General features: G+C 43.4%; 59 protein-coding genes, 1 tRNA gene and 1 pseudogene (2 of these 61 cut by a window edge). 13 read left to right on the top strand and 48 right to left on the bottom strand.

The window, feature by feature from the left end; translation table 11 throughout:
• The 5 genes from LRM47_RS01880 to LRM47_RS01900 form a co-directional block, all read right to left on the bottom strand.
• On the bottom strand, positions 1–146 hold the beginning of the coding sequence (locus tag LRM47_RS01880; protein ID WP_243822603.1) for a hypothetical protein. It extends 271 nt beyond the left edge of the window; 146 of the gene's 417 nt are visible here — the first part of the coding sequence; the start codon lies at positions 144–146; its stop codon lies beyond the left edge, outside the window.
• 25 nt (positions 147–171) lie between these two features.
• On the bottom strand, positions 172–1,137 hold the full coding sequence (locus LRM47_RS01885; protein ID WP_243822604.1) for an ADP-ribosylglycohydrolase family protein: 966 nt from the start codon (positions 1,135–1,137) through the stop codon (positions 172–174).
• 325 nt (positions 1,138–1,462) lie between these two features.
• Complete coding sequence (locus LRM47_RS01890; protein WP_243822605.1) at positions 1,463–1,954, bottom strand: hypothetical protein; 492 nt, start codon at positions 1,952–1,954, stop codon at positions 1,463–1,465.
• A 136-nt stretch (positions 1,955–2,090) separates the two neighbouring features.
• Complete coding sequence (locus LRM47_RS01895; protein WP_082001355.1) at positions 2,091–2,297, bottom strand: hypothetical protein; 207 nt, start codon at positions 2,295–2,297, stop codon at positions 2,091–2,093.
• Between the two features lie 67 nt (positions 2,298–2,364).
• Entirely contained in the window at positions 2,365–3,030 is a 666-nt protein-coding gene (locus tag LRM47_RS01900; protein ID WP_243822606.1) for a hypothetical protein, read from the bottom strand.
• Positions 3,031–3,114: 84 nt separating this feature from the next.
• On the opposite strand from LRM47_RS01900, the gene LRM47_RS01905 reads away from it, so the two are divergent.
• Positions 3,115–4,365, top strand: a complete 1,251-nt coding sequence (locus LRM47_RS01905; RefSeq protein WP_243822607.1) for a UDP-N-acetylmuramate--L-alanine ligase — start codon at positions 3,115–3,117, stop codon at positions 4,363–4,365.
• On the opposite strand, the gene LRM47_RS01910 is transcribed toward LRM47_RS01905, so the two are convergent.
• Positions 4,362–4,709 (bottom strand): nucleoside triphosphate pyrophosphohydrolase family protein, encoded by a 348-nt coding sequence (locus LRM47_RS01910; RefSeq protein ID WP_243822608.1) that lies wholly within the window; start codon positions 4,707–4,709, stop codon positions 4,362–4,364. The genes LRM47_RS01905 and LRM47_RS01910 overlap by 4 nt on opposite strands.
• Positions 4,710–4,726: 17 nt before the next feature.
• Positions 4,727–5,368 (bottom strand): tRNA (guanosine(46)-N7)-methyltransferase TrmB, encoded by a 642-nt coding sequence (gene trmB / locus LRM47_RS01915; protein ID WP_243822609.1) that lies wholly within the window; start codon positions 5,366–5,368, stop codon positions 4,727–4,729.
• 24 nt (positions 5,369–5,392) lie between these two features.
• On the opposite strand from trmB, the gene LRM47_RS01920 reads away from it, so the two are divergent.
• On the top strand, positions 5,393–6,295 hold the full coding sequence (locus tag LRM47_RS01920; RefSeq protein ID WP_243822610.1) for a mechanosensitive ion channel family protein: 903 nt from the start codon (positions 5,393–5,395) through the stop codon (positions 6,293–6,295).
• Positions 6,296–6,298: 3 nt separating this feature from the next.
• Here the strand turns inward: LRM47_RS01920 and LRM47_RS01925 are convergent, their stop codons facing one another.
• Genes LRM47_RS01925 through LRM47_RS01940 form a run of 4 tightly spaced genes read right to left on the bottom strand, consistent with a single transcriptional unit; the run spans position 6,299 to position 7,728 of the window.
• Positions 6,299–6,643: a hypothetical protein gene (locus LRM47_RS01925; protein ID WP_243822611.1), complete on the bottom strand. Its 345-nt coding sequence runs from the start codon at positions 6,641–6,643 to the stop codon at positions 6,299–6,301.
• Complete coding sequence (locus LRM47_RS01930) at positions 6,636–7,178, bottom strand: hypothetical protein (protein WP_243822612.1); 543 nt, start codon at positions 7,176–7,178, stop codon at positions 6,636–6,638. Before LRM47_RS01930 ends, LRM47_RS01925 begins: the two co-directional genes overlap by 8 nt.
• A gap of 40 nt (positions 7,179–7,218) precedes the next feature.
• The gene (locus tag LRM47_RS01935; RefSeq protein ID WP_243822613.1) at positions 7,219–7,488 is read right to left on the bottom strand and encodes a YtxH domain-containing protein; all 270 of its coding nucleotides are present in this window, start codon (positions 7,486–7,488) and stop codon (positions 7,219–7,221) included.
• An 18-nt stretch (positions 7,489–7,506) separates the two neighbouring features.
• Positions 7,507–7,728 (bottom strand): hypothetical protein, encoded by a 222-nt coding sequence (locus LRM47_RS01940; RefSeq protein ID WP_243822614.1) that lies wholly within the window; start codon positions 7,726–7,728, stop codon positions 7,507–7,509.
• A gap of 162 nt (positions 7,729–7,890) precedes the next feature.
• On the opposite strand from LRM47_RS01940, the gene LRM47_RS01945 reads away from it, so the two are divergent.
• Entirely contained in the window at positions 7,891–8,424 is a 534-nt protein-coding gene (locus LRM47_RS01945) for a VIT1/CCC1 transporter family protein (RefSeq protein WP_243822615.1), read from the top strand.
• Positions 8,425–8,562: 138 nt separating this feature from the next.
• Here LRM47_RS01945 and LRM47_RS01950 read toward each other — a convergent pair whose 3' ends face one another.
• Genes LRM47_RS01950 through LRM47_RS01960 form a run of 3 tightly spaced genes read right to left on the bottom strand, consistent with a single transcriptional unit; the run spans position 8,563 to position 12,005 of the window.
• On the bottom strand, positions 8,563–9,117 hold the full coding sequence (locus LRM47_RS01950; RefSeq protein WP_243822616.1) for a CAP domain-containing protein: 555 nt from the start codon (positions 9,115–9,117) through the stop codon (positions 8,563–8,565).
• 48 nt (positions 9,118–9,165) lie between these two features.
• The gene (gene aspS / locus LRM47_RS01955) at positions 9,166–10,944 is read right to left on the bottom strand and encodes an aspartate--tRNA ligase (protein WP_243822617.1); all 1,779 of its coding nucleotides are present in this window, start codon (positions 10,942–10,944) and stop codon (positions 9,166–9,168) included.
• 38 nt (positions 10,945–10,982) lie between these two features.
• A complete protein-coding gene (locus LRM47_RS01960) occupies positions 10,983–12,005 on the bottom strand; it encodes a CBS domain-containing protein (protein ID WP_165000046.1) in 1,023 nt (340 codons plus the stop codon).
• Between the two features lie 53 nt (positions 12,006–12,058).
• On the opposite strand from LRM47_RS01960, the gene LRM47_RS01965 reads away from it, so the two are divergent.
• Positions 12,059–12,751: a DsbA family protein gene (locus LRM47_RS01965; RefSeq protein WP_243822618.1), complete on the top strand. Its 693-nt coding sequence runs from the start codon at positions 12,059–12,061 to the stop codon at positions 12,749–12,751.
• Positions 12,752–13,101: 350 nt separating this feature from the next.
• Here the strand turns inward: LRM47_RS01965 and LRM47_RS01970 are convergent, their stop codons facing one another.
• The 7 genes from LRM47_RS01970 to LRM47_RS02000 all read right to left on the bottom strand — a co-directional run bounded on the left by LRM47_RS01970 (position 13,102) and on the right by LRM47_RS02000 (position 20,517).
• Positions 13,102–14,022, bottom strand: a complete 921-nt coding sequence (locus LRM47_RS01970) for a CorA family divalent cation transporter (protein ID WP_129743571.1) — start codon at positions 14,020–14,022, stop codon at positions 13,102–13,104.
• 57 nt (positions 14,023–14,079) lie between these two features.
• Positions 14,080–14,994 carry a magnesium transporter CorA family protein gene (locus LRM47_RS01975; protein ID WP_243822619.1) on the bottom strand — a complete coding sequence of 305 codons (915 nt, stop codon included), beginning with the start codon at positions 14,992–14,994 and terminating at the stop codon, positions 14,080–14,082.
• Between the two features lie 77 nt (positions 14,995–15,071).
• The gene (gene arcC, locus LRM47_RS01980) at positions 15,072–16,022 is read right to left on the bottom strand and encodes a carbamate kinase (protein WP_243822620.1); all 951 of its coding nucleotides are present in this window, start codon (positions 16,020–16,022) and stop codon (positions 15,072–15,074) included.
• A gap of 3 nt (positions 16,023–16,025) precedes the next feature.
• Positions 16,026–17,570 carry a YfcC family protein gene (locus LRM47_RS01985; RefSeq protein WP_243822621.1) on the bottom strand — a complete coding sequence of 515 codons (1,545 nt, stop codon included), beginning with the start codon at positions 17,568–17,570 and terminating at the stop codon, positions 16,026–16,028.
• 39 nt (positions 17,571–17,609) lie between these two features.
• Positions 17,610–18,599: an ornithine carbamoyltransferase gene (gene argF / locus LRM47_RS01990; protein ID WP_243822622.1), complete on the bottom strand. Its 990-nt coding sequence runs from the start codon at positions 18,597–18,599 to the stop codon at positions 17,610–17,612.
• Positions 18,599–19,837 carry an arginine deiminase gene (gene arcA / locus LRM47_RS01995; RefSeq protein ID WP_243822623.1) on the bottom strand — a complete coding sequence of 413 codons (1,239 nt, stop codon included), beginning with the start codon at positions 19,835–19,837 and terminating at the stop codon, positions 18,599–18,601. Before arcA ends, argF begins: the two co-directional genes overlap by 1 nt.
• 47 nt (positions 19,838–19,884) lie before the next feature.
• On the bottom strand, positions 19,885–20,517 hold the full coding sequence (locus LRM47_RS02000; protein ID WP_243822624.1) for a TylF/MycF/NovP-related O-methyltransferase: 633 nt from the start codon (positions 20,515–20,517) through the stop codon (positions 19,885–19,887).
• Between the two features lie 97 nt (positions 20,518–20,614).
• Between LRM47_RS02000 and LRM47_RS02005 the strand changes: the two genes are divergently transcribed.
• The gene (locus LRM47_RS02005; RefSeq protein ID WP_243822625.1) at positions 20,615–21,355 is read left to right on the top strand and encodes a hypothetical protein; all 741 of its coding nucleotides are present in this window, start codon (positions 20,615–20,617) and stop codon (positions 21,353–21,355) included.
• A 7-nt stretch (positions 21,356–21,362) separates the two neighbouring features.
• On the opposite strand, the gene LRM47_RS02010 is transcribed toward LRM47_RS02005, so the two are convergent.
• Positions 21,363–23,357 (bottom strand): ABC transporter ATP-binding protein, encoded by a 1,995-nt coding sequence (locus LRM47_RS02010; protein WP_243822626.1) that lies wholly within the window; start codon positions 23,355–23,357, stop codon positions 21,363–21,365.
• Positions 23,357–25,117, bottom strand: coding sequence for an ABC transporter ATP-binding protein (locus LRM47_RS02015; protein WP_243822627.1), 1,761 nt, complete (start codon positions 25,115–25,117; stop codon positions 23,357–23,359). The genes LRM47_RS02010 and LRM47_RS02015 overlap by 1 nt, the downstream gene beginning before the upstream one ends.
• Positions 25,118–25,235: 118 nt before the next feature.
• Between LRM47_RS02015 and LRM47_RS02020 the strand changes: the two genes are divergently transcribed.
• Together LRM47_RS02020 and LRM47_RS02025 are read left to right on the top strand one after the other, a co-directional pair.
• A tRNA-Pro gene (locus tag LRM47_RS02020) sits at positions 25,236–25,312 on the top strand.
• 65 nt (positions 25,313–25,377) lie between these two features.
• Positions 25,378–25,845 carry an NUDIX domain-containing protein gene (locus tag LRM47_RS02025; protein WP_243822628.1) on the top strand — a complete coding sequence of 156 codons (468 nt, stop codon included), beginning with the start codon at positions 25,378–25,380 and terminating at the stop codon, positions 25,843–25,845.
• A 14-nt stretch (positions 25,846–25,859) separates the two neighbouring features.
• Here LRM47_RS02025 and LRM47_RS02030 read toward each other — a convergent pair whose 3' ends face one another.
• From LRM47_RS02030 to LRM47_RS02040, 3 genes are read right to left on the bottom strand one after another with little or no spacing between them, the layout of a single operon-like run.
• The gene (locus LRM47_RS02030; RefSeq protein ID WP_275973397.1) at positions 25,860–26,582 is read right to left on the bottom strand and encodes an amino acid ABC transporter ATP-binding protein; all 723 of its coding nucleotides are present in this window, start codon (positions 26,580–26,582) and stop codon (positions 25,860–25,862) included.
• Positions 26,563–27,273, bottom strand: coding sequence for an amino acid ABC transporter permease (locus LRM47_RS02035; RefSeq protein ID WP_232272879.1), 711 nt, complete (start codon positions 27,271–27,273; stop codon positions 26,563–26,565). Before LRM47_RS02035 ends, LRM47_RS02030 begins: the two co-directional genes overlap by 20 nt.
• Positions 27,270–28,061: a basic amino acid ABC transporter substrate-binding protein gene (locus tag LRM47_RS02040; protein WP_243822629.1), complete on the bottom strand. Its 792-nt coding sequence runs from the start codon at positions 28,059–28,061 to the stop codon at positions 27,270–27,272. Before LRM47_RS02040 ends, LRM47_RS02035 begins: the two co-directional genes overlap by 4 nt.
• Before the next feature lie 52 nt (positions 28,062–28,113).
• Between LRM47_RS02040 and LRM47_RS02045 the strand changes: the two genes are divergently transcribed.
• Positions 28,114–29,679 carry an LTA synthase family protein gene (locus tag LRM47_RS02045; protein ID WP_243822630.1) on the top strand — a complete coding sequence of 522 codons (1,566 nt, stop codon included), beginning with the start codon at positions 28,114–28,116 and terminating at the stop codon, positions 29,677–29,679.
• On the opposite strand, the gene galE is transcribed toward LRM47_RS02045, so the two are convergent.
• Complete coding sequence (gene galE / locus LRM47_RS02050; RefSeq protein WP_243822631.1) at positions 29,676–30,689, bottom strand: UDP-glucose 4-epimerase GalE; 1,014 nt, start codon at positions 30,687–30,689, stop codon at positions 29,676–29,678. The two genes, LRM47_RS02045 and galE, sit on opposite strands and share 4 nt — an antisense overlap.
• Positions 30,690–30,901: 212 nt before the next feature.
• Between galE and LRM47_RS02055 the strand changes: the two are divergent.
• From LRM47_RS02055 to LRM47_RS02070, 4 genes and pseudogenes are all read left to right on the top strand, one after another.
• A pseudogene (locus tag LRM47_RS02055) lies at positions 30,902–32,986 on the top strand (ATP-dependent Clp protease ATP-binding subunit); the annotation flags it as partial.
• Positions 32,987–32,993: 7 nt separating this feature from the next.
• Positions 32,994–33,878, top strand: coding sequence for a class I SAM-dependent methyltransferase (locus tag LRM47_RS02060; RefSeq protein ID WP_243822632.1), 885 nt, complete (start codon positions 32,994–32,996; stop codon positions 33,876–33,878).
• Positions 33,875–34,477 carry a hypothetical protein gene (locus LRM47_RS02065; protein WP_243822633.1) on the top strand — a complete coding sequence of 201 codons (603 nt, stop codon included), beginning with the start codon at positions 33,875–33,877 and terminating at the stop codon, positions 34,475–34,477. The genes LRM47_RS02060 and LRM47_RS02065 overlap by 4 nt, the downstream gene beginning before the upstream one ends.
• On the top strand, positions 34,474–35,190 hold the full coding sequence (locus LRM47_RS02070) for a DsbA family protein (protein WP_146423454.1): 717 nt from the start codon (positions 34,474–34,476) through the stop codon (positions 35,188–35,190). The genes LRM47_RS02065 and LRM47_RS02070 overlap by 4 nt, the downstream gene beginning before the upstream one ends.
• 108 nt (positions 35,191–35,298) lie before the next feature.
• Here LRM47_RS02070 and LRM47_RS02075 read toward each other — a convergent pair whose 3' ends face one another.
• Entirely contained in the window at positions 35,299–36,417 is a 1,119-nt protein-coding gene (locus LRM47_RS02075) for an ABC transporter permease (RefSeq protein ID WP_243822634.1), read from the bottom strand.
• Between the two features lies 1 nt (position 36,418).
• On the bottom strand, positions 36,419–37,180 hold the full coding sequence (locus tag LRM47_RS02080; RefSeq protein ID WP_353524830.1) for an ABC transporter ATP-binding protein: 762 nt from the start codon (positions 37,178–37,180) through the stop codon (positions 36,419–36,421).
• 65 nt (positions 37,181–37,245) lie between these two features.
• On the opposite strand from LRM47_RS02080, the gene LRM47_RS02085 reads away from it, so the two are divergent.
• Complete coding sequence (locus LRM47_RS02085; protein WP_243822636.1) at positions 37,246–38,682, top strand: polysaccharide deacetylase family protein; 1,437 nt, start codon at positions 37,246–37,248, stop codon at positions 38,680–38,682.
• Positions 38,683–38,684: 2 nt separating this feature from the next.
• Here the strand turns inward: LRM47_RS02085 and LRM47_RS02090 are convergent, their stop codons facing one another.
• The 19 genes from LRM47_RS02090 to LRM47_RS02180 all read right to left on the bottom strand — a co-directional run.
• Positions 38,685–38,906, bottom strand: a complete 222-nt coding sequence (locus LRM47_RS02090; RefSeq protein ID WP_129634840.1) for a DUF167 domain-containing protein — start codon at positions 38,904–38,906, stop codon at positions 38,685–38,687.
• Positions 38,907–38,925: 19 nt separating this feature from the next.
• Entirely contained in the window at positions 38,926–39,528 is a 603-nt protein-coding gene (locus LRM47_RS02095) for a hypothetical protein (protein WP_243822637.1), read from the bottom strand.
• Between the two features lie 90 nt (positions 39,529–39,618).
• Positions 39,619–42,375 carry a restriction endonuclease gene (locus LRM47_RS02100; RefSeq protein WP_243822638.1) on the bottom strand — a complete coding sequence of 919 codons (2,757 nt, stop codon included), beginning with the start codon at positions 42,373–42,375 and terminating at the stop codon, positions 39,619–39,621.
• Between the two features lie 8 nt (positions 42,376–42,383).
• Positions 42,384–43,169, bottom strand: a complete 786-nt coding sequence (locus tag LRM47_RS02105; protein ID WP_243822639.1) for a hypothetical protein — start codon at positions 43,167–43,169, stop codon at positions 42,384–42,386.
• Positions 43,166–43,339 carry a hypothetical protein gene (locus LRM47_RS02110; RefSeq protein ID WP_243822640.1) on the bottom strand — a complete coding sequence of 58 codons (174 nt, stop codon included), beginning with the start codon at positions 43,337–43,339 and terminating at the stop codon, positions 43,166–43,168. Before LRM47_RS02110 ends, LRM47_RS02105 begins: the two co-directional genes overlap by 4 nt.
• Positions 43,332–44,648 carry a nucleotidyltransferase gene (locus LRM47_RS02115; protein ID WP_243822641.1) on the bottom strand — a complete coding sequence of 439 codons (1,317 nt, stop codon included), beginning with the start codon at positions 44,646–44,648 and terminating at the stop codon, positions 43,332–43,334. The genes LRM47_RS02110 and LRM47_RS02115 overlap by 8 nt, the downstream gene beginning before the upstream one ends.
• Positions 44,626–45,144 (bottom strand): hypothetical protein, encoded by a 519-nt coding sequence (locus LRM47_RS02120; RefSeq protein ID WP_243822642.1) that lies wholly within the window; start codon positions 45,142–45,144, stop codon positions 44,626–44,628. Before LRM47_RS02120 ends, LRM47_RS02115 begins: the two co-directional genes overlap by 23 nt.
• The gene (locus LRM47_RS02125) at positions 45,141–46,958 is read right to left on the bottom strand and encodes a site-specific DNA-methyltransferase (protein ID WP_243822643.1); all 1,818 of its coding nucleotides are present in this window, start codon (positions 46,956–46,958) and stop codon (positions 45,141–45,143) included. The genes LRM47_RS02120 and LRM47_RS02125 overlap by 4 nt, the downstream gene beginning before the upstream one ends.
• 1 nt (position 46,959) lies before the next feature.
• Positions 46,960–47,265: an STAS-like domain-containing protein gene (locus tag LRM47_RS02130; RefSeq protein WP_243777891.1), complete on the bottom strand. Its 306-nt coding sequence runs from the start codon at positions 47,263–47,265 to the stop codon at positions 46,960–46,962.
• Complete coding sequence (locus tag LRM47_RS02135; protein ID WP_243777890.1) at positions 47,262–48,227, bottom strand: ATP-binding protein; 966 nt, start codon at positions 48,225–48,227, stop codon at positions 47,262–47,264. Before LRM47_RS02135 ends, LRM47_RS02130 begins: the two co-directional genes overlap by 4 nt.
• A gap of 69 nt (positions 48,228–48,296) precedes the next feature.
• Positions 48,297–48,941, bottom strand: coding sequence for a RadC family protein (gene radC / locus LRM47_RS02140; RefSeq protein WP_243822644.1), 645 nt, complete (start codon positions 48,939–48,941; stop codon positions 48,297–48,299).
• 94 nt (positions 48,942–49,035) lie between these two features.
• A complete protein-coding gene (locus LRM47_RS02145) occupies positions 49,036–50,982 on the bottom strand; it encodes a hypothetical protein (protein WP_243822645.1) in 1,947 nt (648 codons plus the stop codon).
• Positions 50,979–51,641, bottom strand: coding sequence for a ferredoxin--NADP reductase (locus LRM47_RS02150; RefSeq protein WP_243816722.1), 663 nt, complete (start codon positions 51,639–51,641; stop codon positions 50,979–50,981). Before LRM47_RS02150 ends, LRM47_RS02145 begins: the two co-directional genes overlap by 4 nt.
• Entirely contained in the window at positions 51,626–52,366 is a 741-nt protein-coding gene (locus LRM47_RS02155; protein ID WP_243822646.1) for an anaerobic ribonucleoside-triphosphate reductase activating protein, read from the bottom strand. Before LRM47_RS02155 ends, LRM47_RS02150 begins: the two co-directional genes overlap by 16 nt.
• Positions 52,317–54,443, bottom strand: coding sequence for a ribonucleoside triphosphate reductase (locus tag LRM47_RS02160; protein WP_243822647.1), 2,127 nt, complete (start codon positions 54,441–54,443; stop codon positions 52,317–52,319). Before LRM47_RS02160 ends, LRM47_RS02155 begins: the two co-directional genes overlap by 50 nt.
• Positions 54,444–54,602: 159 nt before the next feature.
• On the bottom strand, positions 54,603–55,142 hold the full coding sequence (locus LRM47_RS02165; protein ID WP_243822648.1) for a kinase: 540 nt from the start codon (positions 55,140–55,142) through the stop codon (positions 54,603–54,605).
• Positions 55,139–56,149 (bottom strand): hypothetical protein, encoded by a 1,011-nt coding sequence (locus LRM47_RS02170; RefSeq protein ID WP_243822649.1) that lies wholly within the window; start codon positions 56,147–56,149, stop codon positions 55,139–55,141. Before LRM47_RS02170 ends, LRM47_RS02165 begins: the two co-directional genes overlap by 4 nt.
• Positions 56,150–56,173: 24 nt before the next feature.
• Positions 56,174–57,181 (bottom strand): class F sortase, encoded by a 1,008-nt coding sequence (locus LRM47_RS02175; protein WP_243822650.1) that lies wholly within the window; start codon positions 57,179–57,181, stop codon positions 56,174–56,176.
• Positions 57,182–57,268: 87 nt separating this feature from the next.
• Positions 57,269–57,671, bottom strand: partial view of a hypothetical protein gene (locus LRM47_RS02180; RefSeq protein WP_243822651.1) — the 3' portion only. The gene runs 1,181 nt beyond the window's last position; only the last 403 of its 1,584 coding nucleotides appear in the window; the start codon falls outside the window, past its right edge; the stop codon is at positions 57,269–57,271.

A 57,671-nucleotide genomic window follows, 5' to 3' on the forward strand; every position in this document is an offset into this window, starting at 1 on the left:
TGGTGGTTAGTCCCTTCTTTGGCGACTTTACCATTCTCAATAAGCGCCGCTAGGAATATTCCTCTTTCGCTTGGGTTAATATCCTTGTAGCTAAACTCTTTTGTGGCTAGTAGTTGCTGAGCGGTTTCTAATGTTGTTTCGTTCATATAGTCATTCTCCTCATGATTTGTATTAAGTTACGTCTTCCTCAAACCGTGTATACAGGACAGGGCAATCGTCCATTGCGGCTAGTTTATCCGCTAGTTCAATAATATCATTCCCTTGATAAACATCACGCCGCCATTCGTTCGGTATTGCATCAAGTCCATAGTATGCACCAGCTAATTGCCCGTACACCGCCATAGTTGTATCAACGTCACCGCCCAGACACATAACTGCCAATATTCCATCCTCAAATGTGTCATAGTTCATAAAGCCCCATAAAGCTATCTGGAGGGTGTATACGACATAACCTGGCTTATTCTTGAGCTTATCTGTCTCAACTCTCTCTTTTAGCTTGTTCAGCAGCTGGTCGTAGTGTGCGCCGGTACTATACTTACTAACATCTATAATATCTGTTTTGTCTTTTAGATGGATAGCGTTGTGTAGTATGGCAGCAAATACTTCAGCAGCAGCTTCAGCCTCATAGGAGTAATGCGTTTCTCTAGCAGAGACTTGAGCAAGCCGTATTACGTCACGGATATCATCTCGTTTGCCGTAGGCAGCTATCACGACTGGTGCAAGGCGCATTACGACACCGTTGCCAGCACCATCGCTCCGATTCATCGTTTTGTGAACAATAGCGTAACCGCTAGCGTACATATCCAGCATGATAAGCGTCTGCATGCCGATACCCTCGCCATAATCAAAATACGAGCGGTAGCCCTCTGATTGCCATTTGCAATACTTATCCATAACGCTCCACGAATCATAGCCGCCGCATTCCAGCAAGCTATCTGCTAAACATAATGCCATAGAAGTGTCGTCTGTCCAGACGCCACGAGGAAAGTGCGCTTCATCGTGCATATGACGCAATTCTTCTATACGACCAGCAATCTCATCACTTGTGTAACCGTGTTCAATAGGAGCACCGAGAGCGTCGCCTATGGCTAAGCCGAGTAACATACCCTGGAGCTGTGCTTGAGAGTTTTTCTTCATTATTTTGATTATATCGTCAATCTCCTAAATAAGCGACCTCAATTAGCCCTTTGTGACAATCTTAGTCTAACCCAACCGCGACATTTAGTGCTGATTTATGAATTTATCAGGCTGGATAACGTAAAAAGTAGTCAAGAGGATAATTTATTGATATTAACACATTCTGTTACGATATACTTTAATGGTGGTTGGGTATCTTTATTGAAGGGGTGGTCGCCTCTATTAAGCGTCTCCAGCTCAGAATCTCGCTACAGATATGGTTCCAATGTAGATACACTTGGGTCACCAAGAAAAATCCCTCTTCATTCAGAAGGGGGCTTTTTCTTTACGCATTATTATCTATGCAACCCTTATTCCAACCTGAACGTTTCTTGCCTGCTTTAGTCAGAGATGTGGCTGTGCGAACTTTTTTATAATCCAAAACATCACTTAGAACAGCCTCCCCTAATTTACCATACAGTTCACAATCAAGCTTAAGTGGACATGCTTCACAAGCACTTATAGCGAGTCTGCCAACTTCAGAAATATCACTACCCCTGTTTCTTTCTATGCGACGAGCGCGATCATAGTCGCCACGACCTCTATGACGTTCGGCAAAGCCAGCACGACGACGAATCCTGCCGAAAAGATTACACATCTCAACTATAATTCTATTTCTCTTCGTAAAATCTTCATCACTATAACTATTCGCATCAGGAACAAAATCTTCGCCTAAATAATCCAACGGCACAACATTACCGTCCGAATCAACAACATCAATAACGCCCACTCTGTTTGGCTTAGCAAGCTCCAACACTTCAACCGTCTTCGACTTCATATAGTAACTGTTATACCACAATATCCACAAATAATCAACCCCACAAAAAACTCCCCTGCTTTTTACAGAGGAGTTATGGCACCTGTTTGTTTGGTTCTACTATATCACCAAACGCGCTTATGGTGCAAGCAAAGGACTATTTTTTCTTAGAAATTGTCAAAAAGCCGTTGCGTGGGTTTTCTTTCACAATACGATCTTCTGGTAGATCACATGGCGTACCCTTTTCGTTCTTCTCAACCTTAGCGAAGAAGTAAATAGTTTGAGTCTTGCCGCCGCGCAAAGTTACGTCAGTCTTATGCAAGTAATATGTGATGCCCTTTGAGTTGGTATGTTTATAAGCCATTTGGTTATATACCTCCTATTAATGATATTCCTATATAGATTACTATCTCTATATCACCCCTGTCAAGCTAAAAAAGCTTATTTCGTCGCCTAAGCATCAACTTTAACATCCCCAGAACAACCAACCTCATTATGATAATCATGGCAATGAATATCGTCACCAGCAAAGACCACCCCGCGTAATCAGCTGACCATATCGGCGAGACGAAAGTGTGATAATACGGCTCAGTTGAAGGCGCTTCAAACTGCAAGTTAGTGGCTTTCGCGGCAGGATATTTCGCCCACTCCTCATTAATACAATTGATATACCTCGGATCCGCCTGTGTTGTAAATCGGCCGTAACCGCCTTGCTGCGCCCTAGCATCACAGACAGCCCTAACTTTCGACACAGTATCATTGTTAGACTGATTTTTTATCTCCTCCTCGAACTCTTTCAACTTCCGGTCATACATTTGTTTATACGTATGATCCAGCGCAATCTTCCCCGGATCAGCGTTCATATGTGTAGATACATAACGCTGCAAATCGTATAGTCGCTGCTGAAGATTGACTATATCTCCAGCCTTATCCGCGTTCTCTACAGATTCTCGTCGCTCGATCATACCAACATTATTCAGCCTCAAAAAAGTTGCCGAAATAAAACCAGACATAATCAATAAAATAACCAGCTGCCAAGTCTTGATCTGACTGAGTCGCTTAATTCTGAACTTGGTTTTCTTCTTGTCTATAGCCATCCCACCACCTTCTCTATGATTTTAGTATAGCAAATTATCCCAATGACGTGAATATTGTTACCGCTGCGGTGGTATAATATTTGTATGCGAATTTATTTTTCAGGAATTGGCGGCGTTGGTATAGGACCGCTGAGTAGAATTGCCTTAGAAGCCGGATATGACGTTTGCGGCTCCGACAGATCACCAAGTCTAATCACAAACGAATTAGAGTCAGCCGGAATTCATATTTCTTTTGATCAATCTGGCGCGTTTTTGCAATCAGAGCACGATAAATCACCATTTGATTGGTTTATTTACACCGCTGCTTTACCGGAAAATCACCCAGAACTAGTCTTGGCGCGAAAATTAGGCATAAAGACCAGCAAGCGCGACGAATTGCTGGCGCAAATAATCGCCGATAAAAACCTGAAACTTATCGCGGTTGCTGGCACCCACGGAAAAACCACAACAACGAGCATGCTAATCTGGACAATGGAGCAATTGCAAATTCCTGTCAGTTATTCTGTGGGTTCAACTTTAAGCTTTGGACCGAGCGGAACATTTGATAAAAATAGCCAATTTTTCGCATACGAGTGTGATGAATTTGACCGCAACTTTTTGCATTTTTCTCCAGAAATTAGCCTTATCACATCTGTTGATTACGACCATCCAGACACATATCCAACAAAAGAATCCTACTTAGACGCTTTCCGTGAATTCGGTAAAAAATCTAAAAAAGTTATCGCGTGGCAAGAAAATTCCGCCATATTTGATGAGAAAAATCTAACAATCTTGCACAATTCCAATAAAAACATCACTCTGCCCGGCGAGCACAACCGAAAGAACGCTACTTTGGCGATCGAAGCTTTGAGGCATATGGGAGTGGACGCGGAGGAGTTAGAAATATACCAAGCAATAAACTCTTTCCCCGGCTCAGGACGACGTTTTGAAAAGCTCGCCGGAAATCTATACTCTGACTATGGACATCACCCAGTTGAAATTCAAGCGACACTACAGATGGCTAAGGAGTTGTCAAACGATGTAGTTCTGGTTTATCAGCCACACCAAAATGTTCGCCAGCACGAGATAATTGATCAATACACTGATGATATTTTCCGTGATGCCAATGAAATTTACTGGCTGCCAACTTATTTAACTAGGGAAAATCCAGATTTATCAACCTTAACACCGCAACAACTTGCCAAAAATATCGACAAAGAAAAAGTTCATTTCGCTGAATTAGACGACAGTTTATGGCAAGAAATAACCGCGGCAAGGAACTCTGGAAAGCTCGTCCTGTGTATGGGCGCTGGCACAATCGACGGATGGATTCGCGAGCGATTAGCTAAAAACTAGCGATCATCGCCGCTGCCGTGAATCTTCCCCCGACTCTGGCGACTGAGCAGTTTGTCATTATTTCTGCGAGCCACTTCCTCTAAACTACAACCAAGCAAATGCGCTATAGAATTGACATACCATAACACATCACCGAGCTCTTTTATTATTGCGTCGCGGTCATTCTCTGAGATCTCGCCATTTTTATCACGTAGGATTTTCTTAAATTTCTCCATGACTTCACCAGATTCACCACTTAATCCCAATATCTGCGCCATCAATCTCGCGTCAACATCACCATATTTATGAGATTCCTTATCTGTTAAAGTAGAAATTGCTTTTGTTGAATAACCTTTAAATTGCATAATATTCCTTTCATTTATTAGCGCGCAACTCTTACGAAATTAATAGTTTTTCCTTCGCCAATCCACCTTTGTTCGTAAGTCGTCATTATTTTATATTCGTCATTTAGTGCGGATTCATGAAGGTCAAAGCTCAACTCTTTAATTTGCCATTTTTCTGACACTAATTGTTCCAAGCTCCAGCAGAAAAAATTGTGATCGTCGTGTTTAATTAATAAAGATCCGTCCGATTTTAGCAATGAAGAATACTTCTTCAAAAAATTAGGATGAGTCAAGCGGCGCCCAGCGCTATGCTTCCTCGGGAACGGATCAGGAAATGTCACCCAAATTTGCTCCAAAGAATTCTGCTCCACTAGTTGGTCTATTTGGTCAGCCCGCGCTCGAACGAAAAACACATTCTCCAGCCCTTTTTCTTCAGCGATTTTCGCACCCTTCTGTAACCGATCACCTTTCACGTCAATTGCTAAAAACGTCTTTTCAGGATGACGTAGTGCAAGCTCCACGCTGAATAGTCCAGTTCCAGCACCGATTTCCAAACAATCGACTTCCCGTTCTATCCACTCGTCAAATTCAAAACATAGAGGTGAATTGTGGAATAAAGCGAATTTATACTTCTTACGTTTTCTAGTGATAATAAATTGATTCGGATCGACAAAACTCATATTTTCTATTATACTAAATCAATAATGGATAAGCTTATAAAACAGTTTTTAGATTCTTCTACATTGGGTCAATGGCTGCATGGCAACAACCTTGGCTGGTTAATTAGTGAGCGCATTATCGACACGGTCAGCATTATTATCGGCTCTGTTTTTGTTTATTTTCTGGGGAAATATTTATTATCTTGGACTATCCATTATTCTATACGCTCCACCGCCAAACATCGTTCTTGGCACCGTAAAGATATAGAAAAGCGCGAAAAAACTCTCATCCAATTAACTCGCAGTTTCTGGCAAATTATTATAATTTTCTATGTCGCCGCGATTGTCGCCAATAAACTATTTCTATTTGATTTATCGCCGTTATTCGCCAGCGCCGGCATAATCGGTGTGGCGTTAGGATTTGGCGCTCAATCACTCGTTAAGGACTTCTTGTCTGGTATTTTCATCATCGCCGAAAATCAATATCGTGTTGGCGATGTTGTTGACGTAATGGGAGCCGCTGGAACCGTCGAGAGAGTCGGCACTCGCACTACTGTTATACGAGACTCTGAGGGTAATGTTCATTATGTTCCAAATGGCACGATTCAGCACGTTATCAATAAAACTATGGGCTATAGTATGTCGCGATTCAGCATTTATATCGACCCAAGTTCTGACATTTCTGCAGTTACAGACATCATTAACGCTACTGGTCAAGAATTGGCAGAAGAAAAGGCTTGGCAGAAGAAAATTATCGATCCGCCTAAATTCGTTTCCGTTGGTGATATTACTGGACGAGGAACAGAATTGATCATTGCCGGAAAAACTCAGCCATCCGATCAGTGGTCTGTTACCTCTGAAATGCGACATCGATTGCTACAAAACTTTGATCGTGAAGGAGTTCTTCTGGCAACTCTGCCGACCCCAACCTCAATAACCAGAAGATAAAAATTAATTATTAGACAAGCCTAATTCTTTATCGCTTAACACATCATTAGAAAACGCTTTGATCTTATTAACGCTCTCTACTTCTTTATCATAAATTCCCAAAAATTCCTTCAATGTATCCTTACTTACTGTGCCTTGCGCGTCAAATTCGTGACTTTTTTCATTCGCATCCTTGCTAATTTGATTGCGGCGAGAAGCGTATTCTGGGCGACTCAAATCCAATCGATAAGCGTCAGTCTTGTAATACATAAACATCGCGATCGATACTAGTAAAACTGAGGCCGCAATAGTCAGCCCAATAAATGTAGCGAATTTATAACTACGAAATAATTCCTTAGCCCTATTCATTGGAACCTCCAGACAGCGAATTTTTAATAACTTGCACTTCTTCTTTATATCTCACTAATAATTCATCCAATATCTTCACGTCCTCAGAAAGTTTATTACGAGCCTCGCGAGCGACGGTCAATTTTTGATAATAGTCCGCCACATTATTAGAGCAATTTACGCGCTGAAGATCGGTCATCGCGGTATCGTAATCGTTGTAATTGCTATTAAACTTAAGCCTCGTCGACTCGAATTCATTAGTAATATTCACCAACTTTGAGCTGTCCAGCTTATTGATTGCCAATCGACCGTTCAGCCTGGCCATAAGTTTGGTAGAAATAGAATTATATCTTTGTCCAACATTTACCCTAGTTAGAGCATCATTGGTATGGATGTTTTTAATAGCAACTCTTACGGAACTACAATTTCGCTCAAGCGTTTTTATAATCTCAGAATCAGCCGTAGCATCGACAGACTGAGCCTCAACTGCCCGTGGCGTCACTAACAAACTAGAAGCAATCAAAAAAGACGCGAGATAGAAAGTAACTTTTTTCATCACTTATATTATCTCACGTCTTCTTGAATAGAGTCAAATATTACTTGAAACGTTTTTCGACGTTGCCCTTAACATCTTTTGCGGTTTCTACTACAGCGTCTCCAACTTTCTGAGAGCCAGCTTTCAATGAGTCTACACTGTCTTTTGCTGCGGCAGTCGCTTTGCAAGCTACTTTTTCAGTGTCGGATTTCATTTTTACAGCTTTATCCTTCAAGTCTTTCCTTGTTTCCTTGCCGCTCTTTGGTGCAGTTAAAATTCCAGCTGTAAAACCTGCTGCTACTGCTCCGATAATTGCTAAAACTTTTTTCATATATTTACTCCTTTTTAATTATTTTTTACGAAATAAACCCGATATTTCACTAAAAACTTTTGTTGGCGACAACCATTCGGTTACACTAGCTACGTTAGTTGTAATTTTACTAACGCTTTTCATGACCGTATTAAGTCTTACCAACAAGGCGATGACCACTGCCAGTAGCGTTACGATAATAACCGACAACAATCCTACGATGACTGATAATAAAACGATGGCTGTTTGGATATCTTCCACGCTTTACCTTTCTGCAAAAGTTTATATTTGTTATGTTTATTTTAGCATGCTTGTTAAATTGTTTGTATTAGATAATCTAACTATTTCACTATAGCATAAGCTTATTAAATTGTCAATAGAGATGTCTGCTAATCGTTAATAATATGATAAACTGGTATGGTTATGCGAAATTTTTTCAAACGATACATACCGGAATTTGTTTATGGCGCGGTCGACGGCACAGTAACAACATTTGCAGTCGTGGCAGCTTCAGCTGGAGCTGGAATATCCAGTTCAGTCATTCTTATATTAGGAATTGCTAATTTAATAGCCGACGGATTCTCAATGGGCTCTAGCGCATATTTGGCAGCCAGCGCTGAACACGAAGAATCTGTGCGCGACAGCCAAAAACGCTCATCTCCAAAGATCATAGGCACAGTAACATTCTTAGCTTTCGTGGTGGTCGGCAGCGTGCCAGTATTGCCATATTTGATTGACGTAATTGCAAACTTAAAAGCGCCAAACGCGGTATTATTCTATGTTAGCTCGGCGCTAACTGCGGCAACGTTCTTAGCAATCGGCTTTATCAAAGGCAAAGTCAGCAAACAATCACCTTGGCAATCTGCAGGCATCACACTTCTCCTTGGGGCAATTGCGGCAGGATTAGCCTACTTTGCAGGCGACATTTTGTCGGCGTGGCTTGGTATTAGGATTTAGTATATTGTTCTTGTGTTTTGGTTTGGGTGGTTATTTGCATGGTACTGCAAGTACTGACGGTATGACGCGTTGTCATTCATAAGAAAAATCTCCTTTCGAGACAAAAGGAGATTTGGGGTTTGTGCTATATACTAACTGTTATCTTGAAATACAAAAATGCTGAACTGCGTATGTTTTGCTATTGTCACTACTGCGGCTGACGCCAAGTCCAATTTTCGTATAATCTGGGTTTTGTATCGCTTTGCGGTGTGGTTCTGAGTTCATCCACCAGTTAAAAGCATCTCTGCTTGTTGACTCGAAATCAGCCCAGTAAAAATTTTCACTAACCGTATGACAACCAGCTTTACTCATTAGGTTTGCCATTTCTGATGAATACCAATTATCTGTACCTGGTATATTATGCTGTTTATATCCCTTGGCTAACATATCGTCAGATTTTAGCTGCGCACTCATGTGTATATTTTCGTCGTTCGTTAATGGCGCCACCCCGATCCGTGCGCGTTCAATATTAACCAATTCCAAGATTTCGCCAGCATCTACAGGACCAACATCATACTTGCTCTTTGGTTGCTCCTGTTTTTGCTCCTGAGCTACTTCAGTAACTGCTTGAGCGTTTAGACGGGTCTTTAGCCATAAACCACCACCAGCGCCTGCTATAAGCAGTAAAACAGCGATGACTATAACCTTTTTCATACCCTCACACTAGCACAACCAAAACGGTAGATCAATATTGCAAATATTCTACAAACCCAATTCGCGTAGCTGAGCGGGATCAACAACTGATGGTGAATTCATCATCACATCCACACCAGAGCCATTCTTTGGAAACGCCAGAGTCTCACGAACGTTTTGCTCATCGGTCAATTCCATCAAAATACGATCAACTCCAAAAGCGCATCCTGCATGAGGCGGAGCGCCGTATTTGAAAGCGCCAAGCATAGCACCAAACTTCTCTTCAACATAAGATTCACTGAAGCCCAGCAGACCGAACACTTTGTACAATACCGCTGGATTATGGTTGCGAACGCCGCCAGAGCAAATCTCATAACCATTCATCACCATATCAAACTGATCGGCGACAATGGATAATTTTTCGGCGTCAGTTTCAGCAGACTCCAGAGCTTGCAAACCACCCTTTGGCATACTGAACGGATTATGTCCAAAGTCAAGCTTCTTACTACGCTCATCCCATTCGTAAAACGGAAAATCAATAATCCAAGCAAACGCCACGACAGATGGATCTTTAAGATTAAAATGCGAGGCAAATTCATTACGCAAGCGTCCCAACACAGCGTTAACAACCGAGCGAGAATCAGCGCCAAAGAACACTGCATCGCCATCAACCGCACCAGTTCTCTGCTGGATATCAGCTAATTCCTTCTCACTCAAGAATTTCGCAATTGGAGATTTTGCTTCACCGTCTTGATATGTAATGTACGCCAAACCGCCAGCGCCTTCACTCTTAGCGATGTTGGTGAAATTGTCAATTTGCTTGCGGCTCAAACTTGCGCCATTTTTTACGCAAATAGCCTTAATGCACTCGGCATTTTTAAATACACCAAACTCAGTCCCCAAGAACACGTCCGTCAGTTCTATCAATTCCATACCAAATCGCAAATCCGGCTTATCAGAACCGTAAGTTTCCATGGCGTCGCGATACGAAATTCGCGGAATTGAACTGCCATCACCAACCGCCAAATCGCTCAAATCCAACAATTTTTTACCAGCAAAATCAGTTGCCAATTGCTTCATCAAAGGCTCAACTTCAGTGCGAACTTCTTCGCCATTTTCAGCAAAACTCATCTCCAAATCAAGCTGATAAAACTCGCCATACAAGCGATCTGCTCGCGGATCTTCGTCGCGGAAACAAGCCGCCAACTGATAATAACGCGGCACGCCACCAACCATCAGCAACTGCTTAAACTGCTGCGGAGCTTGTGGCAAGGCGTAAAACTTCCCTTCCTGCAAACGACTCGGAATCAGAAAATCACGCGCACCCTCAGGACTTGAGTTAGCCAAAATTGGCGTTTGAATTTCAATAAAATCTCGATTGTCCATATACTCATGGATTCGACGATACATTTCGGCGCGCTTTTTAAGCATGTTTTGCATTTTTGGACGACGCAAATCAAGATAACGATATTTGAATCTTAGTTCTTCGCCAGCTTGATTATCCTCGGCAAATGGCTGAATTGGTAAAGTTTCAGCTCGGTTCAAAATTTCCAAATTGTCCACAACAATTTCCACATCGCCACTGGCAATATTCGGATTTTTCAGACCTTCACCACGCTCCGCAACCACGCCACAAGCACGAACCACAAACTCATCTCGTAAGCTTTCCGCCAAAGAGAAAGCATCTTTTTTATCAGGATTAATAACCAACTGAACCAAACCCGTGTGGTCGCGCAAATCAATAAAAATCAATCCGCCATGATCACGCCTGGAATGAACCCAGCCCGCAACTGTAATATTTTCACCAACTTTTTTAGAAGTTTCTGCCGCCAAAATTCTATTTTTCATATCTGTTATTATAGCATAATCTGAGCAAATTCCCAGAATTAAACATCTCGTCGAGTTTTTGTGGGCAAATTATTTTTCTGCGGATTAGCCGTGGCGGCCTTACGAATATCTCCATAAACATCATATTCGTCAATGATTTTCTGACCTAATAACGCTTCAATTACGTCTTCTAAGCTCAGTAGACCAACTGTTTCTCGAAACTCATTTACAACAATAAACAAGTGATGCTGCGTTTTCAAAAATGCAGCCAAGGCGTGCTGTAGAGTTTGATTTTCGCGAATATAATAGACATCTTTGCTCATGACTGTTTCCGCACGATGAGATTTTGCTTTGCGATCAATCGTCAACAAATCCTGAATTCTCAACATGCCAACAACATGGTCGATGTCGCCGTCAATGACAGGAAATCTGCTATACCCTTTTTTATGAAGATCATCAAGCACTAGCGGCCCGAGAAGTTCATTCATGGGCACCGATTCAATCATGCTTCGCGGCGTCATAATTTCCTCGACCTTCATATCGTTGAACTTCAGTCCGTTAGTAATAAGCTTTTTCTCAGAAGATGAAATCGCCCCGCCGGATTGAGCCACCATTTCCAGCAATTCTTCTTTCGATTCAATCACCCGACTATCACCAACCACTGGCGACACCGAACGGATCAGCGACAAAATTACTTGATGTCGCTCAATTGTCGTTAAAATTAGCGGTTCATATTTTTCATAAAGTTGCTGTGAGTATTTCTGCCACAAACCAATTCGCGCGACAGCTCCGATTTCCAGGGCTATTATAATTGACAAAATGAGCCCAGCCGCCCAATTGAACAAATAAACGCTAATAACACTTAAAATTACCAAACATAAAGAAGCCACGGCGCGCTGCAATGAAATAATATCTCGTAAAAATTCTCTTTGTCGCAAAAGAATCTTGGCCTTTTCATCGCCTAGCCCACTTCTCCGCCGTAGCTCAAATTGGCTATGCGAAGACGTTTTCGGCTGAACTCCCAGCACTATCAGCAAAACAGCCAAAGTAACCAAATATCCAAAAATTAGCACAATCGTCATAGTTTTATTGTACCGCATTCCGTGCTATACTTACTAGAGTAAATGGAGGTAAAATGAATAAGAAAAGCTGGATAATTTTTGCAATTATTGTAGTGGCAATTGTTGGCGGAATGGTTTATATTTCGACACAAAATCGACTAAACATTAGCGACATCAACAACGATCAGCTGAACACGGCTATCAGCGCAGAATCAAGAAATGGCAATATCGCGGATCATGAAATTGGTAGCAAAGACGCCAAAGTAACAATTATCGAATACGCCGACTATCAATGCCCTGGCTGTGGCACCGCTGCACCAAAAGCTGAAGCGCTAGCTAAAAAATATAAAGATCACGTTCGATTAATTTTCCGTAATTTCCCAATTGCAAGCTCACACCCTAACGCACGAGCTGCCGCTGCCGTAGCTGAAGCTGCTGGTTTACAGAGTAAATTCTGGGAAATGAATGAACTTCTATATGCAAATCAGGACGCCTGGAAAAACGCCAACACTACAGAACGCGACAACATTTTCAAATCTTATGCTGAACAATTGAAACTTAATATCGATCAATATAAAACCGATATTGCCAGTAACAGGGTTAAAAATAAAATTGACTTCGATATGGCTCTCGGTCGCAAACACGGCGTTGCCGCAACACCAACTTTCTACATAAATGGAAAAAACACTGAGATGGACAGCTCTGGCTCAATTGAATCATCAGTCAAGGAAGCCTTGAAAAAAGCTGGCGTTGAAGTAAAAGATTAACGAATTTTCACACAAACCAAAATCCCGCTCCGGTGCCTTGGAGCGGGATTTGTTTATAGTCGTCCCTATTCTATCGTTGGAGCGACCGTACTACTTTTTATTGCGCTATATATGTTTGCCATTCGGCAGGCACCACATCCACCGCGATCTTTTTGCGCCTTGATGGCACAAATTTGATTGCTATTGGCATGTGTTTTGCACTCCTTATTATTATGTGCAGCCCCACGCGCTTCGACCTTTATCACTTAATATCAGCAATTTAATGCTTCGGCGCGAGACATGCTAACAATGTTACCAAACGTTTATTGGCACGTCAAGCAAAAACATTTTGAAAATGCTTATTATATATATTAGAATAAGCGGAGTCGCTTAGCAACAAACATAACAAGTAAAATCAACAACACCGTAAAACTAGTGATAACTGGATACGCCCAAGGCTCGCCCTGAAATGGTAACGCGATATTCATTCCATACATTCCGTAAAAAACGTTCGGAATAGCCAGAAGAATTGTTATGGCGGTCAATGCCTTCATGCGTTGGTTCAGCGTATTATTAGCAACCGTCGAATAAGCGTTTTGAATGCTGGAAATTGTGTGCGTGCTGGAACTTATCGCCACTAAAACTTGCCTGATGTGTAGATCGACGTCCTCCAAGGCTTCCAGATCTCTGGTCTTAAATAAGTGGCGACGGTTTTCCATTAGTTGTGTAATAACGCGGGACATCCCTTCCAAACTGCTTCGATATTCATTAAGCGTGTCTTCAATTGCGACAAATTTAATAAAATCCGAATTCTCAACTTCATGACGACTTAGTCGCCGACGAGCATCGCTAATTTGCTCCGTTAACAAATGCACGCGTTGTTCATATTGAGAAATAATATACGCCAAATTCGCAGCAAAAACTCCCGCTGGGCGCTCGGTTGTGCTAAATAAATAATCGCTAACCTCCAGGGGTGAAAATTTAACATGAGGCGATATTGTAATATAATGACCGCCGCTAATTGCAATCAAAAACGGTGCCGTTTTACCAGAATCAGTTTGACCAAATGGTATGCGTGTAAAAATATATTCAACGCCATCAGAAAACTCCGCTCGAGGTAATTCATGGATGTCCAGTACGTCACGGACAATATTAGCAGACAGCGACAAAGCCTTTGAAACTCGAGTAGCATCAAGACTCCCGGTCAAATTAATCCAACCGTTTTTATGCATTCGCTGAGCTTGCGTCAACTTTTCAGTCAACGATCTGCGTTCAAAATAGCCCACCATCATGAGAAAATTATAATATACATAAGCAATATTAGCAATCTGTCGAATTGCAATTAAACTTTATCGGCGGCGCAGGAAATAATAGCCCACAACAAATGCCAGCACTACACTGATCGCGGTAATCGCCCAAAACATCAATGGATTATCGGCGCCCGGAACCGGCACGTTCATACCATACAAACCAGCGATCATCGTCGGAATAGTCAAAGCCACGGTAATTACGGTTAGCAGGCGAATTGTTTCGTTAAGGCGCGTATCCATCACCGCCCTATAGCTGTCGCGCACATTAGTAATCGTCCTCAACAAACTTTTACAACGCGCAATCACCTGCTCCAAATCAATCGAAATATCCTCAACGTCTTCCTTGTCATCAGCTTTCAGTCGCAACTTCTGAGTCGCCAAAAGTCTCTCAATTGCCCAGTTCATCGGAATTAACGCGTCAAGATAATCATTCAATTTGCGCTCATACTCCGCCAGTGTGGCAATGTCATTAACTCTCAGTGTATGAATACTGTCCGTAGCCGCTCGCATTTGGCGATTAATCGTTGCCACACGCCGCTGATATTGCGTTGAAATTGCCTCAACCATCGCCACCAAAAGCTCAACTTGTCGATCCGTCCTAATTCGCACTTTATCGATAAATGGCTGCCATAATCGCCCCAAACTATCTCTAGACAACGTCACGATATGATCTTTATTGATGCAGAATAAAATCGGCGTGGTAAAATCGTTAAAATCGTCGTCAGTGTCTGGCAGTCGCGCAATCAAATAAGTCCACTCATCATCAAACTCAATACGCGGCACCTCATGCGGGTCAAGCGCGTCACTTATCAAATCCTCATCCAAGCCCAGCGTCAACAATTGCGAAACCTCTTCGTCGCTCGGTCTTTCGCAGCGCACCCACGAACCAGACTGCAAATTTTCTTGCGGACTAATTACTGAATCACTATTTGTTGAACGAAGATATTGCAACATAATTTCATATTATAAAATAAAACATACATAAACACAAGAAGCTCCTGCACCGTTCACAGGAACTTCTTGAATTTTTATTACGATTTAACTATCGTGCCCGCCGAGCCGCTAATGGCTTCAGCGGTTTTATCCAGCGAAGTAATAATCGCCGTGCGCCCCGACTTTCCATCCAGGAACGACAAGGCAGCCTGAGTTTTTGGCAACATCGAGCCTGCCGCAAATTGCCCATCGTCAATATGCTTTTGAAGTTCTTCTATTGAAACTTCCCCGAGAGATTGCTCATCTGGTTTGCCAAAATTAATTTTAGCAGCATCAACCGAAGTCAAAATCAGCAAGGTATCGGCGTCCAAAAGATCTGCCAATTTTGCCGCGCCGAAGTCCTTATCAATAACCGCAGCGACGCCTTTTAATTGACCAGTTTCGTCTTGCAAAACAGGAATGCCGCCGCCGCCAGTTGAAACGACCGTCACGCCAGCATGAACCAGCGCCTTAATCACATCAGCCTCAACAATCGTCTGAGGTTTTGGCGAAGGAACGACACGCCGCCAGCCGCGACCAGCGTCTTCTTTTACCGTGTAGCCGCGTTCGCTAGCGACGGTTTTTGCCTCGTCTTCCGAATAGAACGGACCAATGGGCTTGGTTGGATTTTGGAATGCTGGATCGCTTAAGCTAACAATCGTTTGAGTTATAATGCTAACAGCGCGATTGTTCATCTGATTAACCATAAAGGCGTCATAAAAAGCCTGTTGCAGCCAAAAGCCAATCAATCCCTGGCTCATGGCGCCAGAATCTTCCAGTGGCAAACTTGGCACATCTGGCGTGTTAATCGCCTCTTCGTGCAACACAATGTTGCCAACCTGAGGACCATTACCATGAACGATTGCTACGTTATGACCAGCCTGGATTAACGGTAAAAGTTGACGAACCGTTTCATCGGCTACTCGTTGCTGTTGCTCAGACGCAGCTTCGCCCTGCCGTTGCAGGGCGTTACCACCGAGCGCTACTACAATAGTACGCTTCTTATCCATAGGCTACAGTGCTCCGAAAATTGCAATAACTGTGATGCTGATAATAGCAAATACCGCCATAATTGGAGCTGAGCGTTTTAGCCAGTCGCGATATGAAACACCAGCCAAAGCCAATCCACCCATCAACGACGCGATAGTTGGAGCCATCATATTGATCAAGCCAGACGCTGTCGCAAATGCGGCGACCATAACTTCTTTACTTGAGCCAACCAGATCAGCAATTGGCGCAATAACTGGCATAGTTGCTGCCGCCAAACCTGATGATGACGGAACGATAAATGACATTGGCAGGTAGAATAGATATGCCAACACACCGACAACACCGCCACCAGCATCTTTCAGGAGAGATTCACCCCAGCTGATGATCGTGTCCTGAATTTCACCGTTAGTCATAACTACAGAAACACCTGTTGCTACTGCAATAATCAAAGCAACTGGTAAGATATCTTTCACACCATCGATAAATGTATCAACTGGGAAAACACCCTCTTTCTTAAATTCTTTGTAGTAAATTGCGGTTATGACAATAGTTGAAATTAGGAATAGTGCAGTGATTTCATTGAAATACCAATCACCAAATGCCGCACTGTGGACTACACCAAGTACCGCGCCAATAACTGGCAAACCTGCAGCCCATTCAAACATATCAGCGAAGAATGTGATATTCCAACTTCCCCATGGAATCAAGGAAAGAATCATTAGCACAAACGTAATAGCAAACACGGACATAACGACTTTTCGTGGACCAGTGAATTTTGGTACGTTTGTCGTGTCGAGAGCAGCCGTAGCTGGCTTATAGCGAACATCTTCTTTGTACTTGCCGGCCTTAACTTTTGCGGCGTAACGCATAGTAAAGACAATTGCGGCAATCAAACAAAGTACTAAGATGATAGACATTATTGGAATAACGCTACCCAATTTCACGTCTGCGGTTTTTGCCGCAACACCAGTAGAGAATGGGTTGATTGTCGAACCAAGCACACCAGTACCAGCACCCAGCACAATCACCATCACACCAGTCATGGCATTATAGCCAGCAGCAATCATCATCGGTATGACGAGCGCGTAGAACGCCACGGTTTCTTCCTGCATGCCGTAAGTTGTACCACCGATAGCGAAGAGAATCATCAGAATCGGGATGAGCCACTTTTCCTTGCCCTTCATCTTTCGGAGCAGTGCGCCAAGAGAAGCGTCAAGCGCACCAGTTTTCATGGTGACGCCTAAGAATCCACCAAGCACCATCACGAAGACGATGACATCAAGCTTGTCTGACATACCTTTAATAGGTGCAGTAAAGACGTCCCACAAACCCTGCTGATCGTGTTTTTTGACCTCTTCCTTTTTACCGTCTTTTTCTTCCGTGGCGGTTCGATCTTTGTCGACTACGTGATACGAATTAGCTATACGATCGCCATCTTCGTTCGTCTTATATAGTCCAGAAGGAACAACCCACGTCAATGCCGCCATAACGATGATCACGACAAACAAAATAGTAAACGCCGACGGTGATCGAAGCTTCTGCTTTGCTTTTTTAATTTTTTCTACCATTGCCTCGGAGCCTCCTTAACCTCCTCATTACGACAACAACTACAATGTCAAAGCCATCACGGCCTTGATTGTATGCATACGATTTTCCGCTTGATCAAAAACTATCGAATGTGGCGAGCGGAACACCTCATCCGTCACTTCCATTGAATCTAAACCGAAATCTTCCTGAATCTTCTTTCCAGTAATCGTCAATGCGTCATGGAATGCCGGCAAGCAGTGCATAAACTTGACCTCAGGATTTCCTGTCAGATTAATCATCTGGCGATTAACTTGGAAATGTCGCAATTGGTTAATGCGTTCAGCAAACTTGTCTTCTTCGCCCATTGAAACCCAAACGTCCGTGTAAATCACATCGGCACCACGCAAAGCTTCTTCGAAGTTGTCAGTGATGGTAATACGTGCGTGGCTTGACCTGGCAAAATGATTTGCTTTATCGACCAAAGCTTGCTCTGGATGCAATTCACGAGGTGCCAAAATACGAAAATCAAGTCCCATAATAGCTGAGCCGATCATCAACGAGTTCGCCATATTGTTGCGACCATCGCCAACAAACACCAGCTTAGTTCCCTTCAATTTTCCGACATGTTCTTCAATCGTCATGAAGTCAGCCAAAATCTGCGTTGGATGGAACTTATCGGTCAATCCATTCCATACTGGAACGCCAGCGTGACGCGCCAATTCCTCAACGGTCGCGTGATCAAAACCGCGGAACTCAATTCCGTCAAACATTCGGCCCAAAACCTTAGCGGTATCTTCAACCGTCTCTTTCTTACCCAATTGAATATCATCTTTACCGAGGTATTCTGGCGCAACTCCAAGGTCATTAGCAGCTACCGTAAATGCGCAGCGCGTTCGCGTTGAAGCCTTTTCGAATAGCAATGCCACGTTTTTACCCTCATGAATTCGGTGCGGAATGCCGGCATATTTCAATCGACGATATTCACGAGCTGTATCTAACAGCAAGCGAATCTCTTCAGCGGTATAATCGCTCAAAGTTAATAGCGATCGTCCTTTCAAACTCTGAGCCATTAGAATACATCCTCTCGTACTAGCGGCATACTCATACAGCGTGGACCGCCACGACCGCGTCCAAGCTCAGCACCACTAATTTCAATAACTTCGATACCGTTTTCGCGCAATTTCTGGTTAGTTACGTAGTTGCGATCATAAGTCACCACAACACCCGGCGCAATCGCCAAAGTGTTTGAACCGTCATTCCACTGCTCACGAGCAGCAGCAATCGGATCACCACCGCCACACTCAATCAACGTAACACTTGGCAAGCCCAGCGCAACTCTCAAGACGTGTTCCAGGTCTGTTTCGTGTGTAATTCGTGGGAATGGCTGACCTTCAACCTTCTCCAAAATAAAACAATTCATCCTGCCGCCATGGTCGCGAATTTCTGGGTGAATCGTAAACTTATCACGATCGATCATCGTAAACACGGTGTCTAGGTGCATAAAGGCGTGAGATTTTGGAATCTCCATAGCAATGACTTTCTCGAATTTCGAGCCAGCAAACAATTTGGTTGCCATCTTTTCAATTGCCTCAGCAGTTGTTCGCTCTGAAACACCAATTGCCATAACCTTATCGCTTAATATTAATTCGTCGCCGCCTTCCATTGAGAATTTCTCTGTGCGGTTGTACCAAACTGGCGCACGATTAGCAAAGCGTGGATGGTGGTCGATGATGTAGCGCATAAATAGCGATTCACGACGACGAGCCGTCCAGTGCATCTTATTGATTGTCAAACCGTTACCAATTGCGGCAGCTGGGTCGCGTGTAAAGTATAGGTTTGGCATTGGATCGAGATAGAACGGATAACGATTTTTCTCGATCATATTATGAAGTTGCTGATACTGATCTGGAGGCAAAGTAATTTCATCCTTGCGAACACCAGCCATAATCTTGCGGATCATAGCGTGAGTTGGCAAGTCCAACAAGAATTGGCGCAATGTTTGAGTGACACGGCGTGAATCCTGCTTAGAAGCAGCCAACATTTCATCGACAAATTGTTCACGCAGTTGATCTGTGTTAATCGCCTCAGCGACCAATTGATCCAGATACAAAACTTCGATTCCACGACTTCTCAATGCTTCCGCAAAAGCATCGTGTTCAGCCTGCGCCACTTTCAGATATGGAATATCGTCAAATAAAAGATCGGTCAGATAGTCTGGCGTCAAATTCTCCAGCTCTTCACCTGGCCGATGCAATAGAACGGTCTTAAGTTTTCCTATTTCAGACGTTATGTGAATTGGTTCGTCCATCACAACCCTCCCCTGTTTATATTAGTGATGTTTTAATTGTAACACGTTTATGTTTTTGGGCAAGAGGAGATGATTGCCAGACTAGCTTCAGTTCTGACCGTGAATTGTCGATTAACCTTCAGCCATTCATCAGTGGCTTTTGCGGCGCCTGGCAGAGCTTCATTTACGTAATCATCAACAATAATTATCGCGTCTTCGTTAAACTTACTTTCACAAACCCGAAAAGAATCGACAATTGACTCATAAAAATCGCCATCAAAAAACGCAAACATAATATTTTCCGGCACGTCATCAGCAGTAAAATCAGAGAACCAGCCTTTATGAATAATCGGCGACTTCAATCCCGCCTTCTTAAAATTCTGGACAAACGTCTTACGCGGCGCTAATAACTCGCCAGCCTTAAATTGATCACCCGCAGCGCTATTATCCTTCTGGGTTTTTTCTGGCAATCCCGCAAACGAATCGTAAACGTGAAACTCGCCCGTAAAATCATAAGCGTCCAGCAGTCGGCGAATAAACAAACTAGTTGTGCCAACATAACAGCCAAACTCCACAATATTTCCAGTGGCGCCACGGCGTAAAGTTTTCTCCAACTCTCTCAAAAGCGCACCAAGCTCTTTAATGTCGACTTGGTCAGAAATGATCGGGTATTTAGTGAGGAGTTGGTCTGCGATATTCATGACTTAATTATAAATAGTTCGCCAAATATCGACAAATTATCAACGACGTGGCTCTATATATTTACGGTTTTATGAAGTAAACTATCAATTAGCACCTATGAATAATCACGATATTATCAAAACATTTTTACCGAAACAACTGGACATAAGACAGCTAAATTCGTTTCAATTCACATTGCGAAAATCAAACATAATTGTATATGGCGAAATTCACGGCATAAAAGAAAATGCCGACGTCATCTATACTCTGGTTAAGAAACTTGGCGTAAAACGATTGGCCATTGAAGCCAGCCCCGCCGTATCCAACTTCATCAATTCAGTAACGACCGGCTCTTACGATTTTTCCTTAGTTGATGAAGACCTTTTTGACTTAAGCGTTCTATCTCTTGAGATGATAAAAACGATAGCAATTCTTCTGCAGCAAAATCAACTTAAAGAGCTCGTTTTTATTGATACATTTTTTGACAATTTAGATGAGGATGCCATCATACCACCAAGCCCGCAGGAACGAGAAAAACAACTAGCTAAAAATATCCTCGGAATTGACGACTCTCTACCAACATTATGTATTATGGGACAATGGCATACGCAGCCCAAAGTTGTTACAGATGGCGAAACACGGCATGAATCAGCGTTATATCGCTTGAGAAAAACAAAACCAAATGTGCCGTTTATCCACAATGTCTATCGACAAGGACAATTATTTAACGACGGAAAAATAATTGAACTTCCGAAAAACCCATCAATTCCGCCTTATTATGAAATTGTCCAGAAAACTAATATTGATTTTGAACTGCACGTACCAAAGGCTACAAAAATATCACTATATAAAAAGTAGTAGTCAACTACTCAGCAAACTGGCTATTATAAAGCTCAGCATAAAAGCCGCCCTGCTTCAGCAGTTCGTCGTGCTTGCCTTGCTCGATGATGTTGCCGTCACGGACGACCAAGATCAGATCAGCGTCGCGAATGGTGCTCAACCGATGGGCAATGACGAAACTGGTTTTGCCCTGCATCAACTTATCCATAGCTTTTTGGATGAGGACTTCAGTACGGGTGTCGACCGAGCTGGTGGCCTCATCCAGAATCAACATTGGCGCCTTTTCTAGCATCGCCCTAGCAATTGTCAGCAACTGCTTTTCTCCCTGGGAAATATTAGCAGCCTCCTCGCCCAAGACCATATCATAGCCGCCCGATAGCGACCGCACAAAATGATCAACGTGCGCTTCTTTGGCGGTTTTTACCATCTCTTCTTCGGTGGCTTTTAGATTGCCATACATCAAATTCTGACGAATCGTGCCATTAAATAGCCACGTATCCTGCAGCACCATGCCAAACATTTGACGCACATCGCTACGTTTCATCTTACGAATATCCACGCCGTCAATTTTAATCGAACCGCTATTAATCTCATAAAATCGCATTAGCAAGTTAACCAGCGTCGTTTTACCAGCGCCAGTCGGACCAACAATCGCTACGCGCTGACCTGGCTTAATATGCGCCGACAAACCTTTGATGATAGTCTGGTCTGGCTTATAACCAAAGACGACGTTGTCGAATTCAACTTCGCCTTTTACGTTAGACAATTTTACCAAGTTATTCGGTTCAACCGCTTCTTCTGGCTCGTCCAAAAACTCAAACACTCGCTCGGCGGCAGCAGCTGTCGATTGCAAAATATTAGCGATATTAGCAACCTGAACCAGCGGCTGATTGAACTGATCGACATACTGAATAAACGCCTGAATATCGCCGATTTTTAGCCGACCATTAATCGCTAGCCAACCGCCCAAAATTGTCATAGCAACGTAGCCAATATTGCCAATGAAATTCATAATCGGGTGAATCAAGCCAGAAAAGAACTGAGCCTTCCAAGCGCTCTCCTGAAGCCGATTATTGATCTTAGAAAACTTAGCAATCGATTTTTTCTGACCGTTAAAGACGCGCATCACTTGATGCCCACCATACATTTCTTCAATGTGTCCGTTAAGTTCGCCAAGCTGCGTTTGCTGGCGTAAGAATTGTTTTTGCGAGCTCTTTGCAATCAGCGTAATCACACCGCCCGCCAGCGGAAGCACCAGCAGCGCAACTAGCGACATCTGCCAGCTAATCGAAAACATCATCACCAAAATTCCCAGTACCGTAACCGTTGAAGTTACAATTTGCGACAAACTCTGATTTAGCGTTTGGCTAATCGTATCAACGTCATTAGTTATGCGACTAAGAACCTCGCCGTAAGTTTGCTTATCGAAATAACTCAGCGGCAAGCGATTTATTTTTTCGGACAATTGTTGTCGCATTCTGAAAGTTACGGTTTGCGTCACCTGAGTCATTATCCACGTTTGAATATAGCGAAAAATTGCACTCAACACATACATTCCGACTAGCAAAATAATTATTCGCCAAATAGCGTCAAAATGAAATTCTGGACGCCGACTAAGATCTAACTTTTTAATCGATTCGAGCTGGCCGGATGGAATCTGTTTTTCAATCTCCGACTTATTCGGCAATCGGTTCAAAACATCCGCGCCAGTAGTTCCCGCCGGTAAAGAAACGCCCTTTGGCAATTTGCTAGTGATCACCTCGTAGGCTTTCATATTGGCGTAATCATCAACAATTTGATTCGTCGCGCCGCCTAAAATCTTCGGGCTGGCAATCGCAAAAATCGTGCTCCCAATTGCAAAGACCAACACCATCAACATTTGCCATCGAAAATCCGACAAATATTTGATCAGCTTCTTGACCGTTCCCTTGAAATCTTTAGCCTTTTCGCCAGCGCCCATTCCGCCCATCGGACCGCCCATTCGTACCTGCTGTCGCTTTTTCGTGGTTTGCCTAGACATTACAACACTCCTTTCGCAGCAATAGACATTTTCTGCAAATCGTCTTCCGAGAGTTGCGAAGCGGCAATTTCTTGATAAACTTCACAATCTTTCATCAATTCCTGATGCGTTCCCTGACCAACAATTTTTCCCTCATTAAGCACAATAATTTTATCGGCATTCATAATCGTATTAATTCGCTGACCGACAATTAGCACAGTTTTATTCTTAGTTTCCTTCGCAAGCGCAGCCCGCAACTTCGCGTCCGTCTTAAAATCAAGCGCCGAAAACGAATCGTCAAAAATGTAAACGTTCGGCTCAACCGCAATAGCCCTCGCAATCGACAAACGCTGGCGCTGACCACCAGAAACATTGCTACCGCCCTGAGCGATTTCACTTTTATAACCATTTTTTAACTCGCTAATAAATTCTTCCGCCTGGGCAATTTTAGCCGCTTTTTCAACCAACTCATCATCAGCCTCAGCGTTACCGTATTTGATATTACTAGCAACCGTCCCGCTAAACAACACGCCCTTTTGCGGCACGTAACCAATTTGACCAGACAAATCTTCCAATTTCAGACTCCTAATATCCACGCCATCAAGCAAAATCTGCCCCGCCGAAACATCATAGAAACGAGGAATTAAATTTATCAGCGTCGATTTTCCCGAGCCAGTACTACCAATAAACGCCGTTGTCTGACCAGGTTCGGCTACAAAATTAATATCCGAAAGCACCGGCAAATCCGCGTCAGGATAAGTAAACGTAACGTCCTTAAATTCAATTTTTCCCTTGGCATCTTTTGGCAATTTTTTCGGCGACTTCGGGTCAATAATTGATGGCAAAGTATCCAAAACTTCTCCGACTCGACGCACTGATACGGCGGCTCGCGGCACCATAATAAACACCATTGACAGCAGTAAGAACGAGATTATCACCTGCATCGCGTATTCCAAAAACGCCATCATATTACCAATTTGCAAATTGCCACTACTTATCAAATGCGCACCAAACCACACAATTGCCACGCTCGAAAAGTTCATCACTAAAGTCATTATCGGATCAAGCAACATCATCAAACGGTTCACAAATAAATTCATCCTGTTCAATTCCACGTTAGCTTCTTGGAATTTTTTCTGCTCAATCTTCTCGTTATGGAACGCACGAATAACTTTCAGTCCAACCAAATTTTCCCGCGCCACCAAATTAAGTTTATCCACCAGAGTCTGCAATTTCTTAAACCTAGGTACGGCAATCGTAAATAGCGTAGCGATCACCACGAGCAAAATAAACACCGCCAAAGCGATAATCCAGCTTAAATCGGGCGCATTATTCATGGCTTTTTGCAGACCGCCAATTGCCATGATCGGTGCCATTAATGCCAGTCTCAGCAGCATTATTGACGTTGTTTGAATCTGCTGAATATCATTCGTTGAGCGCGTAATCAGCGACGCCGTAGAAAACTTGTTAAAATCCGCCAAAGAAAAACTTTCTATTCGTTCAAACAATTTCAATCGCAATTTCTGCGCCATTCCCGTAGCAATTCGCGCCGCCAAAAAACCCACGACAATTGAACAAAACCCACCAGCCGCCGTCACCAAAATCATCATCAAGCCATTATTCCAAATCGCCGACATATCTTGTTTAATAATGCCGTTATTGACAATTTCCGACATTTTATCCGGCAGCCACAAATTCGCCATCACAACGCCATACGTGAATCCAATCAAGATGATAAACAGCAGCCAATAGTCTCTAAAAATTCGTAAAATATGTTTCATTTATAGTCCTTTACGCTCTAAGTCCATCTTATATTATATCATTTGAGGACTAGTCGATTCCATTCTAATAATTACAATTGGACAAAAATATCTGTTAGTTTTATACTGTTTTTAGCGTCGGGGTGTGGCGCAGCTCGGTAGCGCGCACCGTTCGGGACGGTGAGGTCGCTGGTTCAAATCCAGTCACCCCGACCATGAAATTATTGGGCGTACGTTCAGACTAATTGGACCTCTGGCTATTAGCAATCAAAGGAGGTTTTATGCGACGAAGAGTAAACGTACGCGGAATTATTATCAATGAAAACGGCGAAATTTTCTGCCAACAATTGACCGCCAATAATGGCAAAGGGCGTAATTTTTGGTGTACACCAGGCGGCGGCTTGGAAATGGGCGAAAGCTTGCTCGACGGTCTACGCCGAGAAATGATTGAAGAAACAGGTGTTGAGCCAGAAATCGGTAAGTTATTATTTATACAACAATTCGCCGAATCGGGCGAACAATCAGCGCATGGCTCGAACGAGCAATTGGAATTTTTCTTCCTCATCACCAACTGGCAAGATTACCAGCACATTGACTTGGAGCAAACATCGCACGGCGTCGAGGAAGTGACCAAGTGCGGCTTTGTCGATCCGAAAACGACGCGAATTTTACCGAGTTATCTGACAGAGGTTGATCTGGGCCAGCTGGTTAACAAATTGACGGAAGTTCCAGTTCTAAGCGAATTATAGCTGGGCCGCTTAGACTATTTAGCGAAGAATTTTTTGGCACGTTCAGTTTTCGGGTGATCCATTACCTGGGCTGGCGTGCCATTTTCGATAATTTCGCCCTTGTCTAAGAAAATCATCCTAGTCCCGACTTCACGGGCGAATTTCATCTCGTGCGTCACGATTACCATCGTCATTCCCTTTTTGGCAACTTTTCTGATCACGTCCAAAACTTCGCCAATCATCTCTGGGTCTAACGCTGAAGTCGGCTCGTCAAAAAGCATAATTTTCGGCTCCATCGCTAGCGCCCGCGCAATTGCTACTCGCTGTTTTTGACCGCCAGACAAACTATTCGGCGAAGCGTCCGCTTTGTCTAATAATCCAACATCGTCCAATAAACTTCGCGCCAATTTTGTCGCTTTTTGATCTGAAAATTTACGCAGTTTTTTCGGAGCTAATTTAATATTTTCAATCACACTCAAATTCGGGAACAGATTAAATTGCTGAAAAACCATGCCAATATTTTGACGCAACGCATTCAAGTTCACGCGTGGATCAGTAATTTTCACTCCATCAACAATAATCTCACCCGAAGTCGGCTCTTCCAGTAAGTTCAGGCAACGCAAGAATGTCGACTTGCCTGAACCAGACGAGCCAACCACCACGACAATCTCGCCTTCTTCAATTTCCACGTCAATATCGCGAAGAACTCGATTTGTGCCGAACGTTTTTTTCAAGTTTTTAACGCTGATCATCGTCATGTTTCAATTTCCTTTCTACTCGCGCCATTACTCGCGTAAAAATCGCCGTCAAAATTAAGTACATCGCCGCAGCGGCAAATAGCGATTGAAAAGCTGTCGCCGTTTGAAAACGAATATTGTCCGCGCCACGCATAATATCATTCAGACCAATCCAACCAACAACCGAAGTTTCCTTTAATAGCGCGATAAATTCACTAATCAACGCTGGCAACGAATTTCTCATTGCTTGCGGCAAAATAACCAGCCGCATTGCTTGCCAATTGCTCAGACCCAAAGACCTAGCCGCTTCCATTTGACCCTTGTCAATACTCTGAATTCCGCCACGAATAATCTCAGCAATGTACGCGCCGCTATTTATCCCAAACGCTACCGCCGCCACAAAAATCTTCGGCATAAATTGATACGACCCAAAAACTACGTAATACATAATCAATAGCTGAACCAAAAGTGGCGTGCCGCGAATAATATCGACATAAATTTTTCCCAGACTAGCCAGCGGATTAAAGTTCGCGAGTCTGCTTGTTTTCATCCTGCCAAATGGTCGTAAATTCGACGTGCGCATCAGGGCAACAAGTACGCCAATTGCCGACCCTAAAATAAGCGACAACACAGTCAAAACCAGTGTCACCTCTAATCCATGCCATAAAAATAGCCATCGACCGCCGCCAAAAATCACTTCCCAAAAATTCACGATTTAGCCTCCTCACCAAAATATTTGCGGATCAGCTTTTCATAGCGACCATCTTTTTTCATCTTGGCAATTTCTTTATTAACCTTTTCTAAGAGGTCTTTATTGTCCTTTTTAATAGCAATCGCATAACTTTCATCGCTGAGCGCGCCCGGTAAGATTTCTAAGTCAGAAAATCCAGCCGAGTACTGCTTTGCGGGAGCGTCGTCCAGAATAACCGCTTCAATTTTTCCCGAACTTAATTCCTGCAAAACACTCGGCGCGGTTTGGAATTGCGTGACTGATGCGCCAGCAATTTTAGACGCCAAAGTATCACCCGTGGTACCTAATTGCACGCCAATTTTTCGCCCTGGCAATTGATATTTATTACGAATCAGACTACCCTTTTTAACAATTATTCTCTGTGACGCCGAATAATACGGATCCGAAAACAACGCATTTTTTTCTCGCTCAGGCGTCACTGTCATTCCAGCCGCCACCATATCAATTTGCCCACTATCCAGCGCCGGAAGTAGTCCATCAAACGACATATCTTCGACCTTCAAATCTTTGCCCAAACTTTTAGCAATTTCCCTCGCCAGATCAACATCAAAACCAACCACTTGATTATTATCAATATATTCAAACGGCTTAAATCCAGCATTCGTACCCATCACCAAAACATCAGTTTTTGAGCCAATTACACCATCTCGATGTAAAATATCGCCCAACATCAAACAAATCATCCCGGCAAATAAAACCAGCCCAATCCACCAGCTAATTCCGAATGTGCGCGTCTTATTCTTGCTCATGCTTTTATTATACCCCTTCATCCGCAAAAAACGTAAGTGATATAATAGAATAGTGAGAAAAATTAAATTTACCAAACGTTTCTGGATTAAATCAATATCAATCATTTTGCTTTTTTTGGCGGCATTTTGCTTAATTGCGGCGCGCTATAAATATATCGTCTTTAAAAATTCGCAAATCGACGAGATAATTTTTTATTTTGTTAACGGATTAGCTGGTGGCAAATCTGACAATTTATGGTCGGCCGTCCTGCAAAATCTTCCACTGGTTTTCCTATTATTCGGCGCCTTATTAATCCCAATGTTCGACAAATCGATCTCTTTTATCAATCACATGATCGCCTTTTGCTTGAAAAAAATCAAATCATCACGAAAACTCACTTTGCCGTTTTTGAGATTACGAAATCAAGCAATTTACTCGCTGAGTATGTTTTTAATTGCGATCGTCCTTCTGATTCAAAGTTTCGGCATCCCTAACTATATTTATGCCCTGACCCAATCGACCAAATTATACGAAGAAAATTATGTCAATCCAAAAACCGCCAAGTTAACATTTCCAGAGAAAAAGCGTAATTTGATATACATTTATATGGAGTCAATGGAAAACACTTTGGCGTCAAAGGCTAATGGCGGCAGCTCCGAAACCTCCATCATTCCAGAGCTGGAAGAATTGGCGTTAAAAAATACCTCATTCTCAAACAAAGCATCCGGTGTCGGCGGCGCCTTGCCTGCAACAAACACTGGCTGGACCGTGGCAGGAATGGCTGCACAATCTGCTGGTGTTCCGCTAAAGGAAAACTTGGTTGGCGGACGCGACCATAATGCACTTGGCGAATTTAAGAGGTTTTTGCCAGGCGCTTATAGTATTGGTGAGATTTTAGAAAAACAAGGCTATAATCAAACGTTTGTTATGGGCTCTGAAGCAAGTTTTGGCGGACGCGATAAATTATTAACTCAGCACGGCAATTTCAATATCGAAGATTACAATTACGCCAAAAAACACGGAAAAATCTCCGAAGATTACAAGGTCTGGTGGGGCTATGAAGATAAAAAATTATTCCAATTTGCCCGCGAAGAAGCTTCGCGCTTGGCGGCATCAGACAAGCCATTTAACTTACAATTATTGACCGCCGACACACATTTTACCGATGGCTATTTGGATGAAACATGCGCCAAAACCTTCAGCAATCAATACGACAATGTTCACGCTTGCTCCTCAAAACAGGTCGCCGCATTCGTCAATTGGGTTAAATCTCAGCCATTTTATGAAAACACCACAATTGTCATTTCTGGAGACCATTTAGGAATGCAGACTTCATACTACGACGAAAAAATTGGCGGAACTAATTATCAGCGAACCATTTACAACACGTTTATAAATCCAGCTATTTCGACTAGCCACTCAAAGAACCGTCAATTCACGACATTCGATATGTATCCGTCAACTTTGGCGGCGTTGGGAGTTAAAATTGACGGCGACCGATTAGGTCTGGGCACAAACTTATTTTCTGGGAAGAAAACCTTGGTCGAACAATACGGCGGAATTGAAAACTTAAATTCAGAACTTTCCAAACGTTCCGCTTATTACGAAAATAAGATTTTCACCAAATCTGGCAATTAGCCATTGTAGCCGTTTGGGTTATTGCTTTGCCAATTCCAAGCATCGCGGCAAGCATCTTCAATTGTCAATTCTGCTCGCCAACCTAGTTCTTTTTCTGCCAATCCTGGGTCTGCATAGCACGCCGCAATGTCACCCGCTCGACGTGGCGTAACTTGATATGGAATATCGCAACCAGACGCTTTCTCAAACGCCTTCACTAATTCCAAAACCGAAGTACCACGACCAGTGCCAATATTATAGACTTTATACTCGTTCGGTCGGCCTAAATTCTCCAGAGCTGCCACGTGAGCCTTTGCCAAATCAACCACGTGAATATAATCACGCACGCCAGTTCCATCTGGAGTGTCATAATTGTCACCAAAAACGCTCAAATGTTCTCGCTTACCAACAGCGACTTGTGACACAAATGGCAGAAGGTTATTTGGAATTCCCGAAGGATCTTCCCCGATGCGACCACTCGGATGCACGCCAACTGGATTAAAATAGCGAAGAGACGTAAATTGCCAATCTTGATTCGTTGCAGAAATATCGCGGAGCATTTGCTCAATCATCAACTTCGTTTGACCGTATGGATTTGTGGCAGACAACGGCATATCTTCGGTAATTGGCAATCGAGCTGGGTCGCCGTAAACTGTTGCCGAACTAGAAAACACCAATTTCTTCACGCCAAATTCTTGCATCACATCAAGCAAAACCAACGTACTTTCAAGGTTATTTTTATAGTAAAGAAGCGCCTTTTCAACCGATTCACCAACCGCCTTCAACCCAGCAAAATGAATTACAGCATCAATTTTCTCAGACTTAAATAATTCTGATAGTCGCTGACGATCACATAAATCGAATTCGTGAAACGGTATTGATTGACCGGTGATTTCTTCAACTCGCCTCAGACTCTCGACGGATGAATTTGATAAATTATCGACCACCACTACGTTATGATTTGATGATAATAATTCGATGATAGTGTGACTGCCGATATATCCAGCGCCACCAGTGACAAGAATATTCATACACTTAACATATCACAAAATAACTATTTATTTTATTAGCACTCTTGCACTGAGAGTGCTAATTTGTTATGATAACTACATCAAATCTCACCATTCTGTCTTTTGCCGGGGCGCAACAAATTAGGACTAAAAACCAAAAGGAGGATTTTATGCCACCAAACATGAATCAAGAAGAAACAACTAAACCACTCGAAAAGTTCGGTACAGATATAACGGCGCTAGCACGCGAAGGCAAACTCGATCCAGTGATCGGTCGAGATGAAGAAATTCGACGCACTATGCAGATTTTAAGTCGCCGCACTAAAAACAATCCCGTTCTCATCGGTGAGCCAGGAGTTGGTAAAACCGCAATTGTTGAGGCGTTGGCGCAGCGAATTGTCAAAGGCAACGTTCCCGCTTCACTGAAGGACAAGCGGCTAATTTCTCTGGAAATTTCCAGTCTTTTGGCGGGCGCTAGTTTCCGTGGACAATTTGAAGATCGATTGAAAGCCGTCTTGAAAGAAGTAGAAGATGCGGCCGGTGAGATTATTCTTTTTGTCGATGAAATTCACACCATGGTTGGCGCTGGAAAAAGCGAAGGTAGCATGGACGCGGGCAATATGTTAAAGCCGGCGCTGGCTCGCGGAAAATTGCATATGATTGGCGCGACGACACTCGCTGAATATCGTCAATATGTCGAAAAAGATGCCGCCTTAGAGCGAAGATTCCAGCCAGTTTACGTTGGCGAACCGAGTTTTGACGACACTGTTGCCATTTTGCGCGGATTGAAGGAAAAATACGAAATTCATCACGGAGTAAAAATCGCTGACGACGCAATCGTGGCAGCCGCCAGATTGTCCACCAGGTATTTGCCTGACCGATTCTTGCCAGACAAAGCAGTCGACCTGCTTGATGAGGCAACCAGCTCGCTCAAAATGCAATTAGAAAGCGTGCCAATTGCACTAGATCGTTTGAACAATAGACGCTTGCAACTGGAAATCGAGGAAGCGGCGCTAAAAAAAGACAAATCCGACCACGCCAATATTCGCAAAGATGAAATCAAGGAGCAAATTGCCGAGATTCGCGCAAAAGCCGAAGTGATTGATAAAAAATGGCAACACGAAAAAGACATTTTGCAAACCGTCAACACGGCTACCGAAAAAATGGACAATCTGCGCTCACAATTAGAAATTGCTGAACGCGACGCAGACTTAGCCACCGCTAGCCGCATTAAATATGGCGATTTGCCGGAGCTGGAGAAAAAATTAGCAAGCGCCCGCGAGGAGCTAGCGGCAATTCCAGCTCACGACCGATTACTCCGCGAAGAAGTTACACCTGACGATATCGCTGGCGTGGTAGCGCGTTGGACCGGAATTCCGGTGGAGCGATTGATGGAAAGTGAATCCAGCAAATTGACCAAATTGGAAGAATCGATCAACCGCCAAGTCATCGGACAAGATCGTGCTGTGGCAGCTGTAGCGAGCGCCATTCGTAGGTCACGTGCTGGACTCGGCGATGTTAATCGACCGATTGGCTCATTCCTATTCCTCGGCCCTACTGGCGTAGGAAAAACAGAAGTCGCACGTAGTTTATGCCGTGAATTATTCGACGACGAGCACGCCATGATTCGAATTGACATGAGTGAATATATGGAACGCCACGCCGTAGCCAGATTGATCGGTTCGCCTCCAGGATATGTCGGTTACGATCAAGGCGGTCAATTGACGGAAGCCGTTAGACGACGTCCATATAGCGTGGTTTTGTTTGACGAAATCGAAAAAGCGCACCCCGACATATTTAACGTGCTATTACAAGTTTTGGACGACGGGCGATTGACGGACGGACAAGGACGAACGATTGACTTTAGCAACACCATTATTATCATGACCAGCAACGTCGGATCGCAAATGATTATGGACTACACGGGCGACAACATTAGCTCGCTCGATAATCAAATTTTAGAAACACTTCGTGGTCATTTCCGCCCAGAATTCTTAAACCGAATTGACGACATCGTGATTTTTGATCGCATTCACCCTGAATCGATGCGTGCGATTGTTGACGTGCAATTAGAAAAAGTTGTTTGCCAAGTTAAAGACAGTCGCGACATAACGCTGAATTTTGACAATAGCGTTCGTGATATGTTGGCGCGAGACGGCTACGACCCGAGTTTCGGCGCTCGACCACTTAAGCGTTTGATTCAAAAACGCGTGCTTGATCCTTTGGCACTCGAACTGATCGACGGGCGAATTCATGACGGAGATACGGTAAAAGTTGCTGCAGTGGATGATCGAATTGCCTTTACGAATATCGTATAATAGATACATGAGCCAAATTCGCAGCGAGCACTTGGAAAATCATACCAACAAAACCTATCAAGAGCGGATGAACCAAACAGCGTCATCCAAATTCGGAGCCATCGAAAAACACCTTGGTAAGAACATTAAATTGCTTGATTTTGGTTCTGGTTTCTCGCCAGAATTCATCAAACAAGTGACGCAAACAGGAACTCACTACGTAGCCTATGATGTTTCACAAATTGTTCAATCTCAACTTCAAGAAAATAACATTGATTTCATCACTAAAGAACAACTTGAAAACATCGAAGATGAATTCGACATCATCTACATGTCTAGTGTATTTCACGAATTGATGAGCTATCTATCTCGACCTGAGCGCACTAAAACATTCGCAATGCTAGATAGAGCACTCAAGCCCGACGGCGTCATTATCATCCGCGATTGGGGTCCCAGCGATACGCCAAACCTAGTCACGTCTATCAAAGTAGCATCCGGAGACGTTAACGATGAAGTTTACACATGGGTCGAAGCGCTTGTTAAAAATTCAGTGATTAGCATGCTTACTATAGTTTGCGACGACAATGATAGTCCTATCACTCCGTACACCTACAAGGCAAATAGCCAAACTATTTACGAAATCATGTTTCACGCGGTTTGGGGGCTAGATTCACTTGAACGCGAATCAAAAGAATCGTACGTTATCGTGGATCACCTTATTCACAAATGGATTTGCGCGCCACACGGTTACAAAATAACACAGTCGCAGAATGAATTCGATGAAACCTATTTGCCACATTTACAAAAATACTTCAAAATCGATAGTATTCCATGGCCAACAAAGGTTATTTACGAACTAAAAAGAGATCGCAATAACACACCAGCAAACTTTATAGCACAACTACCACAATGAATTACAACGACAAGTACTACAAACTAACTGTCAAATCAGCAATTTTAGGAGTCGGCAGAATGCTTGGTTTACCGAAATATTTCCTAATAACAATTGTCGCGACCGTCGCCTTCGCCGTGGTAATTTATTTCGCAATCAACGCCAATTTTTACGGGCCGCTAATGATGTCGCGTCTGCCAATTCTCGATAAAATCTCGCTGCTCGGCTCGATGATTATAGACGTATTCAAACAAAGTTTCACTTCACCAAATGGCGCGCTGCTTATGATAGTGTCAATTCTTCAAGGTGTATCGATCGCCGCTGTAATTTTTACAGCAAAGAATAATCGCGACAATGAAAAAACTGTATCTCGACAAGTCGGACTAAGCGGAATTGCGTCAATTGCCGCAACGATCGGACTTGGCTGCGTCCCCTGCGGAACGTCACTAATCTTGTCAATTGTAACCTTATTTTTCTCAGGAGCTGCTGCTGCTACCGCCGCAAATATCGCCAACATAATAGTCCTTTTGTTAGCTTTACTGCTCAGTTTATTCTCGCTATATAAATCAGGTCAAATTATTTTTATGTACACAGAATTATCTAAACAGGAGAAAATATGAATCGACAAAAATCATCAGGCATAGCGCTTATTTGGGTTCTTTCGGGAATTGTAATCGTGGGAATTGTAGCTTTGTTTATTTATGGAATTGTCAATCGCCCGCCGAATCGTCACATTGGCGATAATAAACCGTGGAACGAAAAAATGTCGCAAGGATCCGCTGACGCGAAAAACGTGTTCATTGATTATACTGACTATTTTTGTTCATTTTGCGCCGAGGTCGAAGCCGCAACCAGCACAGAGTTCTTCAAAAATGACTATATTAAATCCGGAAAAGTTCGTTATGAGCATCGCGTAGTAACACTATTAAAAGAGATGACCAACAATACCGAAACTGGTGCTCACGCTGCGTTTTGTGCTGCTGATCAAGATAAATATTGGCAGTACACCCACGACATCGTCCCGCGCATTAAAAGCGATTACTTTGATAAAGGAATTGGCGTAAAAAACGTTGCTGTGCCGAAAAAAATCCCTGCTCTTCCACTGGAATATTTCCTGACTTCCGCTAAAAATGTCGGCATGAATGAATCGCAATTTTCCGATTGTATGACTAAAAAACCACACCAAAAAGAAATTGATAGCAACACACAAAAAGCCTTGTCGCTTGGCGTGAATGGCTTACCGTATATGGTTATTAACGACTATCAAACCAGCGGATTCGTCGGTGGAGAAAACGGATTAAGAAGCATTCTTAAGGCTGGCGGCGTCGAATAATTATTCGACTTGTTACGCAGAACTACGCCATTTCCATTATCAAAAATGTCAAACACTCACTTATGATAAGTGTAACATTTTTCTATTTGTTTTACTATCCTTGAATAGTTATTCCCACCTAAATAATTTAATAGCCACGAGGTAAATTGCGAAAGTCCAGGCTGCGATAATTCCAAATTGCGGCAAGACTTCTATAAAACTTGCGTGCTCGGTCATAATGAGCCTAAAACCATCCGTGATTGGAGTTATGGGAACAAATTGAGCAACACTTCGCAACCATTCTGGAAATAGATAAAGCGGGATAAATGTGCCAGACAGAAACATCATTGGGAAAGAAATTAAATTACTTAACGCGGAAGATTGGTCTTCGTTTTTCGACCAGCCAGCAATCAATAGCCCTATTCCCACCATCATGAATGCCGATAATACAGATATAACCACAAACAGCGCCCAATCGCCTCGCATATTAAAGTGAAATATCAAAGCGCCAGCGACAACCATCATGATCAAGCTAAGCAAGGAAATAATCGTATAGTGAATTGCTGTAGAGATAATCAATTGACCAGAAGTAAACGGCGCTGCACGTAAGCGTCGGTACGAGCCACGCTTCTTTTCAGCCGGCATTTGATTAGCTAAACCAAAAATACCCATACTTATCAAGCTGAAAGTTAATAGCCCCGTAAATATGTAGTCAAACGATTTTAGTTGCTCATCACCAATCGCTTTACCAACAGCTTTAAGCGGAGCTTCAGGTTGACCCATCTGACTATTGATACTATTGGTAATCTGATTCATCACTGCCACCAACGCGCCGCCCGTCTGCTCAGAACCTTTGGAGTAAATAACATTCATAGTGCCTGTTGGAATAGGATGATTGCCATTATTTTTTATCGTGCCAAAATCACTTGGAAGCTCAATAATACCGTTAAGCTCCGACCGCTTCATCTTTTCACGTGCGTCATTCATATCTTTAACGTCTTTAATTTTGAGAATCGAATCCTTCGAATTTTCTTTGGCATTTTTAACGAAACTTTTGGCAAATTCTGTCTGCGAATTGTTGACAATTGCAATATTAAAACTGGTCGAATCATTACTAAAAACCGACCCAAAAACCAATAGAAAAATCAGCGGAAAAAGGAAGGTAAAAAATAGCGCCATTTTATCTCGGACGAAACGCTTTTGCTGAGCGCGAACTTGCCCGAATATTCCAATCCAATATTTTTTCATGTTAATCCCGAATTGCCTTTCCTGTTAAATCAATAAACACGTCCTCTAAGTTGGCTTGCTCAACAACTTGTTCCTTCTTAAAACCGCGCGCCAATAATTGCTGAATGAGATTATGCGGCGTATCAATTGTGATAATCTTACCGCTATCCATAATCGCCAGACGATCACATAATAATTCCGCCTCGTCCATATAATGCGTCGTCAAGAGAATCGTAATTCCCTCGTCGCGAATTTCCTTAATCAAATCCCACAAATTTCTACGCGCCTGCGGATCAAGCCCTGTGGTCGGCTCGTCCAGAAACAACACTTTTGGATTATTTACCAACGTCGAAGCAATCGCAAAACGCTGTTTTTGACCGCCAGAAAGTTGCTCGACGTAGTTCTTAGCCTTTTCCGTCAATTGAACCTTAGCAAGCAGTGCCTCGGTATCAACTGTCCGACCATATAAACTACCAAACATTTTCAATTGTTCACGCAAAGTCAGTTTGTCATAAAAAGCCGTCGACTGAAGCTGGATGCCAATTATATTCTTAATATCCTTAGGTTTCTTAGCGACATCTATGCTGTCAATTGTAGCCGCACCGCCATCAATTGGTCTGAGCGCTTCCAGCATTTCCAACGTTGTTGTTTTACCCGCGCCGTTAGGGCCAAGAATCCCAAATATTTCGCCCTTTTTAACTTCAAACGACACGCCGTCGACCACGTTATTTCCATCATAAGTCTTAACGAGTTTATCGACTTTTATAATTGATTCAGATTTCACCATTCAAGCTCCTTTCCAAATTATTACGAATTATAACAAGAACAAACTAGTGCTATACTTATAATATGCGCATTCAGAGAAAAAAAGCAAAACCAAAATCGAAAAAACTATTTATTATCATACCGTTTTTGATTTTGCTATTTTCGGCAGGACTATTTGGGATATATTTCTTCAATCAATCACACTCGCGACAAACGACTGCGCCCTCTGACGAAAAGTATTATTTTGCCGATTCGAAATATTCTAGCATTCGTTCAAAGTTCGTCACCAGAGATAACAAACGGGAAAAAGTTTCAATTGAATATCCGATCACGGAAAATGAAAAGATAAATCGCCTGATTAGCGAGTCGATTGATAAAATTGATCGTGATTTTCAAAATACGGTTTTACTGGCGACAGTTTTTGATAAGCCAATGACCGAAACAATTAGCTATCAAGTCACGCACAACACTTCAGAAGCGTTGTCAGTTGTCGTCAATATTAAGCAGGATATGAACGGCGCGCATCCAGCATCAATGACGCAATTTTGGACTTTCGACAAAAAATCTGGCGAAGTTGTCAGCTTGGCTGATTTTACAGAACAGTCCGATGAAGCCGCCGAAGCAATCATATCCGCTGCCAAAAATAGTATTTCTCAGACCATCAAACAGCGCCAGCAACCAGAAATTGATCTAAACGAAATCATAAATAAAGAAGCTTTGTCCAATTTCATCATCACCAACGACGGCAATGCGTTGGCTTGGCCGCTCGGTCAGGCGTCGCTACTGCCATCATCTTACGGCGAATTGACAATTACCGTGCCAATTTCCTCCGTCTCTAAATATCTGCAAAACCCAACAGCGAGAAAATTCGCCAACATCCCCAAACCTGCAGAAAAACCAAAACCAGCGCCCGCAGTTCCAATACCTACCGTCGCAAATAAAACAATTGCCTTAACTTTTGACGACGGACCTGGACCATACACCGAAAAACTGTTGGATATATTGGATAAGTACGACGCCAAGGCGACATTTTTCCTAATCGGCAGCAAAGTTTCAGCACGCGCCAATACGTTACGTCGTATGCAGTCGCGCGGACATCAATTAGGCAATCACTCTTGGTCGCATCCAGAGTTAAATAAGGTTTCAGCGGAGCAACTAGCTAGCGAAATTGACCAGACAAATAACGCTATAAAACAAGCCGTCGGCACCAAACCCAACATCATACGTCCGCCATACGGCGCGTTTAATCGGGCAGTTTTGGAGCAATTCCGTCAGCGCGGAATGTCGACAGTTGTTTGGTCTGTCGATACGCGCGACTGGGCTGATCGTAATAGCGAAATCGTCTGCTCAAGGGCTGTCGCTGGCGCTCGCAACGGAGCTGTGATTTTAATGCACGATATTCATCAGACATCCGTGAATGCCGTTCCTTGTATTCTTGACTCACTCAAACAACAAGGATATTCATTCGTAACGGTACAAAATTTAATCGGCGATATGACACCGGGCGCCGTTTATCCGTAAACTTAATCAATCTCAAATATCTTATATTTTGAAGTTGCACCGCGCACTAATTTGACTTTGGACGATGCGACCTTAAAATGTTTTGCCAATAATTTAATAGCCGCCGCGTTGGCTCGACCTTCAATTGCTGGAGCTTTGACATAAACCGTCAATGTGTCGTCATCATTTTTCACAACTTCCTCACGATGGCGAGAGTTTGGTTTAATATGTACGGAGATTTTCATGATTCAATAATCATTACCCTTAAAACGACATCGCCTCCAACTCCCGCGGCAAAATCTCCTGCACTTCTACCGAACCTGCTACCAAATGATAGCCGTGCAACTTTGACGGCAAATCACGCTCGACAGAACGCCAATTAACTGGGCGATTTTCATCAAAATAATCGAGCAGTTCTGCGTTCAAAAAATGGTTGCGTGGCAGATCCACCGAACCATCCTGATTGACGACCAGCGCTATCGACAGGCCAGCCGTCACACCACCTTCATTTTTAGCATACGCCGCCGTTACCAGATGAACCAGCGGCTCAAATTTCAGCACCGACTGGTCGCTCGCCTCCACCTGCGCCTGGCCGCGACGCGCTAACTGCTGATTGATTTTTGTTGTCAATTCGTCAACACTTGGCTTACCGTCGCCCGCTCGGCAATAGTCGCAACCATCTGCCGCCTCGACATATTCCAGCAGCAGATCCATATCGACGTCAGTGTCGTTAACACCATGCTGTGACAATTGCTCCACCATTTCATGCAGCGCGCCCAGCAAACTATAATCATTAGCATTTCTGGCAGCATCACCGATACGGATGATGGCGCGAGCGATAGTGATGGTTTTGTTTGTTTTGTTCATACATTCTCCTTAGCATCTTTACTCCGCTCCAAAAGCATTTGTAAGCACCCAGTAGCCAACAACGGGCGAACATAATAATTTGCGTGTGTATCAGGTGTCACAATTACCATCTCCGACCATAGTCAACGCCTGCCGCAAACTCCGCACCGGCGCCGCATATGGTATATTAATTTCTGCAAAATGCTGGCGGGCTGCAGTAATTTTAGCTCGTTCATTAGCACTCAAGTGATTATCATTAATATCATCTGAGCCTTTCGTCTCGGCAACAAAGTAAATCCGCTCATCGCCGTCAAACGCTACTGCCCAATCTGGATTATACTTACCAACCGGTGTATCAATCTTGAACCAACTTGGTAGCTTAATATAAAACTTAACGTCGGTATTGTCCTCCAGCGACTGCATGAATTCACGCTCAACTTCCGAATCAACCGCCACATAATCGTAGATGGTTTTTGCCAGGTCGGTCACTGCAACTGCCCCACTCTTCATCGCTGCATCATACAGGTATGTCTGTAATTCACTATTCTCAAACAACGTCATGTCATAATGCTCACCCGTTCTGTGATATTTAACACCGTCAACTGCTAAGCGCCGCTTCACACGATTAATCGCCCGAGCCGTCTCATCAATAACCTGCTGTGGATTAATAGCAATCTGCTCAAACATCCCCGCCTGATCAAGCACATCAAATATCACCCGGCGGGTCATTTGTGTCTGACGCTGAATATCCGCTAATAAATTCGGTATCTTAACTTCAGTTTGGCGTGCCGCATAGGCGTTAAAGCCGGTCTCGCGCACCATAAAACCGCTGTCATTATTCATCGAGTCAATCAGTGTTTTAGCATCAGCAATGTGCGGTTTGCTAATAGTGATCTGTGCTAATTCATTAGCCGACTCCGCTGCTAACTTCTCTGTATCAATTGCCACCCGGTAGGTCGTTTTATGTTTAATTTTATCCCATAATTCCTTGAAAGCCGGATCAAGCGCCCGTGATTTCTGAAAGCTGACGACTTGCCGATTATCACGATTCTTGATTCGCCCACCAAAGTGAATGCCCGTTTCTTCCTCAATTTCCGTCTGGAGCTTGCGGCTAAACTCTGCATAGCTTTCGTTAGCTACTACCGTTAGCACGTTGACGTTATCATCATACACTCGTTGTCCATCAATATTGACCGGCAGACGCAACCCTCGCCCAATCTCTTGGCGCTTTTTCATTTGACTCGACGTCTCATTAAGCGTACAAATCTGAAATACATTAGGATTATCCCAGCCCTCACGCAGTGCCGAGTGGCTAAAGATAAATCGTAGCGGCTCGCCGGTATCCAGTAGTCTTTCCTTATCCTTCATAATCAAGTTATACGCCGTATCATCATCCTTGGTACGGCCACCCTCGCCCTTGGTGTCACGAGAGTCTTTCCACTGGCCACTCTTGTCCGCCGCAAAGTAGCCATCGTGCACCTCACTCGCCAACAAACCATCCATCGCACCGGCATATTTTGGTTTAGATGCCACCTTAGCGTAGGCTTCTTCAAACCACTTGGCGAATTTGCCTTTCTGGGTACCATTCGCCGTATATTCGCGATAATTCATGACTTTATCAATAAAGAATAGGCTGAGTACCTTCACGCCGCTGCCTAGCCGGCGCTGTTTATCAAAATGATCATCAATCGTCAGTTCAATCTGCCGCTTGATAATATCATCATGCAATCTTTCATCGCGCTGACCAACGTAAACTACCTTACCATTACTAAACTCCACGCAATTATCACCGTGATTGATTGACTCGATATAGTAGCCAGCGTAGACCGAACGTCCCGTCTTTGCCTCCAAATCGTCGCCCGGAAACACCTTGATGATCTTGCGCTGCAAGCCATACTCGTCACTCGCATCTACTTCAATTTTAGCAAACGAACGAGTCTTCGACTGGCGCTCTAGCGACAATACATTGATATACGCATCATTATAATTATCCTCACTCTGGACACTATGCACCTCGATCTTCTTGACTAGGCCTTTATCGTAGGCATCGACTGGAGTCAGCCGATAAAGCAAATTGTATAAGTGCTTGTGCGTGGCACTATAGCGCAACGTACACAGTGGATTAAGACTATCAATAGCATTCCGCCGTATGTCCGTCTCCATATTCTGCGGCTCGTCGAGAATAACTACCGGGTGAGTAGCCTTGATGAAATCGAGCGGCCGGCCATAGTCACTCTGCCGATTCATCACATTCTGTGCCTTGGCAAAGCTATCAATAGTAATCACCATGATTTGCAAGGTATCATTCGTGGCAAACTCACGAGCCTGACCTGTTTTCTTGCTGTCCCAGACGTAGTAGTCCATCTCCGGCTTGCTGTAAAGATCAGCAAAGTGCTCCCTGGTGATCGCCAAATTCTTCAGCACACCTTCACGAATCGCCACGCTCGGCACCACGATAATAAACTTCTTCCAGCCGTAGTGCTGATGCAGCTCATGAATCGTCCGCAAGTATACATACGTTTTTCCGGTACCGGTCTCCATCTCGATGGAGAAGTTCATACCATACTTCAGAGATTTTTCGCCGATTTCTAGCGGAAAAATCATCGGAATACTAAAGCTGCCTTCTTTAGTCTCGCTTTTCTCGATACCATTTTTCTCTTGAATTTTATGCGTATTCTTAATTATCTGTGCCATATCCAGCACCAAGCTATTTCCCCTGGCGATCGTCGCCTCCAAGCTTAACTGCCCATCCTGATCCATATGGCGAGTCGCACCGTCAATGTCTTTTGGCTGGCCAGTAAATATATCCACCACCGCGTTGATGGCGTCGATTTGGTACTGTTGGTTGGGGTCAAATTTTAGTTTCATAAATCCAATCAAGCACCCTTCCTGCTACCCTTTAAAAATCCGTCATTATCTATCTCCGCGGCGGCTTTTCCTCTTGTTAACATATCCAGCAGACTTAGAAATGCTTGCTTCATATCGATCCAGTCAGATGATTTGATCTCTACAGTATCACCTGCTTTGTAGTTCTTTATATTTGCGTCCAAAACCCCAGTACTATTAATAAACCTTTTATCGACCACACCACCCTTATGTACCAGTAAGTGTCTTATCTCAAGATAAAAGCATAGCTTCTTCTGAAGATCGCTTTCTAATTTAATTTCTTTATTAAAATAATTTTTAAAATTACTCAGTATAGATTTTAGGTCCTGAAAGTTAGGTTTGTCACGCTCAAGTATTAAACTTCCCAATTTATTGTCAAAATTAAGCTCGTTATCAATAATATCTCTTATCGTTACTTTTATTTCATTTAGTTTCTTATTTTCTATATTGATGTCTGTTTTATCATTAAAACTATCCACAAAATAATCCTTCAGAATTGCCTCTAAAGATGATACAGCCAAAACACACATTTGAGAATATATTACGCTAAATTGCTCCTTCATAGACTCTTCTTTTATATTTTTGAGGGACTTAATGCCATTCTGGATTATGTTTTTGTCCTCATGCACAAGATTCGAGCTATCATCTAATACTGTTTTAAGGCACTGAATCGCTTGATCTCGCATTACCATAGGTGTCGATTCGAGCTTCTCTATTTTTTCAAACCTAGAGCTTAGTTTTGTTACATATTCATTATTTTCACTACTGCTCATCATATCGCCTCCACAAAATCCGGAAATCCCGGATTTTCTATATAGTTATTCGGAATTTCCGAATAAGTGGTTATTTCGTCAGTTGTCTGGTTTTTCCGGATAACTAAAATCTTATCAAGCTTTTCTCTATCAGATAAGTCATTAGAAATTTTGCAGATAAAAAAATTAATCACCTATAACCACCTCGCATCGAGCACGCCTAACACATTCGCCACTGCCATTTACACCAAAGCACTCAACATAATGCTCGCCTGTATATTCTGTATGCTCGGGATTATTATGCGTTCGCCCTTTCGTTATCTCCCCACGGCGTTTATCCACGCTAAGTTTCTTTGAGTTCTGTACTTTCCAATAATAATCTAAGTCTGCTTCAAATCCGTCTATTATCTTAAAATAAAGCTCTTTTTGCTTGGGTATACCCTTCCTCATTCTCGCACGCCTTTGTCTGCGATTCTCAAATTTGTCTTGCTGGTCATAACTAATATCAAATTGATGCGATAAGTCAATCACTGATAAATACCCGAAATCAAAGATAAAATTCTCGCTGGGATCGCGGTTATATTCTTGTGCCTTAAATATATATTCTGCTTCATAATCATCTATTGATTCTAGCCGCACCAAAACCATATCTCTTGTTTTCTTAACGATACTCTTTTGTCTGTCTGTGATAGTTTTTAAGTAATCATCAATATATTTACCACGCTGAGCTCTATCCTCTATACAATCTGGATGATCAACTATATTTGATATCTCCGTAAAGAAATAGAACAGAGCACCTATCAAATCTTCCTCGGAGTTATTCTGAAACCACCGAGTGATAACCTGTTCAAGATGAAAAGATTTCAACTTCAGGTTGTTATCAATATCACGCAATGTTTGTTTCCAGTATTTTACTATTTTTACAGCCTTACGAAAGTCATCATTAGATCCCACTTCTTGAGCTTGTTTTATATATCCTCTAGGGTCAGACGATATCCAAGAACTTTTATCAGTGGGGCTCCAATAAGTATTCTTCCTCTCTTTATGATCTTTAACCTTTATAACTTCTGGGACTTTATACATATAGTCACCATACTCGTTCTTGTTCCATTCGTAGCATGGTACTATATCTACTGAAAATTCAGCTTCTCCTTTAAGCTCAATCACGACAGAGTGATTTTGCACGCCTACATCATATGAATAGCCATTGGGACAATAATCATCGTAATTAGACTTTATTAGTTCTTTTACTTCACTTAACGCACGTTCTGGATCTTGTAAATCGTTATCAGACCATTCTCCAATTACATACAAAATATCCAAATCATGTATAGGAGTTATTGCGGTATATCTTGGATATGATCCGATTTGAATACAGTCATTTTTCCCCAGTATCTCTTGCAGAGACGAATATATCCTAGATATCACCCCCCTCTCGCGTTCCGTGGGAGAAAGAGATCTGGCAAACTCTCTTAGTTTATTATTTACTTCGCTTCTTATCATAACTCGTACTCATTAAGGTTACTAAAATATCGTTTACTAAACGGCCTCTCATATTTACTAGTACCGTAAATGGTTCTTTATTTATCATTTCTACAACATCAACAGGCATTCTCTTATTATTAGCAGGGGAATAGACGATAAGTCCAGCTCCTTTTTGCTTATTTCTTAGTACGTCGTTTATACATTCTGGGAGTTCCCAATAATCATATAGTATTAAGTCATTATCTTTTATGTCAGCCAGGCTATTGTCATTTGCTACGGTGACATTCTTCTCACGAAAAACTCCAGAATCTACTAAGTCTTTCTTTAAAGTCTGCCCGCCATCATTAGTCGAAACGATCAAAATTTTTCTATACCATCTTCCCAGTCCTAGCCTCTTCATCACTAAGAACACGCCAAGAAACCAACCAAGAAACAATGCTATACCACCAAAAATCATCGCGGTTGTAGTTATCATTCCCACTATCTCAAAGAAAAGTCTTACAATTTCCATCACACCACCTCCACCTCAACACCTTGCCGCTCGGCTTGCAGGAGTAGGTTTACTTTTAGATTTATGTCGTCGCCGAAAGCTCGGTCGAGGATGATGATGGATGATGGTTTGGCGGCGAGGATGGTCGCAAATAACTCTTCTGTCATGGAGTGCACCAGGCAAATGACGAGCTTTTCGGACGAGACAAAGCAGAAGTCGTCATGCTGATCTATCTGCGCCAGCGGTGAGATACCACGCTTGAGCAGGAGCTCGGCCAGCAAGTCGTCATCGGTCGTACCCTCCTCCAGCGGATCGAGATTGGCGAGCGCCTGCTGGCGAATTTCCTCCGGGTCGGAAACCAGCTCGTTCCACTGCTTGAAATTGCTATCACCCACCCGATACGCCCGAAAACCAAGGTCAAGCGGGACACTGCGAGACGCTAGCTTATCCGCCTGGTCAACCCGGATTTTGGCACCCGCCCGGCGGATACGCTCACGAGCAATATCAGCGATGGTGCGGTAACCAGCTTCATACGCCTCCGACTTCTCGTCAGTCAGCTCAGGTAACTGCACGCAAATCCAGCGGCGATTACCGCCATCTTCAGCGTTAAGTTCGGCAACAGTATGAGCGGTTGTACCAGAGCCGGAGAAGAAATCGAGGATAATGTCGTTATCGTCAGTCGTTAACCGTAACATTCTCTTGATGTAAGGTATGGGCTTAACCGTATCAAAAATCTGAAATTCAAAAATCTTTTTTATTTCATCCGCGGCATTTGCAGCATTGGACGCATCACTCCAAATGGTCTCCGGGATATTGCCGCTGTTTTCACTGACATATAGTTTTCTGTAGATTTTATCGGACGACGGAGAGTATACTAGTTTATCTTCTTCATCTAACCTTGTCATTGATTCTTTATTCATCAGCCATAGTCTCTCAGAAAATACCTGTCCAGTTTTTGATTTAAACTCATATTTGGATCCACCTTGGGTTCCACGGGCCCACACACCGAGTAATCGATACGCTCCACGAGGATCATTATCGGGGTTTTTATAAGCCTTTAATGTTGTCTCATCAAGTTCAAGCCTATTGAAGTTAAGGTCGTCGATTGAACGAGCAAAAACTAACAAGTACTCATGGTTACGACTTAAAAACTTTGCGGAATTATCCTTACCTCTTTTGCGCTGCCACACAATCTGCGCTACAAAATTCTCCTCCCCAAATATCTCGTTCATCATCAGGCGGAGGTTGTGGACTTCGTTGTCGTCGATCGAGACGAAGATGACGCCGTCTTGGCGAAGCAGGTTGCGTGCCAAAAAGAGGCGTGGATACATCATGTTCAGCCAGTTGCTGTGCTTGTGCCCGCCGGTATTGGTGCGCAAGCCGTCATCTCGCACAACATTACCCTCATCATCAGTGATGCCCGCCTCTGTCTCATAGCTACGGCGTGTCTGCTTGAAATCGTCGTTGTAAATGAAATCATTACCAGTATTGTAGGGCGGGTCGATATAGATCATCTTAACCTTGCCATAATACGCCTTGTGCAAAATCTTCAGCGTCGCCAGGTTATCGCCCTCGATAAACATATTGCCCGTCGTATCCCAATCGACGGAATTCGCCCGGTCGAGGTGGAGCGTCTGGACAGTCTTCTCCTGGATAGCAGCGAAGACGTCGCCCTTGCCCTTCCATCCGAGGCCGTAGCGCTCACCCAAATCAACCGCCTCGCCCAGTGTCGACTGGAGTTTCTGCCAGTCAATCTTACCTTCGGTGACCACCTCGGGGAAGAGCTGTACCAGCTTGTCAATCTGTTGTTGATGTATATTGTCGTTATAGCCGTTCATTTTATTCGCCACTCCCACCGTCTAGGCTTTCTTGCATGTATCGGTAGACCGTAGATACGATTTCTTTCACATCTTCGTTGATATTTTTATAGTACAACTTATCGTAGGCTTCGTCGCCATACTTGCGGATTGGATCGCTGATGAGAGCGTGAATAAACGACTGGGTTGCACCATCAACGCCTTTGAAATCTAATGTGACTTTTTTTCGCTGAGCTAGGGTTGGCATAATTTTGTTTACACGCAGCTCCTTAGCCTTTTCTTTATTCTCAGCAAACGAGCCGACAACTGGCTGCAAATGGATGATCATATAAAATTTGGCCTCCTGTATTTTATTCTCTTTCGTTCACGAATCGCTTCGCCGTATACGCTGCCAATATGAGACATGATTGCTTTAAACTCTGGTGTGTTATCCAGCGCGATGTCTACAGCAACTAGCGTGCCGTGAAAATCTCCCAAATCATTAGTCCGCCTACTATTGTCGCGAAACGGGTCGGCGTATAATGTAATCGATTTTTGGTCGGTCCTATTTTTCAGCAGCGTATATTCTGCCTTGCCGCTGTATATCGTAAAATAACTGCGGGTAATCTTGGCAATTGATTTAATAAAAAACAATCCGGCACCAGCATTTTCACTCGTACCACCCTCTCGCGAAGTTGTTCCTGTTATGCCCGGAGTAAGACTGTACCGTACCGCTTCCAGATCATCTTTTGGATGCCACGTCTCGTTCATGCTTTTCCAGATTCCTATACCGGTATCACAGATGGCGATACTGACTTTATTCGTTTTTTTATAGTATTGCGCGGCAACGATAGCGCCGCACTTTGCGTTAGCATGCTCTAAAACATTGCGCACCAGTTCGCCAATAATATATTTGATAACCATCGCGTCCTTTTCCGGCAGGTGCAGCAATGGTATCATTTCGGCGATAAAATAAGATTGGTCTTCGGGTGTTTTTATGACAGTTAGCGGCACAAATCGCCCAGCTGCTTCTTTTTCTTGATATGTAAATGGCGATACTGTGCTTGCTAAGTTGTAAAGCCCCATTCTATCAAGATAAATACCGGTAGCTGGGACTGTACCAATAATTTTCGTTTTATTCTTACCAACTTGCATGGCCAAAGCAGCCACCAAGGCAAGGTTAGCCGGGTGAACTGTTATCCATTTATCGTGCGTCGCAATTTCCAGCTCTTTAGGTTTAGACCAATCAATAGACCGCAAAAAGGTTTGTATATTGCGCAAGTTTCCCTGATTCGACAGAAATACCCTCATACTATAAACAGTATACCCGTAGGATACATTTCTTGTCAATATGTATCCTACGGGGAAATATACGTGATTTTATGTAATTGACTTGTACGAATGTTTTGTCAATATAATATGATCAACCAAACTAATTCCTAACAGTTCACCCGCCTGGCGTAAACGGTGCGTTACTTCCCGGTCTGCTTGACTCGCCTCCAAACTCCCGCTCGGATGATTATGTGCCACGATGATGCTGGCGGCACGATCGGCGATGGCGTCGGCGAAAACCTCGCGCGGGTGTACCAGGCTGGCCGTCAACGTACCGATAGTCACCACCCGCTTGGCAATCAAACGATTCGCACCGTCCAGTGTCAGGCAAGCAAAATATTCCTGCTTTTTGTCGCGAATGTCGGCCAGTAGCTCGACCGCCTTTTCTGGACTGTCGATGATTGGCTGGTCGCTGTCCAGCAAGTACCGCCGCGCCAGTTCCAAACTCGCCAAAATCACCGGGATTTTCGCTTCACCCAAACCAACCACGCTACGCAGATCATCATACGAAACATCACCGCCCTTTTGACGCAAAATTTTCAGCACCTCGCGCGCAATCTTGCCGACATCGGCCCGAGCATTACCGCTGCCAATAATCGCCATCAACAGCTCCAAGTCGCTCAGCCGCGCCGTACCGTAACGTGCCAACTTCTCGCGGGGACGATCAATTTTCGGCTTGTCGAGCACTTTCATAGTTTCATTATATCAGGCTTTAACCATTCATCAGCTACCAATCTTCGCGCTATCATTTCGCGCAGCCCTATTTATCGCTTACACCACGCAAAGATCACCAGCTATTCGGAATCGCTCTAGCTTGTCGGCCGCGCGCCACACACATCGCCACCACCAACATGCCAACCAGCCGCGACACCAACGACGTATCGTCCGCGTTTGATTGAGTCGTTACCACCACTCCCTCTTCTGGATTTAGCGGACTATCGTCTGACCGTAAACCAGATGATGGATGGGTATTCATCAGCAAATCATCACCATTCGCGACACTTTCTTCGCCATTATAGACACAATCATCCAGAATATCGTTAAGTTCTGCTTGCTCTCCGGACAGGTTGATGCCTGATTTTATGTCACTAACATCCATAATTACACTTTCAATTTCATCATCGCTGCGCAGCAAATCGCTTTTTTCCGATATTTTCACAAACTCCTCACGAAGCACGAGACATTCCTCTGGAATTTTCGTTACCACCTCGTCCGACTCAACATCAAGTGTTGGCTCAATAATCGGTGAGGTGGAAATAATTACTTGTTCCTCTGGCTCAGAGTCATCAGTTTCTTCACGCACTGTAATCGTTTCTACCGGCAGCGCAATCGTCACTGCTTCAGCAGAAGACGCTTCCGACTCTACTACTGGGGACTCCTGCCGTTCGATAAAGAAAACCGCATCTTCTTCAGCCCAAAAATCATTATCCTTACCATGACTACGCTCTATCGCCGTACCACTATAGTCAAGTTGCTCAATTGACAAGACCTGTGTATCAGTGAAAATTTGATCCGCCGCCAATATGTCAATCTCCTCGTTTGGAGGATCAACCTTAGCTTCATCAACTATTGCGGTATCAACCAGCCGCTCATTATCAACAATGTCAGTCGATTCGACAGAATTATTATAATCCGGCGTCGCATCTATATTAATCTCGTTAGATTGAATGTATATTGGTGCTTTCGTACCAGAATTGTCAATTGGTCCCGTAATCGCAGATTTATCCGCCCCTACTGCATCAAATTGTGCTGCCAAGTGCTGCTGCTCGGAAATTGACGTAAAAGCACTTTCATCATTTTCTGCTGCTCGGCTCGGCTCAGACTCTACAACCTTAGCGGCAATCTTATTATCGCTAGTCGCAGGGTAAACAGTTTCATGTTCCAGCGAATTGCTATTATCATCAACGGTTTGGGTGTTCTTATCTATCACTACCGATACCGGCGCATTTTCCGTCTTTGTCGGCGCATCTAAGGACTCTGGTGCCGGCTTCTTGCTGTCATTATGCACTGCGTCAGAAATAGAATCAATAATGTGCGGCTTCATCTCCACCGAAGGACTGACCACCCCTATCTTCTCAATGCCCACATCCTCGCCCGAAGCTTCAACCGCCTGGTTAGTCGAAGTTTTATCTTCTCGTTCCTGCGGTATGAGTTTCTCAGTTGACTTATTTGTTTTAGTTGTCAAATCTATGGGCTTCGCCTCTGATACCACTGGCTCAGGTGCTTTTTTAATAATAGGCTCTTGATAATCGGTAGACTCTGAATATCCCGCCAACACCAATTCTCCGCGTCCATTTTCATCCAGACTATCGAAATCATCTGGAGCCAATAGTCTATCCAAATAGCTTTGTTTTGGTGTCATTTCCAACAAATTAGGAATCACCTCTTCATCCGCAGAATTCATATCATCAGATACATTCTCCTGTCTTTCCGACTCCTGTTTCATGACTAACGCCTGAGGTTTTACGCACTGACTAAGAAATGGGCAGCCAACACATGTCGCACATGCCGTTTGACCAATTGACGCTGATACTTTCTCGGTAGAAGGTAACTCTGCTTCACCGCTAGCTACCGCCACCAAATCAAACCGACCTACACCATCAGCCACTTCTTCACCAACACTAGACGAAAAATCCTCGCTAATATTGCCATCTCTCAGCGACAAAAACACATCAAAATCATCACCATCAATTACTGTCGATGATAATTCTACTGTAGTCGTCACCCCAATCATTGCTCAAAAAACGTCTCCGTTGAAATCTTCAATTCACTTACGCCGGCGGCGGATAATTTTTGCCAAACATCTCTAACAAATGGCAAACTTCCACAGACCAAAAAATGCGCATCTTCTGGCGTTTCGTGAACAATTTTTTCCACATTAAATCGACCGTTAAACCAACCATCTTTTTCCTCAATCTGCTGGCGAGTACTGAACTTCTTCACTTTAATATTTGACGCCGCTAGCTCATTTCCAAAAACCATATATTCTGGCGATTTTTGGCTAAAATATAAAAACGTCGGCTGGCTAGAACTTGCCATAACGCTCCAAATTGGACTAAGTCCGCAGCCCGCAGCAATTCCGACCAAAGGACTTTCTGTTTGCGGATTAAAATCGCCATAAGCGTGGCTAATTTGTAATTTATCGCCAACATTCCGTGAACATAAATAGCTAGAAAATTCACCACCAACATTCTTCACAGTAATTGACATTAGCTCATCGTCAGGAGTAGAAGAAATGCTATAAGCCTTCCCTTCACGCACGCTACTACCATCAATAAAAACCGTAATATATTGTCCGGCGGTAAAGTCGAACGGTCGCGCAAAATATAACGTCTTCACTTCAGGATTTTCCTGACGGACGCGCACAATTTCAACCTCTAATGAATCACGCATTCTCCAACGTACCTTTCCATTATTTTCTGAGCTTCTCTAAATTCTTCGTCAGTAAAAGTGTGGTAATTCGCGAACTTTGGACTAATTGTCGTGCCGGTGCGAAAATGCTGCAAGGCAAATCTCTTCGCGCCCTTAACCAGCTCGCCAATCTTCTCAAAATCGCTAACTTCTAGTTGCTCACGAACAATCGTCGTACGAAATTCGTGATCAATTCCCGAATCAATCATCAACCGAACATTCTCCTTGATCGCTTCCAAATCAATCGGTCGCGCCGCAATCTCAACATATTTTTCCAGCGGACCTTTTACATCCATCGCAATAAAGTCAATCAGCCCCTCTTCAACCATTCCGCGAACTATATCTGGATGCGTACCATTGGTGTCCAACTTAATGTCAAAACCAAGTTTCTTAATCATCCGACATAACTCCGGCAAATCTTCATTTACCGTTGGCTCACCGCCAGAAATCACCACGCCGTCCAGCCGACCAACTCGCGATTTTAGAAATATCATCACTTCATCAACTGGAATACTCGGCGCCAATCGTTCAGGTAATACCAATTCAGGATTATGGCAATAACCGCACCGCATATTGCAACCAGAGAGAAACAGAGCTGCCGCCACATGCCCTGGATAATCCACGAGCGACAGCTTCTGAATTCCACCGATTGACACTTTAAGCTGCCGCGACGGCGCTAAGTCGCTGGTGTTCGGCGGCATTGTCATAATGCTCCCTCATATCAAATTCTGCTTGCTTGCCTTTATTCCATTGAGAAACTGGACGCAAGAAACCAACCACGCGTGAGTAAACTTCAGTAGCTTCACCACACTTTGGACATTCTGGATGCTCACCGACAATATAGCCGTGATTCTTGCAAATTGAGAAGCTTGGACTGAACGTGAAGTATGGCAATTTGTAATTTTCACAAATCGTTTTCACCAATTTTTTCAAAGTTTGCGGATCGTCCATGCGCTCACCTAAGAAGAAGTGAATCACCGTGCCGCCCGTGTACTTGGTTTGCAAATTGTCCTGAAGATCCATCAACTCAAACAAATCGTCCGTGTAATTAACTGGCAAGTGGCTAGAGTTGGTATAGAACGGACATTTAACTTCCGCGCCAATTCCGTTAGCAAAATGCGCTCGATCTGGGAAGCTGGCTTTATCAAGTTGCGCCAATCGATAAGTCGTGCCTTCAGCCGGCGTTGCCTCAAGATTGTAATTATTGCCAGTTTCCTTCTGATATTCCACCAAACGATCGCGCATAAAATCAAGCGTCTTCTCAGCAAAAGCCTTACCTTTTTCCGTGCCAATATCAACGCCTAGTAAATTAAGCGCCGCCTCGTTCGTACCGATCAAACCAATGGTTGAAAAATGGTTCTTCCAATATTGATTGAAGCGTTGCTTAATGTTTCGCAAATAAAACTTAGTGTACGGATACAAATTGGCGTCGGTCAATCGCTCCAAAACTTTACGCTTGGTTTCCAAACTGTCTTTTGCCATATCCATAAGTTCAGCCAATCCCTTAAAGAATTCTTTTTCGTTCTTAGACTTTAGCGCCAGTCGTGGCAAGTTTATTGTTACCACACCGACCGAACCAGTCATTGGATTTGAGCCGAACAAGCCGCCGCCACGATATTCCAATTGACGATTATCAATACGCAATCGACAACACATTGAGCGCGCATCTTCTGGATCCATGTCGGAATTAATGAAGTTTGAGAAGTACGGAATGCCGTATTTAGCGCTAGCTTCCCACAAACTTTCAATCACTGGATTATCCCAATTGAAGTCCTTGGTGATATTAACTGTTGGAATCGGGAACGTAAAGACTCGACCATTAGCGTCGCCTTCAGAAAGAACCTCCAGTAGCGCCTTGTTTAGCATATTCATTTCTTCTTGATATTCGCCATATGTCGTGTCCTGCATTTCGCCACCAATAATCACTGGATTATCTGCCATATGCTTTGGACATTCAAGGTCAAGTGTAATGTTGGTAAACGGCGTCTGGAAACCAACACGAGTCGGCACATTAACATTAAAGACGAATTCTTGAATAGCCTGTTTTACTTCATCATAGCTCAATTTGTCGGCACGAATAAACGGTGCTAATAGTGTATCAAAATCAGAAAAAGCCTGCGCGCCAGCCGCTTCGCCCTGTAATGTATAAAAGAAGTTTACAACTTGACCAAGCGCTGATCGGAAATGCTTAGCTGGCTTAGAAGCAACCTTACCAGCAACGCCAGTAAATCCTTCTTGTAATAAGTCAGTCAAATCCCAACCAACACAATAAACACTTAGCAAGTTAAGGTCGTGAATGTGCAAGTCGCCTTCTTTGTGAGCTTGCCCAATCTTCGATGTATAAATCTTATCCAGCCAGTAAGTCTTCGTAATTTCCGCTGAAACATAGTTATTCAAACCCTGCAGGCTGTAGCCCATATTAGAGTTTTCATTAACTTTCCAGTCCAAATTTTCCAGATATTTATCAATCAAATCAACGTGCGCATTAGAAGTAATTTCGCGCAATTTTTTATGCTGATCGCGGTAAATAATGTACGCCTTTGCTGTTTTCTTAAACTTAGAGTCAATCAACGCATCCTCAACAATGTCCTGAATATCTTCAACGCTTGGTAGGCGCTTTTGGTTACGAGTTTCCAAAACACCCAAAACCTTGTCAGTCAATTCAACTGCTTGAGCGGCGTCAAATTCACCAGTTTCCAGTCCTGCTTTTTCAATTGCTTTTTCAATTTTTTTCCGATCAAATTTAGCGGTTCGACCATCGCGTTTTTTAATTGATTTATACATTCCCCCTCCTTATTTATAAAAATAGCAAACCAGCCCAACCTCTCCAGTGGGCACATGTTGCAAAAAACGTTATTTATTTTCTAAAACACCATATGTAGTGCTTAATATTGAATATACACGCGATATATAGCGTCTGTCAATGAAAGTACATTGTATTATTTACATGCGAGATGCGGAAGCATTTGCTCCCTCTGATAATGCCAAAACGTCGCGATGAATCAGATCGACAATTTCTGCCTGAGACAGCTGTTCGCCGATTCGCTGCTCGCCTGGTACATTCAAAACATCTTGATCTTTCCACCACTGGCGCATTTCTGATTCGCCAAATTCATGAGCGTTTGGCTTGGTAGCGTGGCGGCGCACCGTTTCCTCAAACGATACGTCAAAATAATAAATCAGTTTTTCACCCTGAAAATCATCCAGCAGCCGGCGCAGCATCGCGCCGTATTTTTTATTGCTCAAAATACCCTCCAAAATCACCGTATAACCAACGTTATTGCCATACATGCATAGATCGTAAATCAGCTGAATCGCCGGATTGCTTTCGCTATCTTTCACGCGCAGTATTTCCCGGCGCACCACATCCTGTGACACCAACATCGTGCCGCAACCTAGTTGACGCTGGAGTAAGCGCGCCGTACTGGTTTTGCCGCAACCAGAATTACCGCGGAGAATGATTAGCGGATGAGAGGCCGTCACATACGCTCCAGTAAATCGTAAGCAACAGCCGCTGATAACGCCTGCATTTGACGAAGATTATCACCCGGCTTGAGTGGTGGCTTGAGGCTACGTGTAAGGAAAAATCCGACAAATGACGCCAGCATTTCCACGTTCAACTCACCTAGCCACGGCGTTACGTCATGACCATGGCGCGCCATATCAACCAGAAATTCTGTCGCACCAGATCCCTGGGGCGCATAGGAAGCCCAGTTCCAGTCAACCAACTTCAACTCACCAGTTTGCGGATTAAATGCCAGATTATCACTACGAACATCCGAATGATTAAAGCAATCTTCCGTCTGCTTGACAAATTCTTTAGCGCGCATCGAAATATCAGTCAACTCATCGCGCTTTTCTAACAGCTCAATTATAGCCTGACAACGCCGCTGATTAATCTCCAACTGACTTGGCAATAGTTTTTGATAATTATCAATCAACCGACGACGAATATCAGCGTCAGCAATAATCTGATCAATTCCATCATCTAAGCCAAGCTCTCTCGCCACAAACGGTTGTAGTTGCAATTCTTCAATTAGCTCCTGCGGCAATTTTATTTTTTCCAACTCGCGAACCGCGGTTATCACCGTCGAAATATAACGTTCCGCGACAGAGTTATCCGTCGGAGGTTGCCACAACCACTCATCTGACGAAGCGTAACTGCTCGTCATTAGCACGTGACCATCATCGGCCAATTTAGTCCAATCAGCAACATATTGCGGATAAGTTTTCTGTAACAAACGTGTCACTGCATAATCTTTTTTTAGCCAGCCTAATTCCCGCTCGCCCTCATCCGACAATAAATTAGCATCAACTTCTTTAACGAAAATTGTTCGATCACCAGACGACACTAACGCTCGGCGATTAAGCGAAAAGCCGCCACTTACTGGCGTGATCCGTAATTCAGATAAATCAACGTTTAGCTCCGCCGCCGCACACTGCAAGGCTCTGTCGGTTAATAATTTATCGTGATCTGGCAATGTTCCCATGCATAAATTATAACATCAGACAACTTAAATCCGCTTAGTAAATATCATTACTCGGTTATTACGAGTTTGGGAATTTTTTATCCATTCCCCTGCGCACGTCATCAAATTCAGACCCTCAGATACACCATCAGCTGGCCGAATAAAACTATTCATATCCACGTCAGATAATTTAACTGTTTGTTTTTTTATCACCTGATAACGCAGTATTTTACCATCGCCACGCTCGACACTAATCGTATCACCGGCATTCAAAGACTCTAGCTTATTAAAAACTCCACCTGAAGTTATACCCGACGCATGTCCGACAATAATAGATGCGCCTAACTGACCTGGCTTAACACTGCCGGTATACCATCCAGCATCAAAGATGTTGACAGGTGACTGCATTGAACCGTCCGAATTGACGCTCATTTGCAAAACCCTAGCCTTAACCCCCAACTTCTCAATGGTGATGACTCGCGGCAAGTCCGCAGCTACTTTATACTTAGCGATCACATCATCTGAGACTTTAGTTTCATCTTTACCTTCACTACTTCTATGATCATTAGAATCATCGCTACGTGCTGTTACTGGCGCCCCATTAACGGCGTTCTTTATTCGACTATTCAACAGCCAAGAGTCAACAAACGAATATATCGAGATTGTCAAAAGAATAACTGCAATTACGCCAGGAAGCTTTTTACGAAAATTACCACCTAAAATATTTCGCAAAGATTGCTTAATATATCTCTGCTTGCTACCCCGAAAATCACCGACAAACACAGACTCTCCATAGATATCTAGCAAGCGGGCTGCTCGAGTCAGTTTTTTATTAATTAGCGTAGGTTTCTTTGATGATTTTATACACTGCCGAGGCTGTTTTTTCTTAGTTGACGCAGAATGATGAGCAATATCCGCAGTATGCTTCATATTCACACTATCAGTCACATTTACAACAATATCACTCATCAGCCTGCGTCGCGGTACGACCACTCGACCCCTAGCATTTGGCGGTGTCTGTAAATTGCGTATATTTCGTTCTCCCCGTACCATATCTACCTCATTGTAGCCAACAGGCACGCTCTGCGTCAAACCGCTTATGGCGTGCCTGTCGATTTTTTAAGCCTTTACTTCGGCTCTTTACTTCTTACTAAGACTCTTTCGCTTTGTTACGAATAGCAGAGCGGCTGCTGAAGCGACTCCAGTTATAGCCCCAATCAAATTAACAGACAATTTTTCACCACCTGTATTTGGAGCTTTTGGAGCTTTTGAGTCATTCTGTGCCGTCAGTACAACATCATTACCGTCACCGCCAACATAACTAATCTTGAAGGTTGCACCACTTACAGTTACTTCTGCACCTTCTGGTAAGTCCTTAAACGTTCCCTGGACAGGGTTAGTGCCGTTGTTGCCGATGATCGTAAAGGTATCGCCCTTCTTAATGACACCACCAGCCAAGTATGTTAAGTCTAGACTACCCTTTAGATAAACATCGTGTGCAACAATCTGATCATAGTGATCCTTGTTTAAGATTTCAGCCTTA

The sequence above is a fragment of the Candidatus Nanosynbacter sp. TM7-076 genome (assembly GCF_022828325.1).
GTDB lineage: Bacteria > Patescibacteriota > Saccharimonadia > Saccharimonadales > Saccharimonadaceae > Nanosynbacter.

What these genes read in the sequence shown, in the direction of transcription:
- LRM47_RS01885 (WP_243822604.1), bottom strand. Translation starts at nt 1,137, where the DNA reads ATGAAGAAAAACTCTCAAGCACAGCTCCAGGGTATGTTACTCGGCTTA.
- LRM47_RS01890 (WP_243822605.1), bottom strand. Translation starts at nt 1,954, where the DNA reads ATGAAGTCGAAGACGGTTGAAGTGTTGGAGCTTGCTAAGCCAAACAGA.
- LRM47_RS01895 (WP_082001355.1), bottom strand. Translation starts at nt 2,297, where the DNA reads ATGGCTTATAAACATACCAACTCAAAGGGCATCACATATTACTTGCAT.
- LRM47_RS01900 (WP_243822606.1), bottom strand. Translation starts at nt 3,030, where the DNA reads ATGGCTATAGACAAGAAGAAAACCAAGTTCAGAATTAAGCGACTCAGT.
- LRM47_RS01905 (WP_243822607.1), top strand. Translation starts at nt 3,115, where the DNA reads ATGCGAATTTATTTTTCAGGAATTGGCGGCGTTGGTATAGGACCGCTG.
- LRM47_RS01910 (WP_243822608.1), bottom strand. Translation starts at nt 4,709, where the DNA reads ATGCAATTTAAAGGTTATTCAACAAAAGCAATTTCTACTTTAACAGAT.
- trmB (WP_243822609.1), bottom strand. Translation starts at nt 5,368, where the DNA reads ATGAGTTTTGTCGATCCGAATCAATTTATTATCACTAGAAAACGTAAG.
- LRM47_RS01920 (WP_243822610.1), top strand. Translation starts at nt 5,393, where the DNA reads ATGGATAAGCTTATAAAACAGTTTTTAGATTCTTCTACATTGGGTCAA.
- LRM47_RS01925 (WP_243822611.1), bottom strand. Translation starts at nt 6,643, where the DNA reads ATGAATAGGGCTAAGGAATTATTTCGTAGTTATAAATTCGCTACATTT.
- LRM47_RS01930 (WP_243822612.1), bottom strand. Translation starts at nt 7,178, where the DNA reads ATGAAAAAAGTTACTTTCTATCTCGCGTCTTTTTTGATTGCTTCTAGT.
- LRM47_RS01935 (WP_243822613.1), bottom strand. Translation starts at nt 7,488, where the DNA reads ATGAAAAAAGTTTTAGCAATTATCGGAGCAGTAGCAGCAGGTTTTACA.
- LRM47_RS01945 (WP_243822615.1), top strand. Translation starts at nt 7,891, where the DNA reads ATGCGAAATTTTTTCAAACGATACATACCGGAATTTGTTTATGGCGCG.
- LRM47_RS01950 (WP_243822616.1), bottom strand. Translation starts at nt 9,117, where the DNA reads ATGAAAAAGGTTATAGTCATCGCTGTTTTACTGCTTATAGCAGGCGCT.
- aspS (WP_243822617.1), bottom strand. Translation starts at nt 10,944, where the DNA reads ATGAAAAATAGAATTTTGGCGGCAGAAACTTCTAAAAAAGTTGGTGAA.
- LRM47_RS01960 (WP_165000046.1), bottom strand. Translation starts at nt 12,005, where the DNA reads ATGACGATTGTGCTAATTTTTGGATATTTGGTTACTTTGGCTGTTTTG.
- LRM47_RS01965 (WP_243822618.1), top strand. Translation starts at nt 12,059, where the DNA reads ATGAATAAGAAAAGCTGGATAATTTTTGCAATTATTGTAGTGGCAATT.
- LRM47_RS01970 (WP_129743571.1), bottom strand. Translation starts at nt 14,022, where the DNA reads ATGATGGTGGGCTATTTTGAACGCAGATCGTTGACTGAAAAGTTGACG.
- LRM47_RS01975 (WP_243822619.1), bottom strand. Translation starts at nt 14,994, where the DNA reads ATGTTGCAATATCTTCGTTCAACAAATAGTGATTCAGTAATTAGTCCG.
- arcC (WP_243822620.1), bottom strand. Translation starts at nt 16,022, where the DNA reads ATGGATAAGAAGCGTACTATTGTAGTAGCGCTCGGTGGTAACGCCCTG.
- LRM47_RS01985 (WP_243822621.1), bottom strand. Translation starts at nt 17,570, where the DNA reads ATGGTAGAAAAAATTAAAAAAGCAAAGCAGAAGCTTCGATCACCGTCG.
- argF (WP_243822622.1), bottom strand. Translation starts at nt 18,599, where the DNA reads ATGGCTCAGAGTTTGAAAGGACGATCGCTATTAACTTTGAGCGATTAT.
- arcA (WP_243822623.1), bottom strand. Translation starts at nt 19,837, where the DNA reads ATGGACGAACCAATTCACATAACGTCTGAAATAGGAAAACTTAAGACC.
- LRM47_RS02000 (WP_243822624.1), bottom strand. Translation starts at nt 20,517, where the DNA reads ATGAATATCGCAGACCAACTCCTCACTAAATACCCGATCATTTCTGAC.
- LRM47_RS02005 (WP_243822625.1), top strand. Translation starts at nt 20,615, where the DNA reads ATGAATAATCACGATATTATCAAAACATTTTTACCGAAACAACTGGAC.
- LRM47_RS02010 (WP_243822626.1), bottom strand. Translation starts at nt 23,357, where the DNA reads ATGTCTAGGCAAACCACGAAAAAGCGACAGCAGGTACGAATGGGCGGT.
- LRM47_RS02015 (WP_243822627.1), bottom strand. Translation starts at nt 25,117, where the DNA reads ATGAAACATATTTTACGAATTTTTAGAGACTATTGGCTGCTGTTTATC.
- LRM47_RS02025 (WP_243822628.1), top strand. Translation starts at nt 25,378, where the DNA reads ATGCGACGAAGAGTAAACGTACGCGGAATTATTATCAATGAAAACGGC.
- LRM47_RS02030 (WP_275973397.1), bottom strand. Translation starts at nt 26,582, where the DNA reads ATGACGATGATCAGCGTTAAAAACTTGAAAAAAACGTTCGGCACAAAT.
- LRM47_RS02040 (WP_243822629.1), bottom strand. Translation starts at nt 28,061, where the DNA reads ATGAGCAAGAATAAGACGCGCACATTCGGAATTAGCTGGTGGATTGGG.
- galE (WP_243822631.1), bottom strand. Translation starts at nt 30,689, where the DNA reads ATGAATATTCTTGTCACTGGTGGCGCTGGATATATCGGCAGTCACACT.
- LRM47_RS02060 (WP_243822632.1), top strand. Translation starts at nt 32,994, where the DNA reads ATGAGCCAAATTCGCAGCGAGCACTTGGAAAATCATACCAACAAAACC.
- LRM47_RS02065 (WP_243822633.1), top strand. Translation starts at nt 33,875, where the DNA reads ATGAATTACAACGACAAGTACTACAAACTAACTGTCAAATCAGCAATT.
- LRM47_RS02070 (WP_146423454.1), top strand. Translation starts at nt 34,474, where the DNA reads ATGAATCGACAAAAATCATCAGGCATAGCGCTTATTTGGGTTCTTTCG.
- LRM47_RS02075 (WP_243822634.1), bottom strand. Translation starts at nt 36,417, where the DNA reads ATGAAAAAATATTGGATTGGAATATTCGGGCAAGTTCGCGCTCAGCAA.
- LRM47_RS02085 (WP_243822636.1), top strand. Translation starts at nt 37,246, where the DNA reads ATGCGCATTCAGAGAAAAAAAGCAAAACCAAAATCGAAAAAACTATTT.
- LRM47_RS02090 (WP_129634840.1), bottom strand. Translation starts at nt 38,906, where the DNA reads ATGAAAATCTCCGTACATATTAAACCAAACTCTCGCCATCGTGAGGAA.
- LRM47_RS02095 (WP_243822637.1), bottom strand. Translation starts at nt 39,528, where the DNA reads ATGAACAAAACAAACAAAACCATCACTATCGCTCGCGCCATCATCCGT.
- LRM47_RS02100 (WP_243822638.1), bottom strand. Translation starts at nt 42,375, where the DNA reads ATGAAACTAAAATTTGACCCCAACCAACAGTACCAAATCGACGCCATC.
- LRM47_RS02105 (WP_243822639.1), bottom strand. Translation starts at nt 43,169, where the DNA reads ATGATGAGCAGTAGTGAAAATAATGAATATGTAACAAAACTAAGCTCT.
- LRM47_RS02115 (WP_243822641.1), bottom strand. Translation starts at nt 44,648, where the DNA reads ATGATAAGAAGCGAAGTAAATAATAAACTAAGAGAGTTTGCCAGATCT.
- LRM47_RS02125 (WP_243822643.1), bottom strand. Translation starts at nt 46,958, where the DNA reads ATGAACGGCTATAACGACAATATACATCAACAACAGATTGACAAGCTG.
- LRM47_RS02130 (WP_243777891.1), bottom strand. Translation starts at nt 47,265, where the DNA reads ATGATCATCCATTTGCAGCCAGTTGTCGGCTCGTTTGCTGAGAATAAA.
- LRM47_RS02135 (WP_243777890.1), bottom strand. Translation starts at nt 48,227, where the DNA reads ATGAGGGTATTTCTGTCGAATCAGGGAAACTTGCGCAATATACAAACC.
- radC (WP_243822644.1), bottom strand. Translation starts at nt 48,941, where the DNA reads ATGAAAGTGCTCGACAAGCCGAAAATTGATCGTCCCCGCGAGAAGTTG.
- LRM47_RS02145 (WP_243822645.1), bottom strand. Translation starts at nt 50,982, where the DNA reads ATGATTGGGGTGACGACTACAGTAGAATTATCATCGACAGTAATTGAT.
- LRM47_RS02150 (WP_243816722.1), bottom strand. Translation starts at nt 51,641, where the DNA reads ATGCGTGATTCATTAGAGGTTGAAATTGTGCGCGTCCGTCAGGAAAAT.
- LRM47_RS02155 (WP_243822646.1), bottom strand. Translation starts at nt 52,366, where the DNA reads ATGACAATGCCGCCGAACACCAGCGACTTAGCGCCGTCGCGGCAGCTT.
- LRM47_RS02160 (WP_243822647.1), bottom strand. Translation starts at nt 54,443, where the DNA reads ATGTATAAATCAATTAAAAAACGCGATGGTCGAACCGCTAAATTTGAT.
- LRM47_RS02170 (WP_243822649.1), bottom strand. Translation starts at nt 56,149, where the DNA reads ATGGGAACATTGCCAGATCACGATAAATTATTAACCGACAGAGCCTTG.
- LRM47_RS02175 (WP_243822650.1), bottom strand. Translation starts at nt 57,181, where the DNA reads ATGGTACGGGGAGAACGAAATATACGCAATTTACAGACACCGCCAAAT.